At 58.5% G+C, this 56600-nt stretch carries 55 protein-coding genes, 1 tRNA gene and 2 pseudogenes (1 of these 58 cut by a window edge); 30 read left to right on the forward strand and 28 right to left on the reverse strand.

The window, feature by feature from the left end; genetic code table 11:
* From G442_RS26400 to G442_RS0119010, 3 genes and pseudogenes are all read left to right on the forward strand, one after another.
* Positions 1-177 (forward strand): annotated as a pseudogene (locus G442_RS26400) (IS5/IS1182 family transposase); the annotation flags it as partial.
* Between the two features lie 237 nt (positions 178-414).
* Complete coding sequence (locus G442_RS0119005; RefSeq protein ID WP_026399208.1) at positions 415-708, forward strand: hypothetical protein; 294 nt, start codon at positions 415-417, stop codon at positions 706-708.
* Positions 709-870: 162 nt separating this feature from the next.
* The gene (locus tag G442_RS0119010) at positions 871-1125 is read left to right on the forward strand and encodes a hypothetical protein (protein WP_146882314.1); all 255 of its coding nucleotides are present in this window, start codon (positions 871-873) and stop codon (positions 1123-1125) included.
* Positions 1126-1170: 45 nt separating this feature from the next.
* On the opposite strand, the gene G442_RS0119015 is transcribed toward G442_RS0119010, so the two are convergent.
* On the reverse strand, positions 1171-1359 hold the full coding sequence (locus G442_RS0119015) for a hypothetical protein (RefSeq protein ID WP_026399210.1): 189 nt from the start codon (positions 1357-1359) through the stop codon (positions 1171-1173).
* A gap of 121 nt (positions 1360-1480) precedes the next feature.
* On the opposite strand from G442_RS0119015, the pseudogene G442_RS26495 reads away from it, so the two are divergent.
* Both G442_RS26495 and G442_RS26500 read left to right on the forward strand, forming a co-directional pair.
* A pseudogene (locus tag G442_RS26495) lies at positions 1481-3211 on the forward strand (glycoside hydrolase family 99-like domain-containing protein); the annotation flags it as partial.
* Positions 3212-3229: 18 nt separating this feature from the next.
* A complete protein-coding gene (locus G442_RS26500) occupies positions 3230-4324 on the forward strand; it encodes a glycosyltransferase (RefSeq protein WP_340139966.1) in 1095 nt (364 codons plus the stop codon).
* A 308-nt stretch (positions 4325-4632) separates the two neighbouring features.
* Here G442_RS26500 and G442_RS0119030 read toward each other — a convergent pair whose 3' ends face one another.
* The 8 genes from G442_RS0119030 to G442_RS0119065 all read right to left on the reverse strand — a co-directional run bounded on the left by G442_RS0119030 (position 4633) and on the right by G442_RS0119065 (position 10346).
* Positions 4633-4944 carry a hypothetical protein gene (locus tag G442_RS0119030; protein WP_146882318.1) on the reverse strand — a complete coding sequence of 104 codons (312 nt, stop codon included), beginning with the start codon at positions 4942-4944 and terminating at the stop codon, positions 4633-4635.
* Positions 4941-5669 (reverse strand): c-type cytochrome biogenesis protein CcmI, encoded by a 729-nt coding sequence (gene ccmI / locus G442_RS0119035; protein ID WP_026399212.1) that lies wholly within the window; start codon positions 5667-5669, stop codon positions 4941-4943. Before ccmI ends, G442_RS0119030 begins: the two co-directional genes overlap by 4 nt.
* Positions 5670-5735: 66 nt before the next feature.
* On the reverse strand, positions 5736-6215 hold the full coding sequence (locus G442_RS0119040) for a cytochrome c-type biogenesis protein (RefSeq protein WP_026399213.1): 480 nt from the start codon (positions 6213-6215) through the stop codon (positions 5736-5738).
* The gene (locus G442_RS0119045) at positions 6212-6784 is read right to left on the reverse strand and encodes a redoxin domain-containing protein (RefSeq protein WP_026399214.1); all 573 of its coding nucleotides are present in this window, start codon (positions 6782-6784) and stop codon (positions 6212-6214) included. Before G442_RS0119045 ends, G442_RS0119040 begins: the two co-directional genes overlap by 4 nt.
* Positions 6781-8760, reverse strand: a complete 1980-nt coding sequence (locus G442_RS0119050; protein WP_026399215.1) for a heme lyase CcmF/NrfE family subunit — start codon at positions 8758-8760, stop codon at positions 6781-6783. The genes G442_RS0119045 and G442_RS0119050 overlap by 4 nt, the downstream gene beginning before the upstream one ends.
* A 76-nt stretch (positions 8761-8836) precedes the next feature.
* On the reverse strand, positions 8837-9355 hold the full coding sequence (gene ccmE, locus G442_RS0119055) for a cytochrome c maturation protein CcmE (RefSeq protein WP_026399216.1): 519 nt from the start codon (positions 9353-9355) through the stop codon (positions 8837-8839).
* Positions 9352-9537, reverse strand: coding sequence for a hypothetical protein (locus G442_RS23555; protein ID WP_035376954.1), 186 nt, complete (start codon positions 9535-9537; stop codon positions 9352-9354). The genes ccmE and G442_RS23555 overlap by 4 nt, the downstream gene beginning before the upstream one ends.
* The gene (locus G442_RS0119065; RefSeq protein WP_026399217.1) at positions 9534-10346 is read right to left on the reverse strand and encodes a heme ABC transporter permease; all 813 of its coding nucleotides are present in this window, start codon (positions 10344-10346) and stop codon (positions 9534-9536) included. Before G442_RS0119065 ends, G442_RS23555 begins: the two co-directional genes overlap by 4 nt.
* A gap of 190 nt (positions 10347-10536) precedes the next feature.
* Here G442_RS0119065 and G442_RS0119070 point away from each other — a divergent pair, with 190 nt between their 5' ends.
* Both G442_RS0119070 and G442_RS0119075 read left to right on the forward strand, forming a co-directional pair.
* Positions 10537-10830: a YciI family protein gene (locus G442_RS0119070; protein ID WP_026399218.1), complete on the forward strand. Its 294-nt coding sequence runs from the start codon at positions 10537-10539 to the stop codon at positions 10828-10830.
* A complete protein-coding gene (locus G442_RS0119075; RefSeq protein WP_035376955.1) occupies positions 10827-11279 on the forward strand; it encodes an EVE domain-containing protein in 453 nt (150 codons plus the stop codon). Before G442_RS0119070 ends, G442_RS0119075 begins: the two co-directional genes overlap by 4 nt.
* Before the next feature lie 171 nt (positions 11280-11450).
* On the opposite strand, the gene G442_RS0119080 is transcribed toward G442_RS0119075, so the two are convergent.
* Entirely contained in the window at positions 11451-12464 is a 1014-nt protein-coding gene (locus G442_RS0119080) for an ion channel (RefSeq protein WP_026399220.1), read from the reverse strand.
* Positions 12465-12737: 273 nt separating this feature from the next.
* Between G442_RS0119080 and guaD the strand changes: the two genes are divergently transcribed.
* Positions 12738-14075, forward strand: coding sequence for a guanine deaminase (gene guaD, locus G442_RS0119085; protein WP_026399221.1), 1338 nt, complete (start codon positions 12738-12740; stop codon positions 14073-14075).
* A gap of 182 nt (positions 14076-14257) precedes the next feature.
* Entirely contained in the window at positions 14258-15949 is a 1692-nt protein-coding gene (locus G442_RS0119090; RefSeq protein ID WP_246789555.1) for a hypothetical protein, read from the forward strand.
* Positions 15950-16113: 164 nt separating this feature from the next.
* Here G442_RS0119090 and G442_RS23560 read toward each other — a convergent pair whose 3' ends face one another.
* From G442_RS23560 to G442_RS0119110, 3 genes are all read right to left on the reverse strand, one after another.
* The gene (locus tag G442_RS23560) at positions 16114-17511 is read right to left on the reverse strand and encodes a purine-cytosine permease family protein (RefSeq protein WP_051292564.1); all 1398 of its coding nucleotides are present in this window, start codon (positions 17509-17511) and stop codon (positions 16114-16116) included.
* Between the two features lie 531 nt (positions 17512-18042).
* Complete coding sequence (gene lexA, locus G442_RS0119105) at positions 18043-18753, reverse strand: transcriptional repressor LexA (RefSeq protein ID WP_026399224.1); 711 nt, start codon at positions 18751-18753, stop codon at positions 18043-18045.
* Positions 18754-18853: 100 nt separating this feature from the next.
* Positions 18854-20059: a molybdopterin molybdotransferase MoeA gene (locus G442_RS0119110; protein WP_026399225.1), complete on the reverse strand. Its 1206-nt coding sequence runs from the start codon at positions 20057-20059 to the stop codon at positions 18854-18856.
* A 163-nt stretch (positions 20060-20222) separates the two neighbouring features.
* Here G442_RS0119110 and rpmG point away from each other — a divergent pair, with 163 nt between their 5' ends.
* Positions 20223-20390 (forward strand): 50S ribosomal protein L33, encoded by a 168-nt coding sequence (rpmG, locus tag G442_RS0119115; protein WP_026399226.1) that lies wholly within the window; start codon positions 20223-20225, stop codon positions 20388-20390.
* A 465-nt stretch (positions 20391-20855) separates the two neighbouring features.
* Here the strand turns inward: rpmG and G442_RS0119125 are convergent, their stop codons facing one another.
* Both G442_RS0119125 and eno read right to left on the reverse strand, forming a co-directional pair.
* On the reverse strand, positions 20856-21185 hold the full coding sequence (locus tag G442_RS0119125; protein WP_026399227.1) for an FtsB family cell division protein: 330 nt from the start codon (positions 21183-21185) through the stop codon (positions 20856-20858).
* A 330-nt stretch (positions 21186-21515) separates the two neighbouring features.
* Positions 21516-22793 carry a phosphopyruvate hydratase gene (gene eno, locus G442_RS0119130; RefSeq protein ID WP_026399228.1) on the reverse strand — a complete coding sequence of 426 codons (1278 nt, stop codon included), beginning with the start codon at positions 22791-22793 and terminating at the stop codon, positions 21516-21518.
* A gap of 254 nt (positions 22794-23047) precedes the next feature.
* Here eno and G442_RS25475 point away from each other — a divergent pair, with 254 nt between their 5' ends.
* The 7 genes from G442_RS25475 to G442_RS0119180 all read left to right on the forward strand — a co-directional run bounded on the left by G442_RS25475 (position 23048) and on the right by G442_RS0119180 (position 29059).
* Entirely contained in the window at positions 23048-23212 is a 165-nt protein-coding gene (locus tag G442_RS25475; protein ID WP_154660430.1) for a hypothetical protein, read from the forward strand.
* Positions 23209-24342: a glycosyltransferase family 61 protein gene (locus G442_RS0119145; protein ID WP_026399229.1), complete on the forward strand. Its 1134-nt coding sequence runs from the start codon at positions 23209-23211 to the stop codon at positions 24340-24342. Before G442_RS25475 ends, G442_RS0119145 begins: the two co-directional genes overlap by 4 nt.
* Positions 24343-24481: 139 nt before the next feature.
* A complete protein-coding gene (locus G442_RS0119150; protein WP_051292565.1) occupies positions 24482-24823 on the forward strand; it encodes a hypothetical protein in 342 nt (113 codons plus the stop codon).
* Between the two features lie 46 nt (positions 24824-24869).
* On the forward strand, positions 24870-25199 hold the full coding sequence (locus tag G442_RS0119155) for a 4a-hydroxytetrahydrobiopterin dehydratase (RefSeq protein WP_211229184.1): 330 nt from the start codon (positions 24870-24872) through the stop codon (positions 25197-25199).
* 218 nt (positions 25200-25417) lie between these two features.
* The gene (locus G442_RS23565) at positions 25418-26575 is read left to right on the forward strand and encodes a phosphotransferase enzyme family protein (RefSeq protein WP_211229185.1); all 1158 of its coding nucleotides are present in this window, start codon (positions 25418-25420) and stop codon (positions 26573-26575) included.
* Between the two features lie 5 nt (positions 26576-26580).
* Entirely contained in the window at positions 26581-27141 is a 561-nt protein-coding gene (gene pnuC, locus G442_RS0119175) for a nicotinamide riboside transporter PnuC (protein WP_026399234.1), read from the forward strand.
* Between the two features lie 337 nt (positions 27142-27478).
* Positions 27479-29059, forward strand: coding sequence for a Na+/H+ antiporter (locus tag G442_RS0119180; RefSeq protein WP_026399235.1), 1581 nt, complete (start codon positions 27479-27481; stop codon positions 29057-29059).
* Positions 29060-29360: 301 nt separating this feature from the next.
* On the opposite strand, the gene G442_RS0119185 is transcribed toward G442_RS0119180, so the two are convergent.
* From G442_RS0119185 to G442_RS0119190, 3 genes are all read right to left on the reverse strand, one after another.
* Positions 29361-30905 carry a cobyric acid synthase gene (locus G442_RS0119185; protein ID WP_026399236.1) on the reverse strand — a complete coding sequence of 515 codons (1545 nt, stop codon included), beginning with the start codon at positions 30903-30905 and terminating at the stop codon, positions 29361-29363.
* Between the two features lie 224 nt (positions 30906-31129).
* Positions 31130-31699, reverse strand: a complete 570-nt coding sequence (locus G442_RS26635) for a histidine phosphatase family protein (protein WP_084440735.1) — start codon at positions 31697-31699, stop codon at positions 31130-31132.
* A 716-nt stretch (positions 31700-32415) separates the two neighbouring features.
* A complete protein-coding gene (locus G442_RS0119190) occupies positions 32416-34896 on the reverse strand; it encodes a TonB-dependent receptor family protein (RefSeq protein WP_026399237.1) in 2481 nt (826 codons plus the stop codon).
* A 717-nt stretch (positions 34897-35613) separates the two neighbouring features.
* Here G442_RS0119190 and G442_RS26520 point away from each other — a divergent pair.
* Positions 35614-35814, forward strand: a complete 201-nt coding sequence (locus G442_RS26520) for a recombinase family protein (protein WP_026399238.1) — start codon at positions 35614-35616, stop codon at positions 35812-35814.
* On the opposite strand, the gene G442_RS0119200 is transcribed toward G442_RS26520, so the two are convergent.
* Complete coding sequence (locus G442_RS0119200; RefSeq protein WP_026399239.1) at positions 35811-36164, reverse strand: hypothetical protein; 354 nt, start codon at positions 36162-36164, stop codon at positions 35811-35813. The two genes, G442_RS26520 and G442_RS0119200, sit on opposite strands and share 4 nt — an antisense overlap.
* 367 nt (positions 36165-36531) lie before the next feature.
* Here G442_RS0119200 and G442_RS0119205 point away from each other — a divergent pair, with 367 nt between their 5' ends.
* From G442_RS0119205 to drt3b, 4 genes are all read left to right on the forward strand, one after another.
* The gene (locus tag G442_RS0119205) at positions 36532-36774 is read left to right on the forward strand and encodes an AbrB/MazE/SpoVT family DNA-binding domain-containing protein (protein WP_026399240.1); all 243 of its coding nucleotides are present in this window, start codon (positions 36532-36534) and stop codon (positions 36772-36774) included.
* Positions 36771-37115, forward strand: coding sequence for an endoribonuclease MazF (gene mazF, locus G442_RS0119210; RefSeq protein ID WP_026399241.1), 345 nt, complete (start codon positions 36771-36773; stop codon positions 37113-37115). The genes G442_RS0119205 and mazF overlap by 4 nt, the downstream gene beginning before the upstream one ends.
* A 511-nt stretch (positions 37116-37626) precedes the next feature.
* Entirely contained in the window at positions 37627-38916 is a 1290-nt protein-coding gene (gene drt3a, locus G442_RS24755) for an antiviral reverse transcriptase Drt3a (RefSeq protein ID WP_084440736.1), read from the forward strand.
* Positions 38909-40828, forward strand: a complete 1920-nt coding sequence (gene drt3b, locus G442_RS0119215; RefSeq protein WP_084440737.1) for an antiviral reverse transcriptase Drt3b — start codon at positions 38909-38911, stop codon at positions 40826-40828. Before drt3a ends, drt3b begins: the two co-directional genes overlap by 8 nt.
* 607 nt (positions 40829-41435) lie before the next feature.
* Here the strand turns inward: drt3b and G442_RS0119220 are convergent.
* From G442_RS0119220 to G442_RS23580, 7 genes are all read right to left on the reverse strand, one after another.
* Positions 41436-42818, reverse strand: coding sequence for a DUF6538 domain-containing protein (locus G442_RS0119220; protein WP_026399243.1), 1383 nt, complete (start codon positions 42816-42818; stop codon positions 41436-41438).
* A gap of 88 nt (positions 42819-42906) precedes the next feature.
* Positions 42907-42992, reverse strand: a tRNA-Leu gene (locus G442_RS0119225).
* Between the two features lie 71 nt (positions 42993-43063).
* On the reverse strand, positions 43064-43891 hold the full coding sequence (locus tag G442_RS0119230; protein ID WP_246789556.1) for a M48 family metallopeptidase: 828 nt from the start codon (positions 43889-43891) through the stop codon (positions 43064-43066).
* Positions 43888-44400, reverse strand: coding sequence for a YcgN family cysteine cluster protein (locus tag G442_RS0119235; RefSeq protein WP_026399245.1), 513 nt, complete (start codon positions 44398-44400; stop codon positions 43888-43890). The genes G442_RS0119230 and G442_RS0119235 overlap by 4 nt, the downstream gene beginning before the upstream one ends.
* A gap of 267 nt (positions 44401-44667) precedes the next feature.
* Positions 44668-45150: a hypothetical protein gene (locus G442_RS23570; protein ID WP_051292566.1), complete on the reverse strand. Its 483-nt coding sequence runs from the start codon at positions 45148-45150 to the stop codon at positions 44668-44670.
* Entirely contained in the window at positions 45132-46259 is a 1128-nt protein-coding gene (locus G442_RS23575; RefSeq protein ID WP_246789557.1) for an extracellular solute-binding protein, read from the reverse strand. Before G442_RS23575 ends, G442_RS23570 begins: the two co-directional genes overlap by 19 nt.
* Before the next feature lie 42 nt (positions 46260-46301).
* Positions 46302-47447, reverse strand: a complete 1146-nt coding sequence (locus G442_RS23580) for an ABC transporter ATP-binding protein (protein WP_051292568.1) — start codon at positions 47445-47447, stop codon at positions 46302-46304.
* A gap of 82 nt (positions 47448-47529) precedes the next feature.
* Here G442_RS23580 and G442_RS0119260 point away from each other — a divergent pair, with 82 nt between their 5' ends.
* From G442_RS0119260 to G442_RS0119300, 8 genes are all read left to right on the forward strand, one after another.
* Complete coding sequence (locus G442_RS0119260) at positions 47530-47811, forward strand: DUF883 family protein (RefSeq protein ID WP_026399246.1); 282 nt, start codon at positions 47530-47532, stop codon at positions 47809-47811.
* Between the two features lie 186 nt (positions 47812-47997).
* On the forward strand, positions 47998-48426 hold the full coding sequence (locus tag G442_RS0119265) for a hypothetical protein (protein WP_026399247.1): 429 nt from the start codon (positions 47998-48000) through the stop codon (positions 48424-48426).
* Positions 48427-48753: 327 nt separating this feature from the next.
* Positions 48754-49296, forward strand: a complete 543-nt coding sequence (locus G442_RS23585; protein ID WP_084440738.1) for a MarR family winged helix-turn-helix transcriptional regulator — start codon at positions 48754-48756, stop codon at positions 49294-49296.
* Complete coding sequence (locus G442_RS23590) at positions 49293-51539, forward strand: FUSC family protein (protein ID WP_084440739.1); 2247 nt, start codon at positions 49293-49295, stop codon at positions 51537-51539. The genes G442_RS23585 and G442_RS23590 overlap by 4 nt, the downstream gene beginning before the upstream one ends.
* A complete protein-coding gene (locus G442_RS0119280) occupies positions 51539-51733 on the forward strand; it encodes a DUF1656 domain-containing protein (RefSeq protein ID WP_026399248.1) in 195 nt (64 codons plus the stop codon). Before G442_RS23590 ends, G442_RS0119280 begins: the two co-directional genes overlap by 1 nt.
* A 37-nt stretch (positions 51734-51770) precedes the next feature.
* The gene (locus tag G442_RS0119285; RefSeq protein ID WP_026399249.1) at positions 51771-52682 is read left to right on the forward strand and encodes a biotin/lipoyl-binding protein; all 912 of its coding nucleotides are present in this window, start codon (positions 51771-51773) and stop codon (positions 52680-52682) included.
* A 16-nt stretch (positions 52683-52698) separates the two neighbouring features.
* The gene (locus G442_RS0119290; RefSeq protein ID WP_051292593.1) at positions 52699-54279 is read left to right on the forward strand and encodes an efflux transporter outer membrane subunit; all 1581 of its coding nucleotides are present in this window, start codon (positions 52699-52701) and stop codon (positions 54277-54279) included.
* A 303-nt stretch (positions 54280-54582) separates the two neighbouring features.
* Positions 54583-54846, forward strand: coding sequence for a hypothetical protein (locus G442_RS0119300; RefSeq protein ID WP_026399251.1), 264 nt, complete (start codon positions 54583-54585; stop codon positions 54844-54846).
* An 857-nt stretch (positions 54847-55703) separates the two neighbouring features.
* Here G442_RS0119300 and G442_RS0119305 read toward each other — a convergent pair.
* Both G442_RS0119305 and G442_RS0119310 read right to left on the reverse strand, forming a co-directional pair.
* Entirely contained in the window at positions 55704-56348 is a 645-nt protein-coding gene (locus G442_RS0119305) for a 2OG-Fe(II) oxygenase (RefSeq protein ID WP_026399252.1), read from the reverse strand.
* Between the two features lie 192 nt (positions 56349-56540).
* A protein-coding gene (locus G442_RS0119310) for a prephenate/arogenate dehydrogenase family protein (RefSeq protein ID WP_026399253.1) crosses the window boundary here: on the reverse strand, positions 56541-56600 show its end. It continues 852 nt past the right edge of the window; 60 of the gene's 912 nt are visible here — the last part of the coding sequence; its start codon lies beyond the right edge, outside the window — the gene reads right to left on this strand; its stop codon occupies positions 56541-56543.

The following is a 56600-nucleotide window of genomic DNA, read 5'->3' on the forward strand; positions in this document are numbered from 1 at the left end:
CGGAAATCAAAGCCGCCTTACGACTGGCGCCTGTATAAAAAACGCCATCTGATCGAAAACATGTTCGCAAAGCTGAAAGACTGGCGACCTGTTGCAACCAGATACGACCGCAGCGCTCATACTTTAATGTCCGCAATCCATATCGCAGTAACCTCCCTATTCTATATCAAAGTATGAGCCCTAATCCTAATAGCTGTTGCTTGCTGGGACTTCTGAATTACCGCTTGCGGAAAGAGTGCGACTCTCTCGAAGGTCCTAAATGAAAGCGAGTGGAGCCTTTCTGCTGAGTATACAGTTGCTCGTGTACCCCAATAGGCGCACGTTGGCGGTTAAGTCGTCAGCCCTGCTCTCATCGTGTGGTACTGCTGCGGTAGGGGTGTGGCTACCGGCGTAAGAAGCATGTAACGTAACGCAATGAATACGCATCCGAACTGTCGATTCGAGCGCGCAGTTGAAGACGTCGCCATCATCGTACCAAATGGTATCTCGACCGTCACGGCTGTGATCGTTGCTAATCTGCGGCGTTTCGGCCCCGACGATAAATCAGTTAGGGGGACGTTCTCGGTGCGCCCCGCAGATGTCATTACGTTTTACCCCGGCGGAGGTAGGCTGATGCGAAATGGTAGAACCACTATCGCGGTGGACGTCGCCGAGGTGAGCGTAGAGCCTTCAATCACCAGCGCGTGCTTCTATCGCCTCAATCCCTAACAACCCATCATCATCACGACTCATTATTACGAAATTTGTAAAAAATTAGCGATTGCCAATTTAATGAATAGCATCTGAAATAAACGATCTTCTAATAAATCTTGGAAATTTCAATTCCAAAATAAAATATTATCATCTCGCAAATTGTTTTGTGAAAGTGTAATGACTATGCAAAAGGCACACGTATCTGAGGCCGAAAAGAGCCTAATGGCCGATATTGGCATTGAATACGCAGAAAATATCAAAAAAAAATCGCTGCCACTTGACGCTGCCGCCTCCGAGTTGGCGGACAGGATATCCAGCTTTATTTCGATTTCCGTGACGGAAGGCGGATTATCCATGGCTGACGCAAAAGCATGTGCCGCAGCTGCGCTGGAGGCTGGAGTTTCTGTGCTTGCTCGAGAAATCGTTAAATAGATTTTGAGACGTTGCTGCTAAAGGTATACGAAAGCGATGCCTCGTTCACTGCGTGCTGTCGTGCGGCTTAAGTCTGCGCAACACGCATTGCAACACCCCCAGCCAACTTTCGGTCATCTCTAACTCTTCTTGTTCAACATAAATACCAACGTATTTGAGCGCGATCTCCTTCGCGCCTTCTCCAAATAGGCGGATCAATTCGTCGGCTGCAAGTGAAGGGTCTGGGATTGTCACGGCACCAAAATTCGTCTCTGCGTAATTTGTTTTAGGATGTCATAACAGCTACTGCAAATTGGTTTCTGTATCAACGTAGTGCAGAAAATTAGCCAATGAAAACAATAGATACTGCTTCTGGTTCAATGGCGAGCGACTTCTTGAGTCGCCGCTTGAGATGCTATTGGCCAATCCGGATATTGATCTTCCATTTTGCTTGATGTGGGCGAACGAAAACTGGAGCCGGAGATGGGATGGGTCGGATGACGACATTCTTATCGCGCAGGACTTCCACGCCGACGACGAGGCGGATCTCATAGCGTGCTTTGTTCGGCATTTCAGAGATACTCGCTATATCCATATCGGAAGCCGTCCGCTTTTGATGCTTTACCGGCCCGGCGTCGTGCCAGATTCTGTTGCAACCATAGCGCGCTGGCGTCGGCTGTTCGTGGAGGCGTGTGGCGCTGATCCCATATTTGTCATGAGTCAGTCCTTCGGCGACAATGATCCGCGCAAATTTGGAATGGATGGCGCCATAGAGTTTCCGCCGCACAAGGTCGTTGGCGGCCTCTCAACGATTAATTCAGAAATTCGATTTCTTGACACAGATTTTACAGGACAGATTTACGATTACGAGCAGGTCGTGGATAACGCGCTGTCCATGCCGAGCCCTGACTTTCCGCTCATTCGTACAGCAGCGCCGTCATGGGACAACGACGCGCGACGACAGGGCGCCGGTCTCGTATTGCATGGTTCGACGCCCGCGCTTTACGAACGTTGGCTATCTGGCCTCATCGAGCAAGCGCGTCAGACGCCATTCCACGGGGAGGCGCTGATTTGCGTCAACGCGTGGAACGAATGGGCAGAGGGCGCCTATCTCGAACCTGACCAGCATTTCGGGTCGGCATTTCTTAACGCGACAGGTCGCGCAGTGACCGGCGCGTTCGGGGCAGCGGCGGGCGCGCGGATTCTACTCGTTGGGCACGACGCTTTTCCGTCTGGCGCGCAAATGCTGCTTCTCGCCATCGGTCGGTTTCTTAAGAAAAATCACGGCGTCAAAGTGCAGTTTCTACTGCTCGGGCCAGGTGGATTGCTTCCGCAATATCGGGAGGTGGCGGAGGTCGAACTGGTCGCGGCTGACCATCCCGATCTCGCTGAACGTCTCGCCGCGATCCGTGCGAAAGGATATGACAACGCCATAATCAACACCTGTGCGGCGTCCGTGATGGGGAAGGCGTTGGCGACTGCAGGGATCGAGTTCATTCAACTTGTTCACGAAATGCCTGCGTTTCTGAATAACCGACATCTGAACGGGACTCTGTCAGAAGCGGCAAGTCTAGCGCGGCGAACAGTGTTTCCGGTAGAGAGTGTTGCGCGACAGGTGACGGCGACGTTGCCGCAAGCCCCGAAGGCGACGGAGATTCTGCCTCAGGGACTATACAGCTCCGTCGCTTTTCGTCGACAGGCACGGGAGACAGTTCGAGCGCGTCTGGGTGTTGGCCCGGAGGATCGATTGATTGTCGCAGCGGGATACGCCGATCTACGCAAAGGTTTTGATCTGTTCCTGCAGCTCTGGCGTAATACCGACGGGACGCGGAGAGATCAAACTCGGACGCATCTGCTGTGGTTGGGCGCCATTGACGCGCAGTGCCGCGACTGGATGGAGTCGGAAATTGATCATGCGCGGGAGAGCGGCCGGTTTCATCTTCCAGGTCACGTGGCTGACGTGCAGGACTATCTTTCTGCAGCTGACGTCTTCGCGTTGACGTCGCGCGAAGATCCGCTGCCCTCGGTTGTGATGGAGGCTCTGGCCTGCGGCTTGCGTTGCGTTGTTTTCGAAGATTCAGGCGGCGCGCCGGAACTTATGAAACAGGTGGCGACGCGTCTGGGAATGCCGGATATCGTCGCCACGGCGCCGATGGGCGACGTCGTGCGGATGGCGCGGCACGCTACAAGGATGGCCAACTCTGCACTGGCGGATGGTCTGCGCGCGCGCGGCAGGATGTGTAAAAAGGTAGAAAATTTCTTTCCATTCGATCGTTATGTCGAACGTCTGCTTCATCTTGTCGTCCCATCGCGCCGCCGGATTTCGGTCGTCGTGCTTTCGTATAATTACGCCCGCTATCTGGCTGGTCGTCTGGCGACGATTTTCGCCCAGCATTATCCCATCTTCGAAATCATTGTTCTGGACGACGCCTCGACGGACGACAGCGTCACCGTGGCACAGGCGACTGCAGAGGAATGGGACAGGAATATTCGTGTAGTCGTCAACAGACGTGGATCGGGTTCGGTGTTTGCCCAGTGGCGTCGCGCGGCGGCGGAAGCGCGAGGAGACTGGGTATGGATCGCTGAAGCCGATGATCTGGCCGAGCCGGATTTCCTGGGACGCTTATGCGCAGCGCTCGACGCGGCGCCAGAGGGCGTGATGGCGTTTTCCGACAGCCGCGCAATCGACTCCGACGGAGTGCAGATTTTCGAATCCTACAAGCCATACTGCGCCTCGGTCGCTGGCGATGTTCTTGATCGAGATGGCGTGCATATGGGAGCGACGTTCGTTGCTGAGTATCTGAGTGAACGCAATCTTATCCTCAATGCATCGTCCGTGCTGTTTCGACGTGACGCGCTGCAGGACGCCTTGTCGCGATGCGGGGAACTCGAGACATTCGAAGCGGCGGGAGATTGGCGCCTTTACATCGAACTTCTGAAGGCGCCGGGCGTACAGGTCGCATATGTGGCGGAGCCGCTTAACGCCCACAGGCGTCACGAAAAATCGGTTACAGGAAAAATGCCCTCCGATAAACAGTTAGACGAAATTACACGGATTCATCATCTGGTTGGTCGAATGGCGATTGACGTTGAAGGGATCGGTGAAAGGCAGAGACTATACAGAGAAGAGTTGATGGAGCGCTTCGGGCTGACGGAGACGCGCGCCTTGTCGTCGAGACGGAAGAACACCAGGAGCCGGGCCAATCGCGTCAAAGTGTGATTTGCTGGGGCGTTGAACGCTGCGTTTTTGACGGGGAGCAGGGATTTTGAGTCACGCAAGATCGTGATGTTCGTGGTGCGGTTACTGTTTCAGGCAACCGATTTCGATCGAAAGCTGCCCAAAACAGCGGTCATTCGGAATTTTATTTGATAACACAGAAGGTTTTCTTCTTCCGCCCATGCGTTAGTGGGGCGTGGTCGTTAAAAGGTTTACCCGCTGAGTTTGATTTGCGATTAATATTGTCTCACCAGACTTTGGTGAAGCGCGTCTGCCCGGGCAACTGGTTCTAGCTGACTGGAAATGCCTGTTTAGTCGCTTTTTTTCCTTGGGAGCCATCGATCCCCATACCGGTTCTGCGCAAGAACGAAACCAAGAATCGCTCCGACGGCGAGCGCTACGCCGCCAATCAGGAGATCCCCGCGCACAGCAATCACAAGAAGCCCCCCGACGCCCAAACCTGCGCCGGTTCCGATCAGAGCCTCCTTTGGCGTCGCGCCGAAATGCTTCTGGGCGCCGCAATGTGGGCAAACTTCCGCCGTGCGCCGCATCTTTCCTCGACACACCGGACAGAGCTGCAGACCGCTCATCTCCGGCTCGCGCATTGGCAAAGGAACGTTCACGGTTGTTCCTGATCGTGCTCGCCCTGGGCGATACGTTGTTCGATGGATTCGCGCCAGGGCGCGTCCTTCGGGGCGGCGTCCAGCGCGCGGCGATAAAGAGCAAGGCTGTCGGCGCTGATGTGGCCGTCCGCCATTGTCTGCTCTTCGGCGACTTCGGCAGCCAGTTCAGGCGCAAACCCGAGATCAAGCGCATGGCGCCATGCTTCTGCGGCTGCTGCGCTGCGTCCGCGCGCAGCTTCAGCTTGTCCGAGCAGGAGGTAGCCCTGACGAAGCGTTGGGTCAGTCGGAGACATCTTGGCCAGAGCCACGCGCAGTTGGTCGATCGCTGCGTCGCCTTTGGCGTCGCGCGCCTTGATCTGTGCAAGACGGGGCTTCAATGGCTGGGCCGGCATTGTTGGATGCCCACCCGTCAGGTACAAACCGATGGCGACGAACGGGATCAGTCCAAGCGCCACGATGGCCCGCGCCCGCGCAGATTTTTCCGAAATGTCCGACCGGGCGCGATCGGCCGCAAGGATGCGCCGCTGGATTTCGAGTTTCGCAATCGTGTGCTCAGCCGGAGCGATCATGCCGATCGACAGGTCGCGCTCAAGCTCGGTCAACTGGGCTTCATGCAGGGCCAAAGCCGCGCTGCGTTCATCCTGAGCACGTCCCCGGAGCCAAAAAGCGGTCGCCGCCGGAAGCAGGGCGAAAAGACTGAGACAGCCAATGCCGATCCAGATCATGCCGCGTTTCCGCCATTTGTATTGCTGGCGGCAGTCAATGCCGATCCATCGAATTTAGGAGTCATCTCAACGCTCACGGGACAATTCTTCGAGACGCGCGCGTTCTTCGTCCGTCAACGGCGCGGCCTGTGGCTTTTTACGAAAAATCACGACGGCGCCGACAATCCCGGCGAGCAACGCCAGCGCGGGCATCCCCCAGAGAAGAAGCGTAGCCACGGTGACAGGCGGGCTGAGGCGGATGAAATCGCCATAGCGCGAGACCATCCAGGCGATGACCTGCTGCTGACTTTCGCCCTTCGCGACATGCTCGCGCACAACCTTTCGCAGATCGCGCGCAAGACCGGCGCTGCTGTCTTCGATCGATTCATTTTGACAGACGAGGCAGCGAAGCTGCGATCCGATGGCCTCCGCCCTCGCTTCCTGTTTTGGATCGGGGAGCATTTCTGACGGATCGTCCACCGCCGACGCTAAAACCGGCGCGAGGAACAGCATCGCAGCGAGTGCGACGGATGCATGTCGGCCTCTCTGGAACACGAGGCGCCTCATCGTTTCGCCTGCCCAAGCGCTGCGTCGAGGGCGTTCTGCACCTCGTCATTGTTCAGGCCCGCCGCGCCATGCCAGACGATCTTCCCGCCCGGAGCGATCAGGAAACTTTCCGGCACACCGGACACGCCCCAGTCGATGGCCACGCGGCCCTCGAAATCACTGCCGATCCGCGCATAAGGGTTTCCGGCGTGGCGCAGGAAACCTGCGGCGTTGTCTGGCTTGTCCTTGTAGGCGATGCCCCAGATCGGAAGCCTGTCACGCAGCTTCAGCAGTTGTGGCATTTCCGCGATGCACGGAATGCACCATGAGGCGAAGAAGTTGATCAGGACTGGAGCCGTGATCGCCTGAAGGTCGTGGCTCGAAAAACCGACGCCCGGCGTCTGGTCCGTTACTGTGAAGTCGGGGACAGGGCGGCCTGCCGATGGCGCGTTGATGTCATGCGGGTTGAACGACCCCTTCTGCATTCCCGATAGCATGCTCCAGAACGCTGCTCCGACGACGCCAGCGCCTGCCAGAGGCAGCGCCATCATCACCCGGCGTCGGCCGAGCGAAGGACCCTCGGCGCTCATTCCGCGGCCACCGTGTTGGGCACGGGCGCGCGTCGCGGCGCCCCGACGCGCATGCGCCGATCCGAAAGAGAGAGCGCGCCGCCGAACGCCATGATCAATGCGCCAAGCCACATCCATGGCGCCAGCGGGTTGTAATGCAGACGCAGCACATAAGTTGGATGCGCGTCGTCGCCATGTTTGTCGCCGATCACGCCATACAGGTCCGAGAAGCCGTTGGTGTGGATAGACACCTCGGTCGTGGTCTGGTTCTGCGCATTGAAGCTACGCTTCGACGGATGCATCACCGTCACCAGATGTCCGTTGTGACGGACTTCTATCGTGCCAACCAGCGCGGTGTAATTCGGGCCGGGTTCCGTCTTCACGTTGGCCAGCGTCCAGTCATACCCGGCGAGGCTTTCGGTCTGACCGACCGGCACCTCGACGATCTTGTGCTGCGCCTGAGACATGGCGGCGAGGCCCAGTGCGCTGACGCCAACGCCCGCATGGGCCAGCGCAGCGCCAAAAGCGGCGCGCGGCAGAAAGCGGGCGCGGTTGAAGCTCTGTCCCAGCGGAATGCGGAACAGCGCGACGCGGTTAGCGATATCGGTCGCGCTGGTGGCGATGACCCACACGGCGCCTGTGGCGCACAAGATTGGCAGTACGCCCGACAGGCTCCACGTGGCGACTGCGAACGCCAGCAGCGTCGCGAGCGCGGCGATCCACAGGCGGCGCAGGACCGGCCACATCTGCGCACGCTTCCACGGAAGCATCGGCCCGAACCCCATAAAAGCGAACAGCGGAATGGCCAGAGGAATCGTCGCCGCGTCGAAGAACGGTTTGCCGACCGAAATCGTCTTGCCGAACAGCAGGGACATGAACGGCGGATACATCGTGCCCGTCAGAACCACGGCGCAGATCGAACAGAGCAGGATATTGTTCAGCACCAGCAGCCCCTCTCGCGACACCGGCGAAAACAGGCCGCCAGCCGTCAGGGACGGCGCGCGCCAGGCAAAAAGCGCCAACGATCCGCCAATGACCAGGCCGAGCAGCCCGAGGATGAAGATGCCGCGCGCGGGATCGTTGGCGAAGGCGTGAACCGAATTCAGGATGCCGGAGCGGACAAGGAAAGTTCCCGAAAGCGAGAACGAAAACGTCGCGATGGCCAGAAGGACGGTCCAGATTTTCAGCGCCTCGCGCTTTTCCACAACGATCGCCGAATGCATCAGCGCCGTTCCTGACAGCCACGGGATGAGGGACGCATTCTCCACCGGATCCCAGAACCAGTAACCGCCCCAGCCAAGGACGTAATAGGACCACCAAGACCCCAGGGCGATGCCGCAGGTCAGGAACGCCCAGGCCGCGACCGCCCAAGGACGGACCCAACGCCCCCAGGCTGCGTCGACGCGACCTTCGATCAGCGCGGCGATGGCGAAGGCGAACGGCACAGCGAAGCCGACATAGCCCGTGTAGAGAATGGGCGGGTGGAACGCGAGGCCAGGGTCCTGCAGCAGCGGGTTCATGCCCTGCCCATCGAGAGGAGCAGGCCAGACGCGGTCGAACGGATCGGATGTGGTGAGGCAGAAAAGCTCAAACCCCGCCGCGACGCCGCCGAGCACGGCGAGCACGCGCGCGCGCAGAGCCGCCGGAAGATTGCGCCCGAAAGCGGCGACCGCCGCGCCACACAGTCCGAGAATCAGCGCCCACAGAAGGATCGAGCCTTCATGATTTCCCCAGACGCCGGTGATTTTATAGAGCAACGGCTTCGTGACAGCGCTGTTCTCCAGAATGTTGGCGACGGAGAAATCGTCGCTGATCGCGGCGTCGATCAGGCAAAGGAACGAAGCGCCGAGCGCAATGACCTGACCGAGCGCGAGACCGGGAGCCATCGTCATCAGCCTCCGGTCGCGGCGCTGCGCGCCTATCAGCGGCAGGATGGTCTGTGCGAAGGCGAAGGCGCAGGCGAGCGCAAGGGCGAAATGGCCGAGTTCGGGGCTCACGCAACGTTCCTATTATCTTGAATCGGTGCGCTTCGGGGAGCGCGCGGCATAAGGCCGCAGAAGAAAGTCGCCACGATCAACTGCCGCGAGAAGACGTCTTCGCGTCTTTGGCTGTCATGGCGTTCCAGCTCGCAGCATTTGGCGGCGGGCCGAATTTGGGGTCCCATTTGCCGGACTTCTGCAGCTCTTCAGCCACTTCCTTGGGCATATAGGTTTCGTCATGCTTGGCGAGAACCTCCGAGGCGGCGAAACCGCCGCCAGGCGTCATCGACCCGACAGCCACGACGCTCTGCCCCTCCCGGAACAGGTCGGGGAGGATGCCTTCGAACTGCACCGTCACGGCGGCCTGTCCGTCGGTCACTTCGAAGCTGTTTACCGGCGTTTCGCCATGCCGTTCCCGATGCACCGATCCGGCGACAACCATCCCGCCGAGGCGAATGGTGCGGTCGGCGGGGGGCACCTTCGCGGCGACCTGCGACGGCGTCATGAAGAACACGATGTTAGAGGAGAACGCCGAGAGCGTTAGTCCGGCGGCGGCTCCAAGCCCAGCAACGCAGGCGATGACCAGCCAGAGTCTGCGTGTCTTGCGTTTCATGCGCTGACTCCGGCGCGACCTGTCTCTGTCTGACCGTCCACGGGCTGCCGCCCGCGTGCGGCTTCAAGCGTGGCAAGGCGCGCACGGTCGCGACGCAGGCGCAGCGCAGCGCCGATCGACAGATAAAGCGCTAGCGCGCCAGCCAGCCCATAAGCAGCCAGAATGTATGGAAGATGCGTCATACGGCCAACTCCTGCGCGCCAGATTCAGCAAGAGTGGCGTTAACCGACGTTCCGCGGCGCGGACTGGTGAGCAGACTACGGATGCGATGCTCCATCACTCCTGCCCGCAGGCGGGCGACGACGATGGCGGCGAACCCCAATGTGAATCCCAGCGTCGAGACGAGCAGGGGCCAGAGCATGGCGTGCGACATTGTGGGGGCGCCGGTCAGGGTGATGCTGTCGGGCTGATGCAGAGTGTTCCACCATTGCACGCTGAACTTGATGATCGGCAGATCCACGGCGCCGGCGAGCGCCAGAATCGCCGCCGCGCGATAGCCTCGTTGCGGATCGTCGAAAGCGCGGATCAGCGCGATATGGCCGAGATAGAGGAAGAACAGCACCAACACGGAGGTCAGGCGCGCGTCCCACACCCACCATGTGCCCCACATGGGCTTGCCCCAGAGCGAACCTGTGGCGAGGCATGTCGCTGTCACGCAGGCTCCGACCGGGCCGATTTCCACCGCAGCCAGATCGGCCAGCGGATGCCGCCATACCAGTGAGAGCACGGCGCACACGGCGAGCGCGGCGTAACCTGAGGACGCCAGCCACGCGCACGGCACATGCACATACATGATACGTACCGAATCGCCCTGCTGCCAGTCGGCGGGCGAGAAGAACAGGCCCCAACCGAGGCCGCAAAGGGTCAGCACGATCGCAGGCCATGTGAGCCATGGCTGCAGCGCGGCCCCAAGTTTCAGAAAACGCCCGGGATTGGCGTAGCGGTGAAACAGGGCGCCGGCGCGATCCATGAATGTCGGGGAAGCGTTCAAGATCTGTCTGTGTCCTGATCGAAGAGACGGCGTCCGGTTACGTCGTCGCGTCTACATGGGATCGCGCCAGGGCGCGGAAAAGGCTCCACCGCAAATGGCGGGGCGCACGTTCCTACACTATCATGACGGCGTTGACACGGGCCACTCGACTCATGGGTGGCTCTTCTCTTGCACACGACCGGAGCCAGCCATGCTTTTCACCATTGTCTGCACCGATAAACCCGGAGCATTCGAAACACGGTCAGCAACCCGTGAGAGCCATCTTGCGTATCTGCAGACCTATGTCGATCGCATTCAATTCGCCGGTCCGCTGTTCAATCATGACGGACGGGCCTGCGGCAGCCTGCTGATCGTCGATGTAGAGGACCGCGCCGCAGCCGAAGGATTCGCTGCGAGCGACCCGTATGCGAAGGTCGACCTGTTCGAAAGCGTCGTCATTCGCCCCACGCGCGCGGTGTTCCGCGACGGGGCCCTCGCGGAATGAGCAGGGAGCCCGACGCGTTGGCGCGTCAGTACTGGCTGGTGAAGTCGGAGCCCGACGCATTTTCATGGGATGAGCAGGTCGCCAACGATGTCGAGCCATGGACCGGCGTGCGTAATCATCAGGCGAAGAAAAACCTCGCGGCGATGAAGAAGGGCGATCTGGCCTTCTTCTACCACTCGAATGAAGGGCGGGAGATCGTCGGCGTCGTGGAAATCGCACGGGAGGCCTATCCAGATCCTTCCGCAGAGGCTGGGCCATGGGTCTGCGTCGATGTGAAGACCGTTGGGCCGATGCCGCGGGCGGTAACGCTTGCGGAAATGAAAGCGGACGAGGCTCTGTCTGATCTGGCGCTGATCAGGCAGTCGCGCCTATCGGTCGTCCCTGTATCGCATGAACATTGGACGCATATCTGCGCGCTGGGAGGGTGGAAAGGCGTTGTTTCACGTTGACGTGAGGTACGTCGATATTACGAAAATACGCCTCTGTCAGCCATCAAGCTGTCTGAAAGCAAGCGTTGATCATGGCCAGCTGCGGGCGGCCGCTGCTCCGAAACTCTGCAAGGTGCGTCTCTTCTCCTCTGGATGAGCGGTTCGCTCCGCAATCGAGGAGGATTGTCGCGTTCATTCGGGGGTGGGGGCGTGCGCCTCAGTGTCGTGAAAGCGCGAAAAATCCACGGCGATGCGTCCTGTCGGATTGCTGTGGATCATGTCCACGAAGCGATGATTGATGAGGATCTGATCGATTCTGTAGGCGGTGCGGGCGAAAACGGCCTGGCCTGTCGCTTCGTCCGTGCCGGTTACGGTGACTATGATCTCGGCTTCGTCCTCCGCCAGTGCGGCGAGCCTGTGTCGGGTCAGGGGGCTGTCCGGGGCGATGACATGCGCGATGACGAACGCGAAGCGCAGCACAGGAACATGCGCCTGCACCAGTTGCAGGGGATGAAACTCCCGCACCAGGTGTCCGTCCGGGGTTTGCCTGAGCAGCGATAGCGCGATCTCCGCATCCATGGAGTGAATCATGCTTCGGCGCTGGTTGGCGACCCGTATGCAGAGCGCCGACACCTGATTTTCATCCGAGATGACGGCTTTCCTGCCGAACATGAGCCGCGCGCGGGGACGCGCGAAACGGGCGAACACCAGACCCGTCGCCAGAGCGTTCACCATCATGCCGACCAGCACTTCGACGGAAACTATGGCGTTCGCCATAGGGCCGACCGGCGCCATGACGCCGTAGCCGACCGTGGAAAGCGTCTGTACGCTGAAGAAAAACAGATCCAGCAGACTCAGTGGATGCGGAGACGAGATCTGCGAGACTGCAAGCTCGTAGAGCGCAGCGAAGATCAGATTGGCGGCGAGGTATCCGCACAGGCTGCTGAACAGGAACTGCGGCCAGCTTGCGGTCAGCGCGTGGTGGTAGACGTCCGACCAGAACGAATCCTTCAGACCGATCCGCAAGACGTCGTCATGCCCTTTCTCCTCAAGGGCGTGCGCACGGAAGCGCCGTGCGGCTTCCTGGGACGTGATCCCGCGCCGTGGCTGCTTTTTGTGGGGTTTGACGTGGATGGTCCCGGTCCCGTCTGTCTCACCCTTCGCGGCCAGATAGGGTCGGTTCAATCGTCGCCACAATTTTTTCATGCGCTTGCCTTCGCCTGCGCGCTGTCCTCCACGGGAGAGCCCCTGCGCAGTTCGCATTAAGCCGAGGCTTGGCGCGCGCGACCACGCGGCTTTCTGCATGGATGCCCGGCGCACACGTTGTCGACATAGCAACGAGCAGCGACATTCATAATAGGTTGCAGCAACCGCGCTGCAGACGGCGGCTCATTTGTTAAGAGACGCGATCTGAGGGCGAAACGCGAAAGCCTTGCGTCGCGAGACCTTAACGCAACGATTGAAAGAAGAGGCCTGATTGTGACGTCATCCGTATCCTGCGCCGCCATACGAGGGCGCGCCGTTACCTTCCGCGCCAACCCGTTCGAGGTTCCGCCTTCGGAAAGCCTCCTGGTCGAAGACGACGCGTTGATCGTCATGAAAGATGGGCGGATATCGGCATTCGGTCCTTACGACGCGACGAGGGTGGTCCTCCCCGAAGGAGTGGTCCCCGTTCATTACAAGGACTGTCTCATCTCGGCGGGCTTCATCGACACGCATGTTCACTACCCGCAGTTGCCAGTCATAGCAGCCTGGGGCGAGCAACTGCTGGAGTGGCTGGAGAGCTACGTGTTTCCGGCCGAAGCAGCCTTCGCTGACGAGGCTGTGGCCCGTGACACGGCGAAACGCTTTCTGGCCGAACTGATGCGATGCGGCACGACTACGGCGGCCGTCTATTGCACCTCCCATCCCCAGTCGGTCGACGCATTCTTCGAGGCGGCGGAGCGGCTCGGGGCGCGGATGATCGCCGGAAAGGTGTTGATGGACCGCAACGCGCCGGACGCGCTTCGTGACACTGTTCAGCGGGGATACGACGAATCGTCGGCGTTGATCGATCGTTGGCATGGCAAGAGCCGGCAGCTTTACGCCGTCACGCCGCGCTTCGCCATCACCAGCACGCCGGAGCAGCTTGAGGCGGCGGGCGATCTGCTCCGTCGCGATGCAAGTCTCTTCATGCAGACCCACCTTGCGGAGAACCTGAACGAGGTGGAGACGGTCCGGCGCCTTTTCCCGGACCGGCGTTCTTACCTCGATGTTTATGATCACGCGGGGCTTGTGCGGCCGCGAAGCGTGTTCGGTCACGCCATTCATGTGGACGAGGCGGAGTTGTGTCGTTGCCACGAAACCGGAGCGGCGCTTTCCCATTGCCCGTCGTCGAATCTCTTTCTGGGCAGCGGCGCTTTTCGTCTTTTCGATGCTCTGGATTCAAAAAGGCCAGTCAGGGTCGGTCTGGGATCTGACGTAGGCGCGGGAACGTCTCTTTCCCAACTGCGAACGATGGGAGAAGCTTATAAAGTCGCGCAGATGACAGGCCGGCGTCTGCACGTTGCGCAAGCGTTGTGGCTGGCGACCGCCGGCGCGGCGCGATCCCTGGAGCTAGATGACCGTATTGGCGTGATCGCGCCGGGCATGGAGGCGGACCTGTGCGTGCTTGATCCGCAGGCTACGCCGCTGTTGCAATACCGCGCTTCGCGTTGCGAAAGTATTGAAGACCTGTTGTTCGCTCTGACCATCCTCGGTGACGACCGTTGCATTCGCGCCACATGGGTTGGAGGAGCGTGTGTGCACCATCTGGAGCGTGACGGTGGCGAGTCCTGACGATCCTTTTGAAAACAAAAGATTTTAACAAACTTTGTCATATATTTGTCATATTACTGTCATGGAACCTTATTTAGACTTGATCTCGCCCCGGCTCCTAAGAACCGCATCGGTCTTGCCAATTACAGGAATCCCCGATGCCGGAGCCGTTATTTTTTGCAAAGCGCAAAAGCGTTTTGCTTTTGAGCAGCGCGCTCGTACTGACGCAGTTTGGTCTTGGTCGCGATGCGCATGCTCAGGCGGCGTCACAGATCGACGTCATGGAAAAGCAAATTCGTCTTCTTCAGGTGCAGCTGAAGGAAATGAAGGTGCAGCAGGCTCACCGTGACCACGAAGTTGCGGAGGCGCGAGAGAACGCGAAGCAGGCCCGCATGGCCGCCGAAAGCAATCCGTACGCCATGCGTCGCGCTTATATCAATAGCAATGGCGCGCCGGGTCTGGACACTCCGCCGCCCTATATGACAGCGGAAACGCCTTACAGCACGGCTTATGGCCGGGTGTCCGGCGTTCCTTCCGGCCATGGAATTGCGAAAGCTCCTGTGTTCCACAAGGGTCAGTTTAATATCGGCCCCGTGACGATCACACTCGGCGGCTTCCTGGAATCTGCAGGCATTTTCCGTACAAGAAACGAGACTGCGGACATCAGCTCCAATTTCGGCGCCATCCCGTGGGGCAACTCGCCCAACGCGCACATCAACGAGTATCATCAGACAGAGCGTCAGAGTCGTTTCGCGGCCCTGGTGGCGGCCAACGTTTCGAAGGACGTCCGGGTTTCAGCCTATACGGAACTTGACTTCCAGGGTGCAGGGTCTGCTTCCAACTCCCGCCAGAGCAACAGTTACGTGCTTCGTTCGCGTCTGTTCTATGGTGCGGTGGAAGATACTGCTGATGATTTTTACATCAGTGGTGGCCAGATGTGGTCTCTTGCAACCATGTTCAAGCATGGCATGGGCTTGCGAGACGAACAGATTCCGCTGGTCATCGACGCGCAATACATTCCTGGCTTCACGTGGCTGCGTAACACCGGAGTCCGCGCCGTCAAAGGCTTCGATCACGGCAAGTACCACATTGGCGTGGAAATCGCGAACCCGCAGGCGGTCATCAACGCAGGCAGCGGCGGGACGTATGTTCCCAAAGGCGCCACGAGCGTCACCGACAACAACTCCGGCGGGCAGGTCAATAATTCCGACACTACCTATTCAACGGATGTCGCGCCCGACTTTGTCATCAAGGGAACCGCAGATCCAAAATTCGGCCATTTCGAAGCGTTCGGTCTTGGCCGCTTCCTGCATGATCGCGTGAGCTATCTAGGCAGAGGCGATAGCCACACGAAATTTGCTGGCGGCGGCGGCGGCGGAATGGTCATTCCGATCATCAAGAACAAGTTCGACTTCCAGGCGTCAGGTCTGGCCGGGGTCGGAATTGGTCGTTACGGAACTTCGAATCTGCCCGATTATACTTTGAACTCTCGGGGCGCGCCTGTTCCGCTTCCTGAAGCGCAGGTTCTGGTGGGGCTGATCGGGCATCCGACCAAGTCGCTGGATCTGTATGCCTACGGAGGCATGGAGCAGATTCTGAACCGCAGCTCGTTCAATGCAGGCGGCAAATCCTACGGCTACGGAAATCCGAACTACAACGTAACCGGTTGCGATACCGAAGGCGCAGCTTCGGGTCTCTGTCAGGCGAGCATCAAGCGTGTTGCGCAGGGTACGGTCGGGTTCTGGTGGCGTTACCTGAAGGGTGATTATGGCACGGTGCAGCTTGGCGCCCAGTACTCCTACACGAACGTCGCGGCGTTCCGTGGAGTGGGTGGCACGCCGCACACCGACGACAACATGATCTTCTTCTCGATGCGTTACCTGCCTTTCCAATAAGGAACGCACGGGCGGTTGAACTGCGGCCCACAGGACGTCGCAGCTCAACCGGATCAGGCTTTGAAACTTGTTTCGTAAGAAGGGCGCATGACTTCGCGATCATGCGCCCATCTTTTTATTCCCGAGGGAGTCTTGATTTTGTGGCTTCCGCAGTGCGGCTGAGGTCACACGTTGCGGCGCGTGCGCCGGGCGCCGCCGAGCGTCGATAGAGCCCAGTAAATGGCGCCAGGAACGACAATTCCGGCAATCCAGGATATGTCGACGCCGCCAAGCGACCGAGCGGCGGCGCCGGTGTAAAGCGCGTTCGAGACAAAAGGTATTTGCGCAAATATTCCAAGACCGTAGCAAACGACTGCGGGACCGTTCACCAGCCCATAAATCCCGCCATCCTCCTTGAAAAGGGATGGAATATCGTAGTCGCCGTGGCGGACGAGATAATAGTCGACCAGATTTATGGCGGTCCACGGGGAAAGAACGGCCAGAAGAAGCTCTATAAAATCATTGATGATATCGAGAATGTCACCGCGGAGCGAGATAGTCGTCGCGACTGATGCGGCAAGCAGAATGGCTGAGCACACGGCCCGGCTGCGGTGGGTCGGGCGCCAATTCGGCCGAAATGTGTGTACGAACGTCATCATCGACAAGGCTGCGCAGTAAATCTGCATTGTGCAGCATATAAGTGTTGAAATGACGATGACGGTCAGCAACGCAAGCGACAGGGCGGATGAAATGCTATTCAACTCGTCGTAGAAGGACGCGGAAGCTGCGGTGCTGCCAATATAGGCGCCAATCAGCGTTGGTCCGGCTGTTCCCAGAGTGCTACCGGTCAGGCACGACCAGAAGGCGGTTTTCTCCCCTGTATGGGCGGGTAAATAGCGAGAGTAATCTGACACGTAGGGCGCATAGGCGATCTGCCACAACACGCCGATCGAAAGCGCGGCGACGAAATCGCGAAGCGTCGGCATGGCGAGAAGCGGTTTAACCGGCGCGGCGTGCAGGCCAAAGGCGTAATAAGCGGCAAGCAAAATGAAGCTGGTGGCCGCTACATAGGTGTATCCGATGGTGAAACGCTCGATCAGCGCGTGTCCTACGGCACAGAGAATGAAGATTACCAACGCCGAGAGGATGACGGGCCATTGCTGGCCTGACAGGCCCAGAGCCAGATTGGTCTGGTCTCGGCCGATCGCCAGTATGGTCGCCGTGAAACCGACATACATAAGAATAACCACAGCGACGATCAGCAACGCGCCCCAAGCGCCAAACTGACCGCGGGTTTGCTGCATCTGCGGAACCCCGAGATGCGGCCCCTGAGCCGCGTGAAGAGCCATGAACACGCCGCCGACGCCGTTGCCCGCCAGAATCGCGACAGCCGCCCAAAGAAGGGAGAGATGCAGGACCTTGCAGTAGATCATGCCTGTCATGATCGCGAGAATGTTCTGGTTGGCGCCCACCCACATCAGGCACAGGCTGCGTGCGTCGCCGTGCCGTTTGTCCGCAGGCACAGGAAAGATCGTTTCTGATTCGATGAGCGTCGTGGCCACTTCTTGCGGGATCGTGCTCATCGGCGAACGACCTCACTTTTTGGAGCGTCGGCAAAGTGGGGCGGCGCGAGAATATTCAACGTCGCCCTCGGGCGGACCGAGCCGCTGCGAATATATGTTGATGTGGTGCTGAGTATGGTTGGGGTCGACCGGAGGGCGCCTGGAGCGGTCCCTGCGAGAGACGGGAAGCCCGACTCATTGACGGCTTTTGGCTGCGGCAGGCCATGGGTGACGACGTAATTCGGCATGTTGTATAGACTTCCCGACGCAACCGCTGAACCGCGAGAAAGCCACGTGGCGATTACTGTCTGAAGGCTGACATTTTCGTAACGAGCGCGCAAGATTTCGCTGCCGAGACAACTGTTCGTCACCGCCGACATCGGTATGATCGTGGCACAGATCAGGATGACGCAGTCTATACAAGATCGCGCCAGTGCCCGATGGCTCTCGGAGGGCCTTTCAACGAGAACTGTCTTCTGACGGGCAGGCCTCTAGCTGTGCTGCGCGGTAGCCCTCGACCGCTCCATCGATCTTGCGTCAGTCAGAGGGGCACTAGTTGTAGTTACGGAGCAACCCGACAAGACGCCCCTGAATGCGCAGACGTTCGGCGGGAACGATCCGCGTCTCGTAAGCAGGATTCGCTGCTTCCAGCGCGATTGCGGCGCCGCGTTTGCGCAGACGCTTCAACGTCACCTCGGCCTCATCGATCAGGGCGACGACAATCTGTCCGGTCTCGGCCGTATCCGCCTTTCGGATGATCACGGTATCTCCATCGAGAATCCCGGCTTCGATCATCGAATCGCCTGCCACTTCGAGCGCGTAATGCTCCCCCTGACCCAGCAGCGCCAGCGGCACGGCGACGTGCGTTCCGTTGTCGCGCAGGGCTTCGATGGGCAGACCTGCCGCAATACGACCGTAGAGCGGCAGATTGAGCGATCCGGCTTCGTCCGCCGTACGCACCACTCCTGCAAGTCGGTGGGAAAAATCACCCTTGATAACGTTGAGAGCGTGCGGGGAGGGGGCGCCTCCAAGCTGTTCGGACTCGCCTACCGCCGGCAGACGAAGGATTTCCAGCGCACGGGCGCGGTTGTGCCGCCGTTGCAGAAAGCCGCGCTCTTCCAGTGCGGAGATCAGGCGGTGCACGCCTGACTTGGATTTAAGGCCAAGCGCCTCTTTCATCTCGTCGAAAGACGGCGAGAAACCCGTATGCTTAAGGTGCGAATCGATGAAGAGCAGCAATTCGTGCTGCTTGCGGGTCAACATCAATCCATCTCCTCTCGCGGAATACGTTCGCGAATGTCCGGTCTTTGTTCTACATAAGTTCCTGTTTCCGGTCAATAACCGGGCGCCAAATCAGGCGGCTTCAGTCCGACATTCTTCCAAACCGGATGATGTCGCAGACCTCCCCCCTGTTTGCGGCCGGAGCATGAGCAGGGCGAAGCACAAGAGCGTCGCACGCCGCCAGGGGCGCAAGCATCCCCGAATCCTGTTTCGCGAACGGGGTCGCCCATAAAACACCCTCTTCATCGCGCGAAAGTGTGGCGCGGAGATGGTCGAAACGGCTGTCGTTGGCGTCAAGATCAATCGCCAGCCGTGCCTTGTGCGGCAGTTCTTCGATCACGCTCTGCCCCGACATGGAGCGCAAGGCAGGAAGGGCGAACACGACACTGCACACAAAAGCCGCAACGGGATTGCCTGGCAGACCGATGACAGGCGTCCCGCGCAGGCGTCCGAACATCAGCGGTTTGCCCGGGCGCATGGCGATCTTCCAGAAATCGACATTCAGGCCCGATTGCCCCAGCGCATCCTTGACCAGATCATAGGCGCCGACGCTGGCGCCGCCTACGGTCAGGACGAGGTCATGGGACTCGAGTCCCTGCGTCGCGCGTCGGATGTCCTCGACGGTGTCCCGAGCGGGCGGAATCATGACCGGCTCGGCTCCCGCTTCTCGAAGCAGGGCGGCGAGCATCGGCGCGACCGAGCCGATGATCCCACCCGGCGGGACTGGCTCCCCCGGCAGCGCAATTTCATCGCCGGTGCTGACGATGGCCACGCGAGGCCTGCGTCGGACGGTCACCCACGGCACGTTGGCCGCCGCCGCCACGCCGACATCCCGCGCAGTCATCCTGCGTCCGGCCGGAACCACGACCTGTCCTTTGGCGAAATCCTGTCCTTGAGGTCTTATGAATGCGCCGGAACGGGGTTCCGCGTTGACTGTTATGGAGTTCTCCTCCCTGGACACGTTCTCCTGTATCAGCACCGCGTCCGCGCCGGAGGGGATCACGCTGCCTGTAAACAGGCGAACGCACTCGCCCGGACCGACCTTTGTGGACGTCGGATGGCCGGCAGGCGCTTCCGCTACAACGCGAAGAACGGAGCCGGCAAGGGCGTCGGCGGCCCGAACGGCGTAACCATCCATCGCGGAGACGTCGGCGGGTGGATTCGACATGCGCGCGATCACGTGCGTCGCCGTGACTCGGCCAGATGCGTCAGCTATGGAAACAGTCTCCAGACCGAGCAGAGGAAGGGACGACAGGACGCGCGCACGCGCTTCTGAAAGCTCGATCATGACGTTTGCGGCCTTTTTTCACGTTCCAAAGGGGCGCAGGACGCATGAAAGCTTGACCTTCTGGCCCCAGATGAGCAATTTGCGCCGACTTTGAACCACAGCCGCGATCAGGGGTGCAAATCCAGACCTGCGGCGAACACTCGACCCCCTGAGGATTAGACCCATGGCGAAGACCAACGTTATTCAGATCCGGCTCGTCTCCACGGCCGACACCGGGTATTTCTACGTGACCCGCAAGAACGCGCGCGCGCAGACGGGCAAGCTCGAACTGAAGAAGTACGACCCCGTTGCGCGCAAGCACGTCGTGTTCCGCGAAGCGAAGATCAAATAAGGCTGGTTTAGCCGCCTTTCTAAAGCCGTCTCTCCCTCGGAGAGGCGGCTTTTTTTATGCCGTTCGTCTTTCCTGCCGTTCTTCGGCGCTCGCTGGACAGCCGCGATCCGCGCGCGGAGGAACCGTTCCTGAGCACGCGTTCCAGCTCGGTAAAGGGGATGGGGGAACGAAAGCCCACCGGTGGCGCGTGCAGAGGGAAAGCGGCCTGACCCGCCTAAAGTCTGTCTCGTCTAAGCATGACCCCGTCTGAGTCTGGCGCCTGAGCCCGGTGCAACGCTGTTACGTACCCGGGCGCACGGTTTTGGAGAACGAGGGCCAGCCTGTCTTTCGCGATACGGTCCATATGTAATGGGCCGTTGGGGTGCGGGCGTCCGGAGAGAGCGCCGTCCAAGATCGAACATTCGGAAACGGGCGTCAGTGATGGAAAGCAGGGATAGAGGGTCGAGAACCAGTGATCAGACCAGCTTAGAAAAGCTGGTCATGCCGGTCGTAAGGAACGACGATATCGTTGGGATGCGCCAGATTGAGCATGGCGCGCGAACGCTCGTCCAGCGTGTCGGCGTTCAGGGCGCCTTCGCTCAGGCCCGCAACGCGCCGTCGCCATGCGGCCTGCTCCTGCGTGGCGTCTTTCTGGGACTGCCTGGCGTCGTCCAGCAGGCGCAACTGGTCATGATAGGAATGTAGGCCATGAGCGCCCTGCGTCGCCTGCCAACCGAAATAACCAGCGAGCGCGAGGAACAGGGCAGGGGGCACGACTGCGTTCAGCGTGCGTCTGATAAACCTGCCAGCCTGCATGCGCTTCACTTCCTTCCCGGCAAAATCGCCCGTATCTGAATTCAGAGTGTGACGCATCGCTCCAGTCGCGCCAACACTCAAAACAGAGCATTCGCCGACGTTGCCCGATTACGAGACGCCATAGTGGTTTAATCAAGCGTTTACGCGGGGATGAAGTCGATCATGAAGAACGTGAGGATCGACGTATCAGGCGTTTTTTCTCTCTCAGTGACCAATCCGCAACAGATTGCGAGTTGTCGGTTGCACAGAAAGGCGCGCCACTTTCAGCCCGAGGCGCCTTGAGGCCGGGCGTTTCAGCCCGATCTCAAGGCGTGAGAGGCTTTTAAAGTCTCAGCTCTTCAGAATCGTGCGGCCAGCATAGGACGCCGCTGTCGCCAGTTCCTGCTCAATACGGATGAGCTGGTTGTATTTCGCCGTACGGTCGGAGCGGGAGAGCGAGCCCGTCTTGATCTGGCCGCAGTTGGTGGCGACTGCGAGGTCGGCGATCGTGGCGTCTTCGGTTTCGCCCGAACGATGACTCATGACGCTGGTGTAGCCCGCGCGGTGCGCCATCTCCACGGCGGCCAGCGTCTCCGTCAGAGTGCCGATCTGGTTCACTTTCACCAGCAGCGCGTTGCCGAGGCCGGCTTCGATGCCACGACGCAGGCGGTCAGGGTTCGTCACGAACAGATCGTCGCCGACCAGTTGCACCTTTTCGCCAAGGGCGGCGGTGAGCAACGCCCAGCCTTCCCAGTCGTCTTCGGCCAGGCCGTCTTCGATGGAGACGATGGGGTAACGGCTGACAAGGGATTCGAGGTAGGCGACCGCGCCGCCCGCGTCGAGGGTCTTGCCCTCTCCCTCCATGACGTATTTGCCGTCCTTGAAATACTCGGTCGCGGCGCAGTCGAGGGCGAAGGTGACGTCTTCACCAGGACGGTAGCCTGCGGCTTCAACGGCGCGCGTAATGTAGGCCAACGCTTCATCAGCCGAACGAAGGTTCGGGGCGAACCCGCCTTCGTCGCCGACATTGGTGCCGTGTCCGGCTGCGGAGAGCGCCTTCTTGAGCTGCGCGAAGATCTCCGAGCCCCACCGGATCGCGTCCGCCACGGTCGGCGCGCCGACCGGCTGGATCATGAATTCCTGAATGTCGATCGGATTGTCGGCGTGCTGACCGCCATTGATGATGTTCATCATCGGAACGGGCAGCGTGTGTGCGAACGGGCCGCCGATATAGCGATAGAGCGGAATTTCCAGCTCGTTCGCGGAGGCGCGCGCGACGGCGAGGGAGACGCCGAGAATCGCGTTGGCGCCAAGGCGGCCCTTGTTTGGCGTGCCGTCGAGGTCGATCATCGCGTTGTCGATGTCGATCTGGTCCTGCGACTCAGCGCCCTGCAGGGTCGGGAAAATCTCGGTCTCGACGTTCTCGCAGGCCTTGAGCACGCCTTTGCCGCCGTAGCGCGACTTGTCGCCGTCGCGAAGTTCGACGGCTTCGTGCGCGCCTGTGGAGGCGCCCGAAGGAACTGCGGCGCGACCAGTGGCGCCAGAGGCCAGCTCGACTTCGACTTCTACTGTGGGATTGCCTCGGCTATCGAGAATTTCCCGGGCGATGATATCGACGATGGCGCTCATGGATTGACTCCGGCGTTGGTTTTCGTTCGGCCGCGCCGCCCCGTTCGAACGGCGACCAGACGATCCGCTAGAGCACGCCCAATGGGCGTGTTGTCAACAGGCGATCGGCGCCGTTGGAACCGGGCCGAAGAGGCGTTCGGACGCGTCGTGGACGAAGCGTCTGCGTGCAGGCGTCAGTCGATGCGGCCGCCGGAAAGAATGGACGAAGGCTTTGATGTGGCAGGGCGCGGCGATGATAATTCTGTGACGCACCTGTGAGCGACCCGGCGGAGGGGGCGATGCAGGCGTGCGGAAACTGGGCCATCGTCGAGGCGATTGCGGTTCTGCCCGAAAACATCGACCCTCATGAAGCCAGGAGCGAAGTCGCCGGGCAGAGCGGCTGGACCGACGGGCGCATTGCAGGAAATTTTCGGAAATGAGCGAGATCGTGACGTTTCACTCAAGCCACACTGCGTCGCCGCCGGCTGTTCCGGTGCGTTTCGCCGTCCTCATGCAACAGCGACTGTCGCCCTTGCGCGACTTTGTGGCCATTGCCGATGACCCTGCGCAGAGTCTTCCTGCGATGCGGTTCGGGGAGCAGAGCCTCGCCCTCTTCGGACTAACTGATGAATGGTTGCGGGCGCCGCCGACGCCTGTTCAGGCGTGGAAGCTGGATATGGAGGATGTCGTCGTCCGCTCGGCGAGTGGGGTGGTAGGAGACGGACGCTCGCTGGTGGTCGAAGATACGCTCGACCATACGACGCCCGAGGCGGACGGGTACAAAATCCTGCACGGCGGCGCGATCGATCTTGGAGCCCCGACGGAGCGAGTGGCGGGACGTTGGCTCAGCCTGCTCCTGGGGAACTCGGACAATTATTTTCACTTTGTCCTGATGAATCTCGCGCGGCTGTTTGTCATCGACGCGAAGGACAAACGAAGCCTGTCGGGCGTACTGGTTCCAAAGACGCGGTTCGGCTGGCAACGCGAATGGATAGAGGACGCGTTGGCGGCGGCTGGACTGTCGGCGCTACCGCGCCATGTCATGAGCGGTGCGAGTTGCGTTTCCATCGAACGGTTGTCGCTGCCGTGGGGTGCGGTTGACGCCTGCGGCTACTGTCATTCGGGCGCTGCGGCGTTCATCGCCGGAAGCGACGGTCCTGAATGCGGCGATGCGGCAGTCGGCGACCGGATTTACGTCGACCGACGGGGAAGCGCGATCCGTCCTTTGGAGAACGAGGATGAACTGGCGCAGGCGCTCGCCGGCCGTGGTTTCGTCAGCGTCCGGCTGGAACACATGAATGTCGCCGAACAGAGGGCGTGCTTCGCACGCGCGGCGGTGATCGTCGCTCCGCATGGCGCGGGACTGACCAATCTCGTGTTTTGTCGACCGGGAACGCGGGTTATCGAAATCATGCCTCATGCGTTGCTGAACTGGTGTTACCGGCGGCTCGCAGCGATACGATGGTTGGATTACGACTGTGTTTTGAGCCGAAGCGGCGGCAAGACGGCGGCAGAAGCGACCGCTTTCGCGCATAGGGTCGCGGTCGATCATGTGCTTGCGTGCCTGTGATCCGACTTGCAAAGCGCCATGGTCCCGCCTGGCCGTCGACGAAACCGGGGCGTGACTGCGGGCGTTCGTCAGTAAACGCCTTGTCGGATGATGCTCGCGGATTTGCCCGGTCCGGATTTTGACAAGAAGGAGCGCCGTCATGAACCAGCACGCGCAGGGACAGTTTCTTCGCGAATTCGAGGCAAGAGAACGTCGCATCGAATTGCTGCTGCAACGCCTTCCGGACAGGATCCGGGGATATGTCCGCTGGTTGCGGCGCCCTGAGTCGCGCTGGGCGAGGCTTCCGGCGGGGGTGTTTCTGATTCTGGGTGGTTGCCTTGCGGTGCTGCCGGTGTTCGGGCTTTGGATGCTGCCGTTGGGGATCTTTATTCTGGCCGAGGACGTGCCTGCTCTCCGCCGACTTACCGACCGGGCGCTCGTCTGGGTTGAAGAGCGACGGCCTCACTGGATGGGGCTTCCGCGCGCTCCATCTCCACGTTGATGCAGCCTCCAAGCGCCAGACCAGAAACATGCGGATGTTGAAGGCCTTGACCGAACGGCGGTGCGCGCCGTGCGCGGATGACGCAGTTCCTCTGGCCCCGGATGCTGCGTCATGCTTGCTGCAGCAACTGGCTGGCTGGTCGTTCGTGGAAGGCGAGAAGATCATCGAACGACGGTATCGCTTTCCGGATTTCGCCGCGGCGCTGGCGTTCGTCAATCAGGTAGGCGCGCTTGCGGAATCGGAAGGGCATCACCCGGATTTCTCCTTCGGTTGGGGCTATGTGACGCTTTCGCTCCATACCCATTCGATAGGCGGCCTTCACGAAAATGACTTTATCCTTGCTGCGAGGATCGACGCGCTCAACGCGTCCCGATGAGTCCTGACGCCGGGTCTGCCTCCCAAAGATGCTGTATTACGGGAGCGGGGCGTTGCGGCGTTGTATGCGCGTCTGGGGTATGCCTAGTCCCGTCGTCATGGCCCGTAAGACGCCGGATTGGCGCCGGCGCGATGTAGGAAAAATGGACTGCGGTGATCTGTTTCGCCTGATATCGAGTTGTTTGTGATGGTTGTCGAAGCGGTGCAGGGACTGGGGATTTGAAGGAAAAGCTGGAGCCGCATCGGTCCCACGGGCTTGGGCTTGAGGACGTCGCTCCGGACTGGCCTGCTCTGGAAATGGAAGATGTGGAGCGTCTTCTGGCGTCCTATCCGGACGCCGGGCGGCCGCTTGAGATCGTCTGGAGAAGTCCTCGGCCGTTTTCCGCCGCCGCCCAGATCAGGACGAATCGCGGAACTGTAATTGTAAAACGCGTTCATCGTGACGTGCGCAGTCCGGACGATATGGAAGGCGAGCATGCCTTCATCGCCCATCTTCGGGCGCGGGGTGCGCCAGTCGTCGAGGTCCTGCGCGACCGTGATGGATGCGGTGCGCTGCAACAGGGGCTGTGGACGTGCGAGGTTCACAGGGTCGGAAGCGGGCTCGACGTTTACCGCGATGCGCCCTCCTGGACCCCATACCGTTCACCGGACCATGCTCATGCTGCGGGGGTGAGTCTTGGCGCGCTCCACCGCGCCGCCTCAGGTTTCGCCCATCATGCGCGACGCGGTGGGATGCTGCGTGCGGATTTCAGGTTGTTCGGGGACGAAGACCCCATCGCCCGAATCGAGGACGACCTTGCCGCGCGACCGGCGCTGGCGCGATGGCTGGGCGAGCGGGACTGGCGCCGCGAGATCACGGAGCGTCTGTTGCAGCCGTTCCATCGTCGCGCGGTGGCTGCCGTCCGTGCGACGCAGCCTTTGTGGACGCATGGAGACTGGCATGGTTCAAATCTGCTCTGGAGCGCGGAGAGCGACGACGCGAAGGTTTCGACAATTATGGATTTCGGCTTGTCGAACTGTTCTTTCGCTCTCTTTGACGTCGCCACGGCCATTGAGCGGACTCTGGTGTCGTGGCTTGATTTTGAGCGGGGCGTGGAGCCTGTGGCTGATCTGGATCAACTCGACGCCTTGCTGGACGGATATTCTGCGACAATGCCGCGTGGCGCGTCGCTGCACGGTCTGGCTGCCCTTCTGCCGCTCGCGCACGCCGACTTCGCCCTGAGCGAGGTCGATTATTTTGCGGGGGCGACGGGAAATATGGCGCACGCCGCGCTTGCGTACGACGGTTATCTGCTGCGCCATGCCGACTGGTTCGACGGGAATGAAGGGCGCCGTCTGTTGCGTCGGATCGCCGAACGCGAGGGGCGCGTCGCGTGAACGGAATGTCTCCGGTCGAAGAGATTGCGGTCGTCGTCAGCCTTGTCGGCGTCTGGCTGACTGCGCGGCGCATATGGTGGTGCTGGCCGGTGGGGCTGGTCGGCGTGTTGCTCTACGCATGGTTGTTCTACGGCTGGAAGCTCTATTCCGATATGTTGTTGCAGGGCGCCTACGTCGTTCTGCAACTGTACGGGTGGTGGCGATGGCGCGCCGGAACCGATGCGGAGGCGGTCGTGGCGGTCGCGCCGTTGCCGCTTGGAGAGGCTCGGATGGCGCTCGGTTGCGGCGCCGCAGGAGCGATGGCGTTGGGGTGGGCGATGCGGCGCTTCACGGACGCTGCGTTGCCTTGGATGGACGCCGGGCTGACCAGCTTCAGTCTGGTTGCGACGCTCTGGGCTGCGAGACGGCATCGGGAGAACTGGGTTTTATGGATCGTCGTTGATACGATCTACGTCGGGATGTTCGCCTATCGCGGTTTCTATCTTACGGCGGCGCTCTACGCCCTCTTCGTAGGGTTGGCGATTTACGGCGCGGTGGTGTGGCGTGAGCAGGCGCGCGCGGTTTGACAGGACTTTTTGCCCGCACACGGAAGGCAGGAGCGCAATGTTGCGGTGGTTCTCGCTCTCCAACGGGGGTGTCTCCTGATGCGCCCGCGCCGCGCTCGGCAAATACCTGGCGTAGACAGTCTTGTTGTTCCGAAGTGCAAACAGGCACTTTGCTGGAATTGATGCCGCTCGAAACTGCGCCGCCACCGTTCCGTTCCGATTCTGTTATCGACGTCCATGCGTTTCGTTCTCTGTCGTCACGTATTCACGCTTGGCGAAACTCTCGCCGCACCCGATACTCTCGATCCGGCCGAGGCGGCGTATTCGTCGCGTTTCCCGGAGCGTTAGAGGAGAGGCCATGTCGGACGTCGCGCGGTTTGAGTTTCTGTTGGTTATCATTTCGGCGATTCTCATTCTTGCGCTGGTCGCCCGACGCCTGAGTCTACCTCCCTCAGCCGCCTTCATCGCGGGTGGGCTGGTCATGGCGCTGATCCCGGGCGCTCCGTCGATCACGCTCGACCCCGATCTGGTGTTGGTGATTTTCCTGCCGCCGCTCCTGATGTCGAGCGCCTATTTCACTGTGTGGGCGTCCTTCCGCGCCAACCTCGTTAGCATCCTCAATCTGGCGGTCGGCGCCGTGCTGTTTTCGACGCTGGCGGTCGGGTGCGTCACTCGGTGGCTGGCGCCGGGGCTGCCGTGGTCCGTATGTTTCGCTCTTGGCGCGATCCTCGCGCCACCGGATGCGGTGGCGGCGAAAAGCGTTCTTGAGCGGGTTCGTCTGCCGGAGCGGCTCTCCACATTGCTGGAGGGCGAGAGCTTGCTGAACGACGCCAGCAGTATCGTGGTTTACCGCGTGGCCATTGCGGCGTTTCTGACCGGCACGTTTTCGATAACCCGCGCAACCACGATGTTTGGCGTTTTGTCAGTAGGTGGCGTCGCACTGGGCCTTGCTCTGGGGTGGGCCGCAGTATTCCTCATCCGTCGGATCGGAAATGCGACCGTCGTCATCTGTCTGACGCTGCTGTTGCCATGGGTGGGGTACGTGACCGGCGAACGTCTGGGGGTTTCAGGCGTCATGGCGACGGTGACGATGGGCTTGTTGTTTGGCTGGCACCAGCACGAGGTGTTTCCTGCCAAGACGCGACGCAGCGCTGATGCGTTCTGGGAAGTTCTGACGTTCCTTCTGGAAGCTTTGATCTTCGTGATGATCGGCTTGTCGCTGCATAGTATCGCTCCGCTTGACCACGAAATTTTTCCGACCACCGGGCGTCTGGTCGGCGGCGTCGCGGGCGTGGTTCTGGCGACCATTGTCGTGCGTTTCATATGGGCCTACGGCGCCACCGCAGTGGATTGGACGCGGGCCGCTCTTCGCGGAATCCCGCACCGCAAGGGTCGATGGGGCGAGGCGGCGATACTGGGGTGGGCCGGGATGCGTGGGGTGGTCAGTCTGGCGGTTGCGCTGTCAACGCCGGAAGATATGCCGGGACGTAACTTCGTTTTATTGACGACTTTCACCCTTATTCTTGTGACTGTTGTGGTGCAGGGCGGCACGCTGTCGACGTTGATCCGCTGGACCGGCGTAGGTGAGGGCGGCGAAGAGGCTGACGGCTTTCTGCTGACGGAACATGAGGCGCGTGCGCGCATGGCGACGGCCCAACGCGAAGCCATAGAAAAACTTGCCGTCAACGAAGCGGGCGAAGTACTGCACCCCCGTCTGCTGGAGCAGTACAGGTTTCGTGAAGGCGCCGCCACCCGGTATAGCCGCGATCCAGGCGGTTTGAAGAATGACCGGGATGCGCATTACGCAGCGCTTAAAGGGACTATTGTCGCCGGTCGGTCCGAAATTTTGAGACTGCACCGTGCGGGGAAAATTCACGACCATGTCCTGAGGCGTCTGGAAACGGAATTGGATCTGCAGCAACTCGCGCTGGAGACTTAGGGAAATAGTGTTTCTGTGATATGGTCTGTGAAATATTTTTATATATAAGCTATTTTTGCGTTTTATTGTTTGCGGTCGAGATGGCGTCGTGTGTGCCTGCCAGCCGTAAAATGTAATTGGGGTGAGGCGCCCTGACGATGCGATAAACAAATAAAATTTTTGAGCATAGATTGGCATTCACATAGAGGCGCCGTCCTGATGCCTGAACGGTCGTCAGTGTGGGGCCGTTTTATAAACCTCCGTAGAGCGCCGGGCAGGAAATGTTCGCCGTTCCGCCTGCTGCGCACATGGCCAAAAGCCTTCAGGAGCGCGTAAAGCATTCTGGTATTCGCGCCAGCGCCAGAAGCCCTTCGATGTCTATATGCGCGGCAACATGCTCGGCTAGCGAATCAAGAGATTGTTCTAATGCTGTATCAAGGCTTTTCTTATCTATCGAGCTTGCCCCTGCGCGCTTGCGGTGGGGAGCAAGAAGTCCAAGGACGGCGTCGCGGGCTTTTTCGTCGTCGAACAGGCCATGCATGCAGACGCCCATGACGTTGCCGGAGGCGGAGACGGCTCCCTCTCCGGGTTTTGACGGGGCGCTGACGATACGTGCGAACGGCCGCGTACAGTCCGGTCCGGCAGTGAGGCCGATGTGATTTTGGCTAGCGTCGAATTCGATGGTTTTAGATGGAAAGGCGAAACGGGCCGGTTCGCGATTTTTGCGCCGGTGCACGATCGTCGCCACGTCCAGCAGGCCAAGTCCCGTCACCGTTACCGGCGGTCCGTCGACGCCATAGGGGTCAGCGATGCTATGGCCCAGCATCTGATAACCCTCGTTCAGGCCGAGAACGCGGCCGCCGCGCCGCACATGCCCGATTATGTCAATGCTCCAGCCTTCGGAGCGTAACGCAGTAAGGCCGGTGATGACGGAGGTCGAGCCGGGAAGAATAATAACATCGCAAAGGGGAAGCGGACGTCCTGGCGAAATGAATGTCAGGTGTAGACCCGGGGCGTCCAGTATTGGATCGAAATCCTCTTTCAGCCTGTCCGTCGCAGGCGGCAGCGGAACGACGATGTGCACGTCGCTTCCGTCGCTGCGGCGGGTTTCGTCTTGCCGCAGGGGGGAGGTGAATAATTGAGTCGCTTCGTAAACAGATTTGTTCGATGAAGGGCAAATCAGGGGGGCCACACCCAGAGAGCCCCAGCCTGTGAACGCGCAGATCGCATCCATTGAGGGCGTAAATTTTTCCGAATTACGTAAAACGCTGTTGACGATCACGCCTTTGACCCGCGCCTCATCATGCCGAGACATAATCGTGTGCGTTCCGATGAGGCTCGCAATAGCGCTTCCGCTTCCGCGCGAAGCTTCGGTCACCATAACCACGTCCACGCCTGCGGCTTGCGCGAAACCCATATTGGCGATGTCCCGATCCCGCTGGGCCACGTCGCCAACGGCTCCCTCGCCGTCGACAAGCACGATGTCAGCGTCCTCAGCGACAGCGCGAAAACTGCGGAGAATTGTCGGCATAAGATCGGACCGGTCGATCTGGCGGTCGTCTCCGTTCAAAGCCTCGCTCCGACGCCCATGTATCAGGATATCTGTATGCGACCGCGTGGCGTCATGCGATTTTTCGTGGCGTTGAAAAATCACGGGGCTCATATCCGTAACCGGCGCGACGCCACAGGCGATTGCTTGCATAAACTGGGCGCGCGCGACTTTCCTGTTGTCGGAAATCAACAGAGGGTCGGTACAAGTCGCTTGCGCCGCGAACGGTCGTACACGCAGGCCTCGGCGGGTTAAGACACGTGCAATGCCCGCCAGAAGTGTCGATTTTCCGACGCTGCAGCCAGTCCCCTGCAGCATAAGCGCTAAAGCAACCAGACCGGCGTCCCTTTCAGTTCAAGGCAGCATACGCGCGACCGGCGCCGAGAAGGCTGATCACGCCGACTTCAGTATATTTACTTTTTTATATAATTCCATTTTTTTATATAGTCGCGTTGAGCGGAATCTACGAAACCGGTGCGGTTCGTATAGTCCCACGGGGACAGGGCTACTCACGTTTGTTGATTGACGCGCAGGGAGATGCGTTATGCCACGGACAGACAATATGTGGGTATGGAAGGGCCGAGGTTAAAAATTCTGATAGAACCCTGAGGCTGCGACGGGTCAAAGAGCTTTGGTTCACGACCGACTGCCAAAGCGGTCAATATCCGCAACGGCCCCCCATGTGAGATAACGCAAATCGGGTCTGGGGCTGATGAGACGTCGTTCCAGAAGTTGGTGACGCGCTGAAGCAGGCTGGCTCCGGTTTCACCATTGGGAGGTGAAAAAGTTACGGGGTCGCGGTTCCAGAGTTCCAATGCCGCATGTTCTACGTCGTTCCAACTCCTGGCCTCCCACTCGCCGAAATCGTATTCGGATAGCCTGGCGTCGATATGTGGGGGCTGTTTGCGATTCGACATAATCCGACGGGCCACGGTCGAGCATCTCGTCGCCGGTGAGGAGTAAACAGTCAGGCATGACGTCGCGTGCATCACTGTGGACAGACCGTCCGCAAAGGACTCCCAACCCGGCAGAAGTTCAACATCGGTTCGCCCGTAACAGATGCCCGGTCGGATATTTACATGCGGATGCCGAGCGAGAATTATCGGAGGCATCTCATTCTTCTTTGTATCTGTAGGTATTTATACTGAATGCGAAGCGAACGGGTCTTCGTCATAAGCGGGTTCTCTGCGAGGGAATGATCCTTTTGACCACCAATAGGCTGGGCATGCAGCCTATATAGAAGGTTGTGGAGATCAAGTTTATTTCGCTATTTAGCGGACATTATATCAGCATCTTCGTTTGCGGCGCAAAAATCGCATTTGGTGTAAACCAACACCGGCGGCCTCAAATTTATTTCGATAAATACACTTGAATTGCAAGAGGTTGATATATTTTGATAGAATTAATATTTGTGATTGCACGAGTAATTGGGAAATATATCAGGAGTTGAGGTAAGATTCACAGTTGCTTTCGCTCGTGGGCTTATTTGTGGCGATCATGTAGGTTCGCCGCGTTAAAGGTATGAGAAAAAAGTTCTCCAGCCTTTACATTTGAATTTGTTAGTGACTCTTTCTCGTGCGAAATCAACCAAGATGGTTGTGATTAATATTGCGAGAAGAAAAATGATTTTTTGCATTGTTTTCTGATTGCCGAATCTAAATTATTTGAGTTGCAAGAATATTTTTATTATCATCAGGAGTGAATTTTATACAGGGTCGGCTCATAAGTTCAGATAATCAAGTATGACGACGGAAATTTAAATTTTCGTCGTCATATATAATGCCGGACAACGCCGCGTCGTGATCCGGTCTTCGTCAAAAATAGGAGTTTAGAACTGAGCGGAAATCGTTCCGAAGAATTGACGAGGAGCCGCGACATAGAGGTTGGCGTTGTCGTCACCGGACACGGACGCCGCTCCGTAGACGCCACCGATATAATTCTTGTCAAAGAGATTGGTAATGCCGAACGAGGCTTTCATCTCCTTCGCAAAGCCAATTTTGCCGAAATTGTAGGAGAGATTAAGGTTCGACGTCCAGTAAGCCGGGATGTGTTCGTCGTTCAGATAAGTCATCGGCCGGGCGCCAGTGTAAGTTGCATTGAAGTTGAAAGTCGCGCGCCGCCATGTGTAGGTCAGGTTCGCTTTGTACATAAATTTCGGATAGTAAACCTGATGTTTCCCTTTGATGCTTACGGTTGTTCCGTTATAAGGAAGAGCTTTGTCTTCGTAAGTTGCGTTATTCCAACTGAAGCTGTTGGTTATTTCGAGTCCCGGAACAGGGCGGATTGCCGCAAGAACATCGGCGCCATTCATGGTCTCTCGTCCGACGTTGATATAAGATGAATAGGTATTGTTTGAGGGGCCGGCGGTGATCGCTGCAAGACGGTTGTAATAGTCCGTGTGGTAGAAATCAGCGCTTGCGCTGAAAAAGTCCGAATTATAACGATAACCGACGACGTAGTTCCAGGTTCTTTCGGGACGAAGCGTCTTTTTATTTTCATTAAAAACTGATTGCGCAGGGTCGCTGGATGAGCCGAGACCGCCCCACGCCGTCCCGCTGCTGCTTTGTTGGCCGTAATCATATGTCCGCATATTTTCTGCAATGTCCCAATAAATTTCATGATTCTTCAGGAAATGATAATCCCAGTTGAAATGCGGAAGAAAGGCGTTTGAAGCGGTAAGGCTGCCCGAAGCGGGGTGGGAGTAATAAGTGCCCCAGGTTGACGCAAGCGCAGATGTGGCGTCGTAGCTGGTGCCGCCATGCGTTGTCTGGGTTATGAAACGGAAACCTCCAGTAATTGTCATGTTTTTTAGGATATGCCACGTGTCCTGAAGGAAAAACTGGAACGTATTCGTGTTGAATGAATCCGCGTACCAAGTGGTGGCCTGAGAAGCGTAATAGTCGCTTTTTGAGTTATGCGCCGAATCCACGCCGTCTTCATACAGACGCATCGGGTAATTGAAAGTATCGTTTTCATACCAGAAGCCGGTCTGGATATCATTGTTTTTCAAAGATATAGTGAAATTCTGAGTGAATCCGATGCGGCGTACGTCCGGGTGCCCCGCTTCGTCAGCCATCAAAACTCCTGAGGAAGGAGACGTCAGGAAAGGGTTGGTTCCCTGATATACGCCGTTGGAGACATGTGCATAGGCAATGGTGCGTGATGTGATGTTGTGGGTAAGTCGAAACTCGCCCGTAATCGCAGACAGGTAGTTGCGTTGCTCTTGCGTGCCGTCGTAGGCGAAATCGCCCACCTCGTCATTTGTAAGGCCGGTCAGTCCCGCAGGAACGCCGCCGTTTTGCGCATAGTACGCGTATTCCTTCGCCAGGGCGTAGTTGGGCTTCAGGTAGGTCGCGTTACGGCCCAGTCTCCGCCACATATTTTTGGTCAAGCCCATGTAATTATACTGGTCAAAATTCGAATAATCGAAAATCGCCGTAATTTTTCCGTGTTCTCCAACGGGTTGTACAAGTTTGAAATTAGCCTGGTGTTCTTGCTGGTCTCCATAACCTTTCCAAAGGTCTTGAGCCGTGCGCGCATAAGCTGCGTAGAATTTCGTCCCTGAAGAGTTCAAGACGCCGCTATCGACACGAGCGAATGTCCGGAAGGCGTGATAGCTGCCAAAAGTCTGACTTACTCGTCCGCCAGCCTTGTCTTCAGGGTCTGAGGATGTGAACGTAATTGCGCCGCCTAGCGTCTGGGCTGAAGGGACGTCGAGGGCGCCCGCGCCCTGCGACATACTCATGCTCATGACGTTTTCCTGAATTTCCATCTGGTCGACGCCAAGGCCGTTCCAGTTGTGGAAGCCCTGGCCGCCCATGGGAATTCCGTCGAGCGCGACGCCAAGTTGGCTTTGGTTGAATCCGCGCACGTAAAGTGTGTTCGCGACTGTATCGAGACCGAAGGCGTCATCAGAGGCAAAATTTGCGCCGGGTGTCGTTAATGAAAGAATTTGCATGGGACTGGTGCCGGCGACGAAGTGATCCATCGTTTGCCGCGACACCATTTCAACTGCGCCGTGGGAGCGAATTCGGCGGGCCGAAACTGAAAGCGTTTCTGGAGAGGAGGGGGCCTGCTTTTTGTGAGCAGCGTGCGGCTGGGCAGGGGGTAATCTTGCGGTCGGGTTGCTGGCGGACGCGCTTGTCGACGACGTGTGTCGGACATTTCGATGATGCTTGGATGATTGAGTAGTTGTGGACGAAGGCCTGACAGGCGAGGCGTCTGCCAGATTCAAGGTGAACGAGGAACAACCCAGCAGCAACGCAAGCTGCGAGGGGCGCCCCAGAGCCTTCGCTATGGTTTTGCGCATAACAATAAATCCTATGTGTTACATACTAAGGATACTGCCCAGTGTTTTGGTCAGACCTTATCGGTGGAGCAGCTATTTGCGGAGAGCTGCTGTCCTGACAAGGGGAAAGACTGTCGTATATTGTTCGGTGCAGCCCTATTAAGTGTTATGTCGTGCAATGTGTCATATCAGCAACATAAGATGCTCGATATTTGGTATTTATAGGTATCATTTTTTGAATAAGTTAATATTCGAAATAAGATATTTGAATGTTTCTTGTTGAAACATTTATATAAAATGCGACCGAATTCGTGTGTTTTTTTAACGAAGTAAATGTAAATTACATTTATTATAAACTCAAATAAAAAGTGAAAATACAACATGAAATAGAATATTTTTAATTTTGAGCGTTTTATGTAAATTATTTGATTTTGCGTACTGATGATGTTTTTCATTCAGAAATTTTAGGTAGACGACGAAAATTAATTCAGTAATTTCGAGAAGGATAATTATAATAGATCAATATTTTTTCTATATGTATCGTGATTTGAGTGGCGGATACTCTGGTTAACGAAGGCGTTGATCGTGCGCCTTCAGTTTTTTCGAGGTAATAAAATAGACGCTTCATGGCGACGAGGCTGTTTTCGCCAAGTTAGATGATGCATGTGGCCTGATGCGCAATGAGGTTGCAATATTCTCTCACACGCCATGTCGGGAAACGGCGGAAGTTTTGTGTAGATGTCGGACTGTTTCTTCGTAGGGCTCGAAAAGGTGGGAGTGGAGTTCGTCGCGGCTGATATGCCCAACGCGAACCGCCTCACGGTCAGCGTCATGGCTCTGGTGGCGCAGCAAGAGCGTGAAGCGATCTCAGCACGCGCCAACGCGGCTCTGGCGTTGCAAGAGCCAATGGACAGAAACTCGACAGGTATAGCTTATTAAGCCCACAAAGCTGTCCGAACAGACGGGGCCACCTCAACAGACACGATGCCTCCGGTCATGCCTGGAAGAACAGACAGGTAGGAAGCCGTGAGGTCGAGCTCAACGACCACATCGCCATCAATTGTGATCTGCTTGCGTTCTTCTCCCGGTACGTCCTGGAAATTATCCTCACCACCAAGGGCATAAATGCGCCCGCTAATATCCGGAGAGGGACCAAGCTGCATCTGAAGGGCCGGCGGCAGGCGCTTCTTGATATCGTTGTGGGCGACCTTCCCGTGCAGCATTGATGGAAAGCCGTTAAACACCGGCAGATCATCACCTTTCAACGCTTCAGCGGCATCTGACCGCACCGACCGCCAATCTCCTGAGTGCATCTCACTTGTGCAATCACCCTTCGCGACGTGCTCAGGTGTGACGCTAGAGGTGTGACGCACGGCTACAGACCCTGTGACGCTAAGGTTCGTAAGTTACTGATTTTAATGAGATATTTCTCTGTGGTGCGAGCTGCGGGACTCGAACCCTCACGCCTTACAAAGCACCAAGCAGACAACAACTGAAAATGAACGACAATTTCAGCCGTTACCGTCCTTCGAGGTTGGTAATCCCGCACAACCTGCGGGCAACCCGGTGGAGCAGTCAAGCTTTGCGAAAGGAATTGCTCTCAGGTCGGAGAATGAAGTAGACACATTGTATAAACTTTTCGCTTTGGAGGCTCCTATGCAGGGTATCGTCAGAAAATGGGGAAACAGCGCTGCTGTCCGTCTGCCTGCCTCTGTGCTGGAGGCTGTCAGTCTAAAGGTTGATCAGGCTGTTGACGTTCGCGAAGAAGACGGACGGATTATCATCGAGCCTGTTCGTGCTGCCGTTCTCAGTCTGGAGGCCTTGGTGTCTGGCATTACGGAGGACAATCGACATGAAGAAGCCAGCTACGGACCTGCTGTGGGTGGTGAAGTCTGGTGAGCGGAAAGAGTAAGGCCTCTTGGGTTCCAGATTGCGGAGAGATTGTCTGGCTTGAGTTTGACCCACAGGCGGGAAGGGAGCAGGCGGGGCACCGTCCTGCTGTTGTACTCAGCCCTGCCAGCTACAACGCCAAGGCAGGCATGATGCTGTGTTGTCCGACGACTACGAAAATCAAGGCCTATCCGTTTGAAGTCGCCATTGCGGGCAAGACGGCGAGTGTCGCTTTGTCTGACCAGGTCAGAAGCCTTGATTGGCGTGTTCGGAATGCGAAGCTCAAGGGGAAGGTGACGCCGGAAGAACTGGAAGCCATCCGTCAACGTGTTCGGCTTTTGCTCGGCTGAGAAGCCCAGAGTTTTTCAAGAGTTTTGAAGGCGAAAGAACGCGGGAGCCAGCAGTGTTCAATGGCTACCCATTGCGCAGCAGGCAAGGGGGAATGCTTCCCCCGTTGACCCCCTTGTCCCTTTTAAAATCCGTCCCCTTAGGGGGAAACCGGTCAGGCTGCTTTGGAGTGCCGAGCCAACGTTTCCTGCCGTTCATTCAACTGCGTGTGGCGGCCGCTATGCGCCAGTGTCGATCACATAGCGGTGTCCGGAACCTTATAATTACTGACTGTCAGTTTTCCGCGCACCTCAACCGCTACTGCCTGCTCGAGATGCTTTCTGCTACGACTTAGTCGTTGTTCGCGGGTTAGAGAGCCAGCTTCGAGTGATGGTTGATATTCGGGGGTTTTCTATTTCCTGATGCGACTCATCTGTCAATCTGCCGGATGTCGACCGACGAGATGAACCAACCACTTCCATGTTGCAAAGTCGTGTGGCCGGGATAATGTTGCGTCGACGGTAGGAGGGCAACTTGGGTTATACTGTTTTCTCGGTTGGAGGACTTGCACAGGTTGTTCGTGCTGGAGATTCACGGCGCTTCAAAATCGATCTCAAGAATGACCGAAACGCCATCATAGCTGACGCCTCAGTAAATGCGCTTGCGGGGGAGATAAAGCTTAATACCTTCCACACGACCAGTCTCAGGGGGCATTTGTGCGTTTCCTATAGCGACTATAGTAGCGCACTCGTTTTGCGCTCGGTTGCCAGGCATCTCAAACGTCGTCTGCGGGTGAGGATGCCAGACCGAAGTCAAGCCGTACGTGGCGTAATAACCTCTCTACTCGACGCTACGCCGATGACAGTTATACGTTGCGACATAAAATCCTTCTATGAAACGATACCGGTGGCGCCGGTGCGTGAAAAACTGCTGTACGATACAGCTAGTTCGGCACTTGTTCGCGATTATCTCCGGCAGTATTTTGATTGCCACTGCGCGAGCAGTACTTGTGGCCTACCACGGGGCGCAGGGCTAAGCGCGATTCTTGCGGAACTCGCTATCAGACCTTTCGATGAACGGGTCCGTGCTATCCGTGGTGTATATCGTCTCTTCCGGTACGCCGACGATATTATTGTTTTCGCCAGCGGCCCTCCCGAGCCGATAATGTCCCAGATGAAGGCAGCTCTACCGAAGGGCATGCGCTTCAATAAGTCCAAGTCATTCTTGGTGGACCTTAACGCTGGCCCGCTCGGCAAAGGCCAGCCGGAAAGACCGCGAAAGGAAATAGAATACCTAGGTTATCTTTTTTCCGTTGAGGATGCGAGTGGGAATAGCCGTAGTAGAAAGCTGAGCGTAACGATTGCACCAAAAAAAATAAAACGTCTTAAGAGTAAAATTATTCTTTCCTTGCACGATTATGCCCGTTCATACGACTACAAACTACTATTTGATAGGATGAGTTTTATATCTAGTAACTATATGGTTAAAAAGACAGGGCATACTTTAACAAGCGGAATTGACCACATAAAGTCTGGAATATTTTACAACTATCCTTTATGCGGGCAGTATAGAGTAAATAGTCGATCGGAGCTTATACGGACGGCTACTAACTTACATGAACTCAAAGCCCTTGATGGCATGTTTCGGTCTCTCGTTACCGGAAGGCGTAGTGAGTTCAAGCCACATTTAAGGGATCACGCGCCCCCTGGATTTTGTGAACGGCTTCTAAGTCTATCTTTTTCAAAGGGGTATACCGAAAAGATGTTAATCAGAGTTACGCCTTCGCGAGTGGCAGAAATCAAACGGGCTTGGCGGAATGTTTAATGGTGCCAAACGGCGGGCAAAAACGCGTGCGATACTAACTGATACGCTACCGTATGAGGTGCCCGTGATCTTCTCCAACGATCGCCGATATGCGGCGATTGTTGCCGAGGATAAGCCCGAGCACACACGACGCAATGAGATAGTGCGGCGTATTGTAGGATGTAGTGATACTACTACAAAGCCTTACAGCTATAGCATTGTGAAAGACGGGAAACGATTTACAACCCTTGGTATCATACACCCCGGTACCCAACTCAGAATTGCTGCATTCTATGATACCTTCTCGCAAGCCATGCTTGCTGTATGTCAAAATTCCGGTTTTTCATTAAGACGCCCGCTGGCAGAAACTCCGCTTTTCTCAGAAGCAGAACTGTCGGGCGAGACGACTTTCCGACTGGGAATACCGCATACTGATCCTGATGAGGGCGATATTGACCTCAGTCACCTCTCTTCTTTCTTCTCCTATTCGAAATACAACTTACTTGGGAAATTTATTGAATCCGAAGAGTTCAGAAGACTGGAAAAGAGATTCCGTTTTATGAAGTCTCTGGATGTGTCCAAATGCTTTTTTAATATTTACACACACAGTGTGTCTTGGGCGATAAAGGGCAAGGACATCGCCAAAGCTACGAAGTCCGCTTTCTCATTTGAGTCGGAACTCGATTCGTTGATGCAGGCCGCCAACTATGGAGAAACAAACGGTATCATCGTTGGTCCGGAGTTCTCTCGAATATTCGCCGAGATTATATTTCAGGATATTGATCGAAAAGTCGAACATGCGTTACTGCCAAAGTTTAACAACAGAGACTATGCAATCAGGCGTTATGTTGATGATTTTTTCATTTTCGCAAACTCAGAAGACGAAACGGAAACGATCGAAAGGATAATATCCGACGTCCTTGAAAAATATAAACTATTCCTTAATAGTGGGAAGTCAACTGTGTCTTCTCGACCGTTCATTTCTCCTATTTCTTTGGCGAGAACAGATATCGGGAGCATTATAAACGACATTTACAATATAGCCGACGATATTGCGAACGCACCTGATCCATCGGCGATGGCATCGAAGGCTCGCGCGCTTAAAACACGAGCGTCAGACATAAGACAGGCGTGTGCCCGACAGGGAGTGGCTATTCACGTTGTGAGCGGGTGGCTTCTGGCAAACCTCCGGAATGTATTGGCAAAATTAGTGCGTCATGGATCAAGTCGCAGCCAAGAATATTCGTCCGCCTTGTATAAAGTTATCTCTACGGTGCTAGATGTAATATTTTACATATGCGCGGTGGATCTCCGTGTTCGGTCTACATATAGCTTATGTCAATGCTTATCAATTATTCCTTTAATTATGAGTTATGCTGCGGGCGACATCGCAGATAGAATTATGCATCTAATTTCGGAGGAGCTGCCTATTCTAATAAGGAATGCCTTGGCACCCGGAATGGACCAGTCGGGTGGGGTGGAAATAGCTAATCTACTAATTACAGGGCGTCATTACTTAGGGCCAGATTTTTTGCGCAACGATGTCGCCAAGTATGCTTTGAAGCGCATGGTCTCTGATCCCGGCCTTTCGTATTTTCGATACATTGCCGCTAAGTTTTGCATGCTAAATGATGCGAGATATGAGACGCAACTTGCGGAATTAAATCGGAAAGCAATGCAATTTATTGGTGACGGCCTGAGCAGAATTAAGCTTGAAGCCGAAGCTTACTTAATTTTCTGCGATATTCTTAGCGCCCCAGATATAAGTATTCGCGAAAAAGCCAAAATATTTAAAGATCGATTCGGTGGCAACCCATCAAACGATCTTTTAAAGTCCGTATTTGACACCATCGGTTTCGTAGATTGGACCGGAGTTGCGATTCAGCACACTCTTGAGCGGAAGGCCTTGCGTCCGGTTTACACTTGGTCTTAAAGGATAGCGGAACCGTCCTCTTGCCGAAGATATCGTCATGGCAGGGCGTGCCTTGTTGTGAAGTGATTACGCTACCAGACGTGCTTGGTATGCCAGATACAAACGGATAGCGGGCGGGCGTGGTTGCCATTGTGGCTTTGCGTTCGCACACACATAACGGCGTGGGCGGTTCCACCATTCGTAATCAGACTACTTCGCGCTATTTTCATACGAAAATGGTCTATCTTATCGTGCGTATTCGCGAGGGCCTGAGAGTTATTTAGTGTAGAGAGCCCCTCAATAACTCGCGAGTTACGCTCGCCCTGTCGAATGAGCGCCCGATGAGAGAGCGGTATGGCTGGAACTGAGCAGGGGAGTCGACTGACCGGTTACCCCGGGCAAATATCCGAAACCCGCCAGCCAGAAACCGGTCAACCTCACCCGCAAGAAATAGTGCTCCTCATGTCCGCTATGCGAAGAATTGTTCATAGGCGCGCACGTCTCAAGAGGAGGCGGAAGCAGTCATCAGAGATGGCTGATTTTTTCTCTTGTTTAGGGGGTCAACGGGGGAGGTGCTCCCCCTTGCCAGATGCTCGGTGGGTAGCCATTGAGCACTGCTGGCTCCCGCCTAACTCCAGCCTTTTCTGAAAAGTTCGTCGGGATAGGCAATGGCCTCGATGGTCTGTTTGAGATTGGCCGTCGTGATGCCGCTCAGATAGGTCGAAGTGCCTTGGCTCTTATGCGTCGCCTCGTGGCCCAAAAGCCTATCAATCCAGATTTCGCGAATATCCGCTGAAGCGTTTCGCAATTGCGTGGAGACGCTGTGTCGAAACGAATGGAATGTAATCTCAGCAGGAAGTCCAAGGCGGGTTTTCATGGTCGAGAAGGACCGCCCGAAGATTGTCCCTCGAACACCGTCCTTCGACGTATTGAGGCCGGGAATGAGATAGGGGCCGTCCGTGGTGTCTTTCAGGGTGAGAAGTCCCGCTTCAATGAGTTTGGAGTGAATAGGGACAATCCGTGTTCCGGCGTCTGTTTTGGGTGACCATCCGCTGTCTGTGTGCGGCTGGATGACAAAGCAGGGAATACCGTCAATCGTTTGGAGGTCTTCTTTTCTCAAATGAGAGATTTCCCCAAGTCTCAGACCTGAGTAAGCCCCTATCATCGTGACAAGCCGGAATGTGCTTTCTGGGACAGAGCTACGAGGCCAGCCTCCTGTCATGAGGGTGTACAGCTCCTGAGTGCTCCACCCCCTGCGGATGGTCTTGGAGCCATTCTCAAAGCTCCATCCGGTCCATGGGTTCTTCTTCACCAGTTCCCGTTGCAGTAACTGGTTCCACAGAGCTGAGAGCCGCATCATGTGGTTTTTCACGCTCTTGCCGCTCAGGGTGGGGCGTTCGTCTTCTCTGGCACGGTCTGCCTCCTCTGCGAGTGTGAGACTGCTTTTCCGCTTTCCCAGAGACGCAGGCAGGGAAAACAGCAAATCCCGGAAGGCTCCGGCCTTCTCACCGCCAATGATGGAGACAGGCGCATCACCAAAGGCTTGCAGAAACAGTTCCACGGCGCGCTGGGTGGCTTTTTTGGTATCGGCGCTAGCGTGTGGGTTTTCCAGCACAAACCGCGTCAGAGCCTCAGACAGGAGCAAGGGCTGAGGATTGGAGGTCGTAGCGACTGCCGAAGCCTTCCGCATGTTCTGCGGTCGTGGTCTCCGTCTTGAGACGGGCACAGGTATCGCTTCAATGCCTATCGGGGCTTCGAGTAGGCGATGCAGGTCTTTCAGTGCGTCCCGCACGTGCGGGACAGTTTGTCGCTCCTGTCCCTCAGCCAAAGCCCGAGAGGTCTCGTCAAAGAGTTCGGTTGTTCTCGCATGAAGCAAAGAGGCCCGTTTGCGGGCTTCACTCTGATAGCCTGTTTTTAAAGAAACCCAGATTTCCCGCTGGTTCAGCGTAGGGCGGAGTGCTGGCGGTACGATTCGGCGGAAGTGATAGGTGGTGCCGCGAATACGGAGCATGAGATGTCCTTCGATGGGGAAGGACGGTGGAGCAAAGACAACCTTTGCCCCATTCAGGCTGAAAAACCGTTCATTTCCGGGAAGTCTGTGGTGCGAGCTGCGGGACTCGAACCCGCACGTTCTTACGAACTCGAGATTTTAAGTCTCGTGCGTCTACCATTCCGCCAAGCTCGCGCGGGGGCGAAGGCCTTCTAGCACGCGTAATCGTCGGCGTGAATGAGGCGATGCTGCTGATGATGCGCGTTTTATTTCGACTCAGACCCCGCACCTGCTCGCATGAGGGACGGTCCATGGGCTCTCAACCAATTCTCGGCCTTACGGCGGTACGGGGTCAGCGTGTCCACCAGAGTCCAGAAGGCCTGACTGTGATTGAGGTGTCGCAAATGGGCGAGTTCGTGGAGAATAACGTACTCCTGAACCATCGTCGGCGCCATGACGAGCCGCCAGGAAAGCATCACGCGCCCGTCGGCGGAGCAGCTTCCCCAGCGGCTGGACGTGTCGCGAATGGCTACGCGACGCGGAGAAAGGCCGGTACGCACAGCGTGTTCCCCCAGGCGAAGCGACAGGCGCTGCGCCCCGATCTGCCGCATGAAGTCCGAAACTCGCCTCTGGAGGAACGCCAGATCGCCGCTGACGCGCAGTTCGCCTTCCTCCAGCCATGCTCCGCCGCGTCCTTCGGGATCGTGCCGGATAAGATGGGGCTCGCCATCTATAGGAACGGGAGCGCCGACCTCGAAACGTACAGGGGCGGCAGTGCGCTCGAGTTGCCGCTGCACCCAGCCTGCATGATCGCGCAACATGGCCACGCCGGTTTCCAGTCGCGTCGTGGCTGGAAGCGTCAACACCACCCCGCCGCCGCGCGGATCAAGGCGCAGAGATATCCGGCGTGCCCGGTCGGAGCGGCGGAGGCGCACGCCGACCGGACCGTCCGGCAGCATTAATTGCTTGGTGGCGACGATGTCGGCGATGCTCTGCGACGACGGAGAAGGGATGGACGGTATCGCTTCGCGCTGCGACAGCGCGGTGCCAGGGCGCGCGCCGTTCCGCTCATCCGGACGACGCGACGGGCTCACAGACGGTTTCTTCCGTTCGGGTTTCGCTGGTTGCCGCGTGCGCCATTTTGGGCGCCGACCGTAGGGTCTTCCCCCGGCCACTTCACAATGTACCGTTCGAACTCCACAGCTTCTCGCTCGCTGATACAACGCCCTGACGCAGACACGCCCGCTTCGGCGACGCTTTCAGCGCGCCCGCTGACCAGCGGGTGCCACTGGGGTAGCGGACTCCCGTCGGCCAACAGGCGGTAGGCGCAGGTCGGCGGAAGCCAGTCGATATCGCCAAGCATGTCCGGGGTTAGCGTTACGCAATCCGGCACCTTTCGTCGTCGCGTCTTGTATTCCGTGCATTGGCACGTCTTCAGGTCCAGCAGGCGGCAGGCGACGGAGGTGAAGTGCAGCGACTCATCATCTTCATCGCGCAACTTGTGCAGGCAGCAACGACCGCAGCCATCGCAAAGCGACTCCCACTCATCGGGAGTCATGTCTTGCAATTTCTTGGCTATCCAGAACGGGGGCGCTTTATTCATGGCGGTATGATAGCCTTTTTCAAAGGCGAGTAGAAAGAGTTTCGGTTTTATCAACAGCGATTGCCCTGTCGGCGCGCCGAAGTCTGCCTGCACGGAAGAGGCCGCTTATGCACGACTTATCGCGAGCGGGCGGATCATGAAGGACGCCACGGCTGCCGCGTTGACCGCCATAGCGCGTCTTTTTTGAAACCAACTTTCTTGAGGCGTTGGCCTATGCGCTCTCCCGGCCTGCTGACTGGCCCGAAATGCTCAGGGTCAGCATCGGCCTCAGGAAACGACGCGCCGAAGATCCATTGCAGCAAGGGCTGCGGAAAGCACGAGAATAACGCCCAGCCCGAACAGCAGCCGCCCGCGCAACAGCGGCAGCCAGAGCAAGAGCGCCCGAGCCCGCCAGTCGGCGCCCAGTCCGCGCGCTGTCCGAGCGAGGTCTCCCGGCGCATGCGCCAGAGCTGCAAGAGCCGGCAGCGCCGCAGCCAGACTGATGCACGCGCCTTGCGCCAGTGATCCAAAGACTGCTTCGGCCGGAACATGGGCCTCGTGCAGCCAACCCGGCGTCATGAACGCGAGAAGCAGAGCTGGAATCCAAAACGCGAGCAGCCCGCTCGCCACCCGTTGGCGGCCCGGCGCGGCAAGCCACAATGTGCTGAACAGGGCTGCCGAAAGAGCTGTGACGCCGAGACGGATGGCGAAGAAAAGCGCGGAGTGGCTCATGGAGAAGACGCCCTTCCGGTTCAGCGTTCCGCCAGCCATTGATCAAAACGCGTTTCGATGGCGGGAAGATGATCGCGCCAGAACGCAGAACTGATTGGAAGCGGCGGCGGCGTGTCGTTAACCGGCGCGGATTCGGGAGCCACGTTCGTCGCGACGTCCTTCGTTCCGCTCGATTGGTCGCCGCTCTTTCGCGAGGACCCTGACGTGGCAACAGGATCTGCCGGCAAGGGGGCGCTGGGGTAGCGAATCGCCATTGCCTGAAACTGCTCTGGCGCCGTGGCCCAGTCCTCAAGAGTCTTGCCCTGGTTCGTATTCGTTCCCGAGCCTGCGGGTATGACCCAGTCGTAATCGACCCGAAGTCGGGGAGACCAGAGAATGCCGAACGGACCGGACTTCGATCGGGCGTTCGCGGCCAGAATTTCGGCAGTCGGCGCAGTGCCCATCAGCGCCGCCCCGGAGGTGAGGATGCGCGCAGCTTCCTCTGGCGTGCTCCACCACACGATATAAGGCCGCAACTGGCTGAGGCGCTTGAAAGCGCGTTCCACCCCCTCCGGCGTCGCGAGAGTCGCGTAGATATCGCCGGGAGGGACGCCGTCGGATAGAAGTGCGGCTTCCAGGGTGCCTCGCGGATCACATCGCAGGCCTCGCTTGCCGGGATGACGCGCGACGTCCCAGAAATCGGCCCATGTGGGTGCGGTCTGGAGCTTCGATGCGTCCCATGTCAGCGCCAGATCTACCGAAAGCGCGTGAACGCCGCAGCCGTCGCTTACGCCGGTCGTCTTGTCGCGAGGGGAGTTGCCTGTGTGAAGGAAAAGCCCCTGACCGCACCCGACGGAGAGTGTGGTGTCTTCTATCAAGGCCAAAGACCAGTCGTGCTTGCGCGCACGAAGCCTCTGCCGGAGCTGCGACAGAGTGCCATCCCAGGTCACGACGTCGACGACGGTTCTGGTTTCGCGCGTGAATGGCCGCCACAGCGCCTCAGTCTGTGCAGCTTTCAGTTCTCCCGGCAGGGTCGCGACCACAAGATGCGGCGCCCGTCCGCGAGAGGCGGCGTCGTGCGCGTGACCGACGAGCAGCGCCAGCATGGCGAGAACGGGGGTCGCCGCGCGTCGGGATACAGTGACGCGTGAACGGGCAGGGTTCTTCAAACCGGACAAAGGAAACCTTGGAAAGAACGCGGAACGGGCAGATTAGCGCTGTTTCGTCGTGGACGGAAAGGCCAACGCGCCTCCCGGCCTCCAGGCGAGGCGCGCGGGACGTCCTGCCACGACGCCGGGCGGAAGGGAACCAGGCGGACGATGAACGATCAGGTCCGAGCCGTCCTCAAGCCGAAAACGAAGGCGCAGGACATCGCCCAGATGTGCGATGTCCTGCAGCGTCGCCGGCAGCCCATCGCCGTCGTCCCGTGTCGCGCCACGCGGAAACATCGGCGCTATCTGCGCTGGTCGAACGCAAAGTTCGACCAGATCGCCTTCCCGCAGATCTGGATCGGCCATGGCTTCCGCCACTCCGCCCGCTGCGAGCCGAACCTGCGCGATATCGTCGTCTAGAGACAGGATCAGGCCGATCAGGACGTTTGCGTCCCCCATCGCGGTGGCGACGCGCGCGCAATGTGGGCGTTCGATGAGCGTGCCTGCGTCGGCGAGTTGCAGCAGCGAGCCCTCGGCGACCACGCCTATGCGGTTGGCTCCGGTCAGGGCGTCCGCCCGGTCGCGCGTGATCAGAAGGAGCGTCAGTCCGCGCGCAAGGCGCAGCCGGGCAAGGCGATGATGAAGGTCCCGGCGCGTCTCGCCATCCAGCCCGACGAAAATGTCGTCCAGCACAAGCGCCGAAGGGTTGGATGCAAGCGCGCGGGCGATGGCGGTGCGGATACGCTCTCCGGAGCCCAGCGCCTCCGGACGTCTATCCGCGATGCTCTCCAGGCCGAGCAGGGCGAGCCATTCGCTGGCGCTCCTGCTCGCTTCCGTTGCGGAGGCCCCGCGGGCGCGAGCCGGAAAGGCGACGTTCTCCCGGACGGTAAGAGGAGGAAAAAGCGGATCGCGGCGTCCTACGGTGGCGAGGCCCCGTCGTCCAATCTCGCCCAGGGTGACGTCGACGCTGTTCACAACGATCCGTCCGGCGGCGGGAGAGGTGTGCCCGGCCAGCGTTTCCGCGAGAGGCGCAAGCCCCTGCGGACCGTCGTCGAGATCAAGGAGAGCGACGCATTCGCCAGCACGTAGCACGAGGTCGAGGCGCGGCCCGTTAGACGAGCAGACGAACCCTTCGAGAACCAGCGTCGGGCTGTCGTGGGGCGCTTTCAGCTCAGTTGCGGTATGCGGGGAGATCATGGCGCGCATGGAACCACAGCCGCTCGCCGGAGTTAAGCCCAGCAGGAGCCCGCGCGGGTCGGGTTCGCGTAACGATAGGGGTCAGGTTGGAATGTCCGCCGAGAAAATCAGAAAGGATGCCGAGAGCGCTCTTGAGGCCGCCACGTCTTCCGCGCGTGACGATCTCGAAACAGTGAAGGCTCAGCTGGAACAGTTCGTGCAGCAGCATATTCTGCCGAAACTCAGCGACGCGGCGACCTCCGCTGCGGCGAACGTCAAGGATATCGCGCAGACTCAGAAGAAGAGCGTCGCGACTCAGGTCAGCACACAGCCTCTGTTGTCCATCGGGATTTCGGCGGTCGTGGGGTTTGTCCTGGGGCGCCTCTCGCGCTAAGGTCCGGGCATCGACTACCGGGCGGCGTTCGCGCACGGGTTTCCTGCGTCGAACGCCGTCGTCATGGCCAGCCTGACGGCTGGTCGATGGCGCCGGAGATCACGCTGACGCTCCCGGAACGTCATCGGAAACCAGGAACTCCGGCGGAATTGTCCTGCCGGTCTGACGCGAGGACATCCGGAACACATGCGCATCTTTGAAGTCGGCAAGTCCGCCATGCAGGCGGAGGGGCAGCTCCTTCAACAGAAGGCCATGCGCCTCGGTCGACAGGTGGCGCTATTGCTCGTCGGCGCGGTTCTAGGCTTTTTTTCGCTGATCACCGGCCATGCCCTGCTATGGGCGATTTTCCTGTTCAAATTCGGCTTCGGACCGGTTGGCGCTCCCGCCGCAGTGTTTGGCGTGGATGTGTTTCTGGCGCTGTTTTTCATCTTCCTTGGACGTCGTTCCTATCTGTTGCCGGCGGAAGTGGAGGCGCGGATGAAGCGTGATCGCTCATTGAACGAATTGCGCCAGACCGCAACGCTGACTGCTATGGGCGCGACCGTGACAGGTCCTGTCGCTCGTTTCGCTGGACGTTCGATCTGGGGTTTGGTCTCACGACGTCGCGGGAAGTAACCGATACGGAACGAACGACCACATCGGGTCGATGAGCAAAACGGGCCTTTGGCCCGTTTTTTTTGGGGCTTTTACGTGTTTCGTGAACAGTAAGCGCCTGCATGGCATGTGACCAAACGTGGTGGGATGAGCGCTGTAACAAGTCTCGCTCCATCCCTCGAGGGTGAACTCACCGGCTCGATTTTACCGTGATGCGCATGATCAACATAGGTATCATGCATAAAAAAGATTGCGCATCGCTGCGTTCTTTGGCATCGCTATAATAGTTAGCATACGAACTATTAGCGAGCTTTCTATTGTGATCTCATACGTGAAACATTCAGGGCCATGAGCAACGCGGACGCGGAAACATTGATGCGTCGGGAGTTCGGACAGCAACTGTCGCGTATCGCAACCGCATGGCGGCGAGAGGTCGATCGTGATCTCCGGAGCTATAATCTCACGGACGCGCAGTGGAGGCCGCTGTATTACCTCGGTCAGCTTCCGCCGCCTGTGCGTCAGACTGACCTTGCTCAAGCGCTGTCGGTGGAGGCGCCGTCGCTGGCTCGCGTGCTCGATGTGCTGGAGAAAACGGGTCTCGTAACGCGGGATGTCGATGGCGAGGATCGCCGTTCGAAACACGTGACGCTCACCAGAGCAGGCGCGAACATGGCTGATCGCGTGCGTGACGCGGTCGACGGCGTGGGCGCCCGCTTGCTTGAGGGTGCTTCGACGCAGGCGCTTCAGGATTGTCTCTCGGTTTTCGGACGGGTTCTGGGGGCAGTTCATAATGCGCGGGAGAAACGCGCGCTCGAGGAGGGCGGGGCGACAACGGATCGACGCGATGAGAGCGCTGCTTCTGGCGGCCGGTCGACGCGGGACGCGCGATGACTCGTCGCGCGGCAGCCTCAGGCGCGACGGCTCGAACATGGAGCGAAGCTGGAAAGGCGGTCCCGCTCCGTCGCTGGTTTGGCGCATTGCGATCAGACTGGCGGCAGGAACTGGCGGCCCTAACCCCGACGGCGCTCTATAGCGTTCGGGTCGGGCTCTCGATAGGACTGGCGTTGTGGTTCGCCGCCTTCGTGCAGCTGGGGCAACCTCTGTCGGCCGCGACCACGGTGCTGATCGTCGCGAATCCGTCGCCGGGCGCGCTGGTGTCCAAAAGTGTCTGGCGTATCGTCGGGACGCTGATTGGCGCAGTCCTCGGCGTAGGGCTGATGGCGATCTTTCCTCAACAGCCGTTGCTGTTTTTCGCCGGGCTCTCCCTCGTTATTGGCATCGCATGTTTCGTCGCAACCTTGTTGCGTTTCTTTCGGGCATACGCGGCGGTTCTGTCCGGCTATACGATCATCATTATTGCGTCTGGCGCGTTTTCCAACCCGGACCGGATCTTCATGGGGGCCTTGACGCGCGTTTCGGTCGTCGTGATCGGAATCGTCAGCACGGCCATCGTGTTCCGCCTGACCACGCCGACCGGCCCGGACAATCTTCGGGAGCGAATAGATCGTCTTCTACGAGAGGTTCTGGGGCAGTTTGTCCATCTGGCCCCTCCGCCGGACGCTGGCGGCGGCGCATCGGCGCAAGATGGCGCATCGCGCGACTTTATGTTTCGTGAAATGGATATGAGCGCTTACGGCGCGCGGGCGCGTTTGCTCTCGCAATGCAACGCTATGATCGAGACGATCGAATATGCGTCGTCTGGCGATTACGAAATCGGGCGTCGCGCCAGAGCCTTGCAAGAAGGCGTGGCCCGACTGCTTGGCATGCTGAGCGCCCATCATGCGTCCTGGCGGGCTCTGGCGACCACCGATCAGCATCTGGTCCATCAGGCGCGCGCGATATCGGCGGAACTCATGCGCGCCCTGTGCGCCATGCCGGGCAAGGAGCTGTTGCACGCCGAGAGCGCCGCTGTTCGTGGGCTGCTGGATGATGCGATGACGCAACTGGACGCGCTGGCGTGCGAGGCGCGAGATCTTGAAGGCTTGGCTGCGATCGACAGCGAGCGTGACATCGTCGAACAACTTCGGCGCGTCGTGCTGAATTTGTCCGACAGGGTGTGGCGGGAGCGCCGCGTGCGCCTCGCGGCGCTGCTGGAATGGTCTGCTGCGATTCGTAATGGGTTCCGTGGCGTTCTGGTCACGCTACTCGCGACTTTGAGTTGGTACGTGTTTCGCTGGGACGCCGGGCCGAACATGCTCATCTACGTCATCGCGGCGTCGTGCCTTCTGGCTACCGCGTCTTCTGCGGCGGCAGCCGCGGTCATGCTCGGGTCCGGCACGCTGTTAGCGATCCCCGGCAGTTACGCGTTTCAGGCGCTGCTGCTGCCGCGCGTCGATGGCTTCGTCATGGTGTGGCTCTCACTATTTGTCTGTCTGCTTCCGGGGATATGGATCCAGTTCCACCCGCGATATGCGCTTCGGGGATTCGGCTACGCTGTGTTCTGCAGCAGTATGTGTCAGGTGCAGAATCCGATTCGTTTCAACGACCTGAGTCTGTTGAACAGCTGGGTGGCGTATGCAGTCGGAGTGATTGCGGTTCTTCTGGTGTTCCGGGTGATTCTTCCCACAAACCAGCGGCTGGAGGCGGGGCGCCTGAGCGCCGGTCTGTGCCGGGCTGTAGAAGATATTGCGAAGCAACCTCTGAACCGCCGCCTCGACTGGGTCGGGTGGGAGCAGACGCAGATGCAGCGGGTTCTCCGGATTGCGCAACGCCTTTCGCTTGTCGAGACGTCCGTGCGCGTTTTCCACGTCACGGACGCAGCTTTGACGGCGGTTTCGATTGGGCGCGTGGTGGCCAGACTGCGGAGGCTGATGAATGCGCCGGAAGCCACAGGCGTTCAGACGCAACCGGTGCGCGAGGCGCTTCTGGCGATGCGCGCGCTGCGACAGGATCCCCTGAACGTTTCGTTGGCGTTGCGGCGGCAGGCGCAGCGGCTTCTGGTCGGAACGGGGCAAGGAGCCGGAAATATGGGATCCGCCCGACGCATGGCTGCCTGTCTTTTGCAGATCGCACAACTTGTCGACGTGGCTCCCGGTTTCTTTCATAAGAATGGTCCAATGCAACAGGCTGCCGACCACCCGCGCGCGCACGCTGACTTGCGATTAGCCACTTCGCACTATGCGAGAGCAGCCTGATGCTGACCGAGTTCAACCTGTTCGGCGTGTTTATGGCGCCGATCGTCGTCTACGCACTGGCGGCGTTGCCGGTCACAATGCTTGTCAGATCGTTGTTGTGGTGGACCGGCCTCATGCGCTGGTTCTGGCACCTCGCCCTGTTCGAGGTGGCGCTCTACGTCTGTATTCTTTGCCTGTTGATCTTGTACGTCTGAACGAATTCTTCCGCAGTTAAGGTTTAGAGACCCCGAGATGTCGTTGCTTCGCACCCTGATCCGCGTTTTCCTGACCCTGGCGGTCGTGGCGCTGGCCGTCGTTCTGGGAATCACCTTGTGGAACACGTACATGATCGCGCCATGGACGCGTGACGGACGCGTCCGCGTGTATGTCGTGGACGTGGCTCCCGAAGTCTCGGGCACCGTGGTTCAGGTTCCCGTCGTGGATAACCAGTTCGTCCACAAGGGAGACCCGCTTTACGTCCTCGATCCCGTTCGGTTTAGGCTCGCTATCCGCGAGGCGCAGGCTCGGCTGGATGGTGCGCTGGAGGATCTGAAGCTTCGGCAGAACGACGCACGTCGCCGCATGGGGCTGTCTGGCATCGTGTCGGCTGAAGAGCAGGAAGTATTCAATTCCAACGTCGCGACGCAGGCGGCGTCCGTTGACGCGGCGCGGGCTGCGCTCGATGTCGCGAAGCTGAATCTGCAACGTTCGGTCCTGTACTCGCCGGTGAACGGTTACGTCACCAACCTGAACCTGCGTGTCGGCGATTACGCCAGCGCCGGACAGGCGAGGCTGGCCGTGATCGATTCCGACTCTTACTGGGTCTATGGTTATTTCGAAGAAACGAAGATGTGGGGCGTGCATGTCGGCGATGTCGCCCGCGTGAAACTCATGGGCTACAAGCAGATCATTCCCGGCCACGTCGTCTCCATCGCCCGCGGCATCAATGACGCCAACGGAACGCCGGACCGTCTGGGGCTGCAGGACGTCAACCCGATCTTCACATGGGTTCGTCTTGCACAGCGTATCCCGGTTCGCATTCATCTGGACGCCACGCCGCCTGAAGTTACCTTGGCGGCTGGCATGACCGCCACGATCACTGTTGGCCCTGAATCACGGAGCCGGCGAGGCAAGCTCTCAACTTGGCTCCAGGATCATTTGTGAGCCGATGCTGACAATGATGAACATCGATATTCCGACGATTAACTTGCGAGCGGTGGCGGCGCAGGGGCGATTTTCCGTCGGCGCCATCATCCGCCGCAGGCTCGCGACGGGCCTCTCTGCGGCGTTTCTGCTGGCGGGATGTACGGTTGGGCCGAATTTTCAACCGGACAGGATGAAAGTTCCGGCGGGCTTTACGGAAGCTGTGTCCGAACACCCGGCGACGCAGGAGGAGATAGAACGCACCAACCGTGAGATGACGCAGTGGTGGGCGCTGTTCAACGACCCGCTGCTCGATCGGCTGGTTGCTTCCGCAATACAGGGGAACTACGACCTGCGGATCGCGGGCGAGAGAATCCTGTCCGAGCGCGCCATGCGCGACAAAGCGGCGTCCGCCTGGTATCCGCAGGTCGACGCCAACGCGGGCGGTGGCGACGTCAGGTATTCACTGAATATCGACAACTGGCCCATCCGTCCGGGCAACCCCCAGAATCGGCCCGAAGCCTCCCTGCTGACCTACGGCGCGAGCGCCAGTTGGGAAATCGACGTATTCGGGCGCATCCGCCGCAGCGTCGAGGCGCAGGAGCATGCCGTAGAGGCAACGGTCGAAGGGCGACGGGCGTTGCTGATGACGTTGCTTTCCAATCTCGCCAACGATTACATGCTGCTGCGGGTAACGCAGCTTCAGATCAAGATCGCCACTGACAATATCCGTGTAGCGCAGGACGGCCTCGACCTGACGAACCGTCTGTATCTGCAGGGCGTGGGAAACACCCTGCAGATCGCACAGGCCCAGGCTGAACTTGATTCCCAGCTCGCTGCGCGAGAGCCGCTGCGTACCCGCGTCTCGCAGGTGTCGCACGCGATCTCCGTATTGGTCGGAGAAATGCCTGGCGCGCTTGAGGCGGAGTTGAAAAAACCTCTCCCCCTGCCGACCGTGCCGGGTTTCCCCGCGACAATGCCGTCAATCGTCATCGCCAATCGCCCCGACATTCGCGAAGCGGAGCGTCAATACGCTGTAGCCACCGCGCAGATAGGGGTCGCGGTTGCCGATCTCTATCCGCATTTCGCCATTCCGCTGACGTTCAATCCGAACGCTTCGGCTGTTTATCAGGCGTTTCAGGTCAACGCCATGAGCTGGCAATTCCTGATGATGGCGAGCCTGCCGATCGTTCATGGCGGAAAATATACGGCGGCCGTGCGTTCGGCGCAGGCCGAGGCGGAGGCTGCGCGCCTGCATTATCGCCAGACCGTTCTCAACGGCTTCAAGGAAGTCGAGGACGCGATGGCCGCGTGGCATGACGACGTCGAATATGCTGAGAAATTGCACCGGGCGTCAGAAGACAGCGCCCTGGCGCGGGACAGGGCTCGCAAACTGTATGGAGCAGGTCTGATCGGCTTTCTTGACGTGCTGACGACCGAGCGCACTACCCTGAACGCGCAAAACATGGAGGCTCTCTCCAAGCTTGAGCGTTTGCGCGACGCGGTGAACCTCTACTCGGCGATTGGAGCGGGCTGGCGGGGCGTCCCACTGACGAACACGACGCTGCCGGTTTCCCTTGAAACGCAGAATGTGCTGGCGCGCGCGCTGACGCGCTGACGCGCTGACCCGGCGCCGCGGGAGGACGACGCTTCGGGAGCCGCGCGTTGGGTGCGGTCGTCCCAGCGTTTGCGTTCGACCTTGTGGCATCTGAATTTCCAGAGAAAATTTGGAAAATGACGCTGATCGCCTTTTGATCGTAAAGCGCCCGGACGCAACCGCGTGACCAAGGCTGTAGTGATTTGCGCGACGTTTTGCCCGTTCACGCGTGGTTGACGGACGAACTTTGCCGCTTCGCCCGATACTTTGCCGTGGCCCGCTTGAGTGTTTCCGTCCGGCGGTATGATGTTCTAGGCTCTGGGCATGCCGAACGAACCGAACTACGCCCGTCGTCTCGCAATCATCGCTGCCTCCATCATGGGCGGGTTCGCGCTGATCGTCATCGATGGGTGGACGCTGATCTATGACACAGGGTTGGTCGAGGGCTGGGCAGTGTGGACGCTGCATCGGCTGCCGCTGGCCATAGGCGCAGCGTTGCTGCTCTATGGTTTCGCACTGCTGCGCAAACCGGTCGCCTATGACCCCACGCAGGGGCCGGACGACATCGACAATATTGATGGTGCCTGATCGACGTCGGTCGGGTCGATTTTCTGTGGGCGGCTGGCCTGCTGGTGACGTTCAGGCGGTGACGGTGCTGTTCTGCGCTGCTCGCGACGCAGGATCCGCCTGACGAGGCGTGAGCCGGGAACAGTCTTGGGTCGCCCAGGACATCGGCGTGATGTTTGGCCTATGGAATGCGTTCGGTTAGGCCGAGGTTGGCGGACGGTCACGCCTCTCCTTCTTGGCGCGCAACGAAAAACATCGTGCGAATAAAATGACGCCGTTCGCTGAAGGGCGTTTCCTTACTTTCGCATCGCGACGCTGTAGTGAGATCAGTTTCCAATATAGGTGACGGCAATATGCGCCTTCAATCTATTGCCGAGCGTCGCAGCCGCTTTTACCGCCGGGCCATGGAGCGGCCATCAAATCTGCAGCTTTGCTCGGGTTACGATTGATGGACTTGCTCGTCGGCGACCCAACTTCTCGCCTCAGAAATACGCAATGCCGCTCTGTTAGAATGGAGAATTTCTTTTGCCCCTTCCGTCGACAATTCGCATCCATAGCTCACCGTCGACGATCTTCACGGACGTATAGACTTTACCGAAAGCCGCCAAGGGAATCAGCAAACGATCACTCTCTCTGCTCAAGCTTCGCCGGAATCCCTTTCCAGGTAAGGGAACTGCAGAAAGTAATATATTTTGTGATCAGCACGATGTTTTGTTCACCAGGCGCACGAAAGCAGCGTCGAAAATCATTTTCGTCGCGGCCATTCCGGTTCGATGTGTGGACGAATGTCACGGCAAGGCCTCCGCGCGGTCTCTTTCAGAGCGACGCGCTCAGAATGCCGATCGGAGACGGTGACCGCAACCGGGGTGTTCGTGAAATTACGCCGCGAAGGGCAACTTCTTTGCGAACGCCGACAGCTTGTGACGCCTCAGTTCCGAGCGGGCTTTGGCTCCGGTTTCCATATAGTTGAGCTGGATCGTATAGCGTGGGCCGACATAACGGCGGTGGCCGTGCCATGTGGTCGGACCGTTAGGGAACACCAACAGCGTTCCATTAACCGGCGGAACCTCGACTGCGTAATTCTCCACGTCGTCGGGACCACGCAGCAGGCGCAGACAACCCTCCTGTCGCTCGAAAGCCGCGCTCGACGGGTTAAGATACAGAAGGACGGTCACGCGCTTAGCTTCGGAATCGCGATGAATGCGACCGTCCTTCTCGCGAGTGCGCCCGCGCAGGGTGAGCATCGTCGGCGCGTCGGCAAGGTCGAGGCCGAATTTGGCGGCGATGGCGTCTCGCAGGACGTCGCCCTGCAACTGCTCGACCAGATTGTTCACCAGCGGCGCGAGGCTCAATGATTCTGGTGGGAATGAACCGCCGGACGACATCGCCGGCAGGGACGCGAACACGGCGTCCAGATCTTCTGGCCGGATGAAGTTCTTCACGACGACATGTGGAAACGGCTCGTCGACGACTGGCGTGGCGGCAAGGGCCGCAAAATCGGGCTGAACTGAAGCGACGACCATGATGCCTCTCTGTGCGACAGGGAGCGCGTGGGGCGAAGCCCGGTTGGCGTGTCCCTGTATTGTCAGGCGCGGACCGGCGGAAACGCCGTCGTTGCGTCACGCTGACGACCATAAACCCGCCGAAGGCGGCTGTCACATCGTCCCTTGCTCAGGACGACGTGCACGGCTTGTCAGGTTTGTCCTGGCAGTGTCTCAGGCCTGCTTGTTCTCGATCAGGCTCCGACGGATGCTGCGCCCGCGCTCGATCTTGTC

Source organism: Acetobacter nitrogenifigens DSM 23921 = NBRC 105050, from assembly GCF_000429165.1.
GTDB classification, from domain to species: Bacteria; Pseudomonadota; Alphaproteobacteria; order Acetobacterales; family Acetobacteraceae; genus Acetobacter; species Acetobacter nitrogenifigens.

What these genes read in the sequence shown, in the direction of transcription:
- G442_RS0119040 (WP_026399213.1), bottom strand. Translation starts at nt 6,215, where the DNA reads ATGAGGCGCCTCGTGTTCCAGAGAGGCCGACATGCATCCGTCGCACTC.
- G442_RS23560 (WP_051292564.1), bottom strand. Translation starts at nt 17,511, where the DNA reads ATGAGCACGATCCCGCAAGAAGTGGCCACGACGCTCATCGAATCAGAA.
- G442_RS0119110 (WP_026399225.1), bottom strand. Translation starts at nt 20,059, where the DNA reads ATGATCGAGCTTTCAGAAGCGCGTGCGCGCGTCCTGTCGTCCCTTCCT.
- G442_RS0119300 (WP_026399251.1), top strand. Translation starts at nt 54,583, where the DNA reads ATGCCGAACGAACCGAACTACGCCCGTCGTCTCGCAATCATCGCTGCC.
- eno (WP_026399228.1), bottom strand. Translation starts at nt 22,793, where the DNA reads ATGAGCGCCATCGTCGATATCATCGCCCGGGAAATTCTCGATAGCCGA.
- G442_RS23580 (WP_051292568.1), bottom strand. Translation starts at nt 47,447, where the DNA reads ATGCGCGCCATGATCTCCCCGCATACCGCAACTGAGCTGAAAGCGCCC.
- ccmE (WP_026399216.1), bottom strand. Translation starts at nt 9,355, where the DNA reads ATGAAACGCAAGACACGCAGACTCTGGCTGGTCATCGCCTGCGTTGCT.
- ccmI (WP_026399212.1), bottom strand. Translation starts at nt 5,669, where the DNA reads ATGATCTGGATCGGCATTGGCTGTCTCAGTCTTTTCGCCCTGCTTCCG.
- lexA (WP_026399224.1), bottom strand. Translation starts at nt 18,753, where the DNA reads ATGTTGACCCGCAAGCAGCACGAATTGCTGCTCTTCATCGATTCGCAC.
- G442_RS23590 (WP_084440739.1), top strand. Translation starts at nt 49,293, where the DNA reads ATGACTCGTCGCGCGGCAGCCTCAGGCGCGACGGCTCGAACATGGAGC.
- drt3b (WP_084440737.1), top strand. Translation starts at nt 38,909, where the DNA reads ATGTTTAATGGTGCCAAACGGCGGGCAAAAACGCGTGCGATACTAACT.
- G442_RS0119075 (WP_035376955.1), top strand. Translation starts at nt 10,827, where the DNA reads ATGAGCAGGGAGCCCGACGCGTTGGCGCGTCAGTACTGGCTGGTGAAG.
- G442_RS0119205 (WP_026399240.1), top strand. Translation starts at nt 36,532, where the DNA reads ATGCAGGGTATCGTCAGAAAATGGGGAAACAGCGCTGCTGTCCGTCTG.
- G442_RS0119285 (WP_026399249.1), top strand. Translation starts at nt 51,771, where the DNA reads ATGTCGTTGCTTCGCACCCTGATCCGCGTTTTCCTGACCCTGGCGGTC.
- G442_RS26500 (WP_340139966.1), top strand. Translation starts at nt 3,230, where the DNA reads ATGCCGGATATCGTCGCCACGGCGCCGATGGGCGACGTCGTGCGGATG.
- G442_RS0119070 (WP_026399218.1), top strand. Translation starts at nt 10,537, where the DNA reads ATGCTTTTCACCATTGTCTGCACCGATAAACCCGGAGCATTCGAAACA.
- G442_RS0119305 (WP_026399252.1), bottom strand. Translation starts at nt 56,348, where the DNA reads ATGGTCGTCGCTTCAGTTCAGCCCGATTTTGCGGCCCTTGCCGCCACG.
- G442_RS0119005 (WP_026399208.1), top strand. Translation starts at nt 415, where the DNA reads ATGAATACGCATCCGAACTGTCGATTCGAGCGCGCAGTTGAAGACGTC.
- G442_RS0119190 (WP_026399237.1), bottom strand. Translation starts at nt 34,896, where the DNA reads ATGCGCAAAACCATAGCGAAGGCTCTGGGGCGCCCCTCGCAGCTTGCG.
- G442_RS0119150 (WP_051292565.1), top strand. Translation starts at nt 24,482, where the DNA reads ATGAACCAGCACGCGCAGGGACAGTTTCTTCGCGAATTCGAGGCAAGA.
- pnuC (WP_026399234.1), top strand. Translation starts at nt 26,581, where the DNA reads ATGTCTCCGGTCGAAGAGATTGCGGTCGTCGTCAGCCTTGTCGGCGTC.
- G442_RS23570 (WP_051292566.1), bottom strand. Translation starts at nt 45,150, where the DNA reads ATGGCTGGCGGAACGCTGAACCGGAAGGGCGTCTTCTCCATGAGCCAC.
- G442_RS0119045 (WP_026399214.1), bottom strand. Translation starts at nt 6,784, where the DNA reads ATGAGCGCCGAGGGTCCTTCGCTCGGCCGACGCCGGGTGATGATGGCG.
- G442_RS0119185 (WP_026399236.1), bottom strand. Translation starts at nt 30,905, where the DNA reads ATGCTGCAGGGGACTGGCTGCAGCGTCGGAAAATCGACACTTCTGGCG.
- G442_RS26635 (WP_084440735.1), bottom strand. Translation starts at nt 31,699, where the DNA reads ATGCCTCCGATAATTCTCGCTCGGCATCCGCATGTAAATATCCGACCG.
- G442_RS0119010 (WP_146882314.1), top strand. Translation starts at nt 871, where the DNA reads ATGACTATGCAAAAGGCACACGTATCTGAGGCCGAAAAGAGCCTAATG.
- G442_RS23555 (WP_035376954.1), bottom strand. Translation starts at nt 9,537, where the DNA reads ATGACGCATCTTCCATACATTCTGGCTGCTTATGGGCTGGCTGGCGCG.
- G442_RS0119145 (WP_026399229.1), top strand. Translation starts at nt 23,209, where the DNA reads ATGAGCGAGATCGTGACGTTTCACTCAAGCCACACTGCGTCGCCGCCG.
- rpmG (WP_026399226.1), top strand. Translation starts at nt 20,223, where the DNA reads ATGGCGAAGACCAACGTTATTCAGATCCGGCTCGTCTCCACGGCCGAC.
- G442_RS0119290 (WP_051292593.1), top strand. Translation starts at nt 52,699, where the DNA reads ATGAACATCGATATTCCGACGATTAACTTGCGAGCGGTGGCGGCGCAG.
- G442_RS0119235 (WP_026399245.1), bottom strand. Translation starts at nt 44,400, where the DNA reads ATGAATAAAGCGCCCCCGTTCTGGATAGCCAAGAAATTGCAAGACATG.
- G442_RS0119080 (WP_026399220.1), bottom strand. Translation starts at nt 12,464, where the DNA reads ATGAAAAAATTGTGGCGACGATTGAACCGACCCTATCTGGCCGCGAAG.
- G442_RS0119125 (WP_026399227.1), bottom strand. Translation starts at nt 21,185, where the DNA reads ATGCAGGCTGGCAGGTTTATCAGACGCACGCTGAACGCAGTCGTGCCC.
- G442_RS0119220 (WP_026399243.1), bottom strand. Translation starts at nt 42,818, where the DNA reads ATGCTCCGTATTCGCGGCACCACCTATCACTTCCGCCGAATCGTACCG.
- G442_RS0119180 (WP_026399235.1), top strand. Translation starts at nt 27,479, where the DNA reads ATGTCGGACGTCGCGCGGTTTGAGTTTCTGTTGGTTATCATTTCGGCG.
- G442_RS26520 (WP_026399238.1), top strand. Translation starts at nt 35,614, where the DNA reads ATGTCGGACTGTTTCTTCGTAGGGCTCGAAAAGGTGGGAGTGGAGTTC.
- G442_RS0119265 (WP_026399247.1), top strand. Translation starts at nt 47,998, where the DNA reads ATGCGCATCTTTGAAGTCGGCAAGTCCGCCATGCAGGCGGAGGGGCAG.
- G442_RS0119280 (WP_026399248.1), top strand. Translation starts at nt 51,539, where the DNA reads ATGCTGACCGAGTTCAACCTGTTCGGCGTGTTTATGGCGCCGATCGTC.
- G442_RS23585 (WP_084440738.1), top strand. Translation starts at nt 48,754, where the DNA reads ATGAGCAACGCGGACGCGGAAACATTGATGCGTCGGGAGTTCGGACAG.
- G442_RS0119260 (WP_026399246.1), top strand. Translation starts at nt 47,530, where the DNA reads ATGTCCGCCGAGAAAATCAGAAAGGATGCCGAGAGCGCTCTTGAGGCC.